A 57671-nucleotide genomic window follows, 5' to 3' on the forward strand; every position below is an offset into this window, starting at 1 on the left:
GGCCGCCGGGCAGGGCAACAACGCCGCGGTCGGCTACCACTTCGGCACCAAGGCCGATCTGGTGCGGGCCATCGCCCGGCAACACGCCGAGCAGGTCGAGCGGTTGCGCCTGCGGATGCTGGGCGAGATCGGCGACTCCACCGACGTACGGGACTGGGTGGCCTGCCTGGTGCGTCCGGTCCTCGAGCATCTGGCGGAGCTGCCCAGCCCGACCTGGTACGCGCGGTTCTGCGCCCAGGTGATGACCGACCCGGCGCTCCACGAGATCATGGCCGATGAGTCCCTGTCCTCTTCGGCGCTGCGGCGGACCGTCGAGGGGTTCAACCGGTGCCTCCCCGAGCTGCCGATCGAGGTGCACATCGAGCGCGGGGCCATGGCGCGCCAGCTGATCCTGCACATGTGCGCCGAGCGGGAGCGCGCGCTGGCCGAGAACACCGCCACGCCACGGGCCAGCTGGCACGACGCCGCCACCGGTCTGATCGACGGGATCGTCGGGCTGTGGCTGGCGCCCGTCACCCGCTGACCGCGGCCTTCACCCACCGGCGGCCCGCCGAGGGCCGTCGGGGGATAACAGGGGACAACGGGGGCAACGGGGAACAACGGGGGTTCCACCACCCGCTTCAGACGAATTGAGGAAGCGATGACCAGCACAGTGAACCCGGTGGACGAGCGCGCCGCGCGGGCCCCGGAGTTTCCGATGGCCAGGGCGGCGGGCTGCCCGTTCGACCCGCCCCCGGCGCTGCGGGACCTCCAGCAGGAGGGCCCGCTGGCGAGGGTCCGCCTGTGGGACGGCAGCACACCGTGGCTGGTGACCCGGTACGCCGATCAGCGGGCGCTGCTGGGCGACCCGAGGGTCAGCGCCGACATCCACCGGCCCGGCTACCCCCGCCAGGCCCCGATGCCGCCCGGCGGTACGGGGGTCAGCTTCATCCTCAAGGACGACCCCGAGCACGCCCGGCTGCGGCGGATGGTGACGGCTCCGTTCGCCATCAAGCGGGTGGAGGCCATGCGGCCCGGTGTGCAGAGGATCGTGGACGACCTGATCGACGAGCTGCTGGCCGGTCCGAACCCGGTGGACCTGGTGGAGGCGTTCGCCCTGCCGGTGCCCTCGCTGGTCATCTGTCAGCTGCTCGGAGTGCCCTACGCCGACCACGACTTCTTCCAGGACAACAGCAAGGTCATCATCAACCGTAACGTCACCCCCGAGCAGCGCTCGGCCGCCCATGGCAATCTGATCGAGTATCTGGACGGCCTGATGGGCGAGAAGATCGCCCATCCCGTGGACGATCTGCTGTCCGGTCTCGCCGAGCGGGTCACGGCGGGCGAACTGTCCCGCAACGAGGCCGCGCAGATGGGTGTGTTGCTGCTGATCGCGGGCCACGAGACCACCGCGAACATGATCGCGCTCGGCACCCTCGCCCTGTTCGAGCACCCCGGGCAACTCGCCCTGCTGCGCGACACCGACGACCGCCGGCTGATCGCCTCGGCGGTGGAGGAGCTGCTGCGCTATCTGCACATCACCCACAGCGGGCGGCGCCGGGTGGCGGTCGAGGACATCGAGGTCGGCGGGGAGGTCATCCGCGCGGGCGAGGGGCTGATCCTGGCCAATGACATCGCCAACCGGGACCCCGGGATGTTCGCCGAGCCCGACCGGCTGGACCTCCGGCGTGACGCCCGCCGCCATGTGGCCTTCGGCTTCGGGGTGCACCAGTGCCTGGGCCAGCCGCTGGCCCGGATGGAGCTCCAGGTCGTCTACGGCACCCTCTACCGCCGTATCCCCACTCTGCGGCCGGCCGTGGAGCTGGAGCGGATCCCGTTCAAACACGACGGATCGGTCTACGGCGTCTACGAACTGCCCGTGACCTGGTGACAAAGGAGTAGGTGGCGCGGGCGGAGGCGGACCTGCCGCCTCCGCCCGCGATCACTCTGGCCAGTTTTCGATGTTGCTGAAGTTGAGTACGGCTCAATAGAGTGGTTGTTGAGATTTAAAGGAAATTGTCACAGCTTTCCCACGGCATCGCGCTCCTGGAAGGAAGGCACTGTGCACAAGGAACCTCTCCACTCTTCCGAGGCCCTCGACTACCTCGTGATCGGCGCCGGCCCCGCCGGCCTCCAGCTCGGATACCAGTTGGCAACGGCGGGCCACCGCTACCGGATCCTGGAAGCCGGAAGCAGTCCGGGCACCTTCTTCCGTACATTCCCCCGCCACCGCCAGCTGATCTCCAGCAACAAGGTGCACACCGGCATCGACGACCCCGAGTTCAACCTCCGGATGGACTGGAACTCCCTGCTGTCCTCGGATTCCGAGCTGCTCTTCACCCGTTACAGCAAACGCTATTTCCCGGCCGCCGACGACTTGGTGCGCTATCTGGCCGACTTCGCCGAGGCGTTCGACCTCGACATCGCCTATGACACCCGGGCGGTACGCATCCGCCGGGACGACGACGGCTTCGTCGTCACCGATCAGCACGGCACCGACCACCGCGCCCACCGGCTGGTGATGGCCACCGGAGTGAGCCGCCCCTACGTCCCCGATGTGCCGGGCATCGAGACCGCCGAGAACTACACCGTCGTCTCGGTGGACCCCGACGACTTCACCGACCAGCGTGTGCTGATCCTCGGCAAGGGCAACTCCGCGCTGGAGACGGCCGACAACCTCATCGAGACGGCCGCCGTCATCCACGTGGCCGGACCGCACACCCTGCGGCTGGCGTGGAAGACCCACTATGTGGGCCATCTGCGCGCCGTCAACAACAACTTCCTCGACACCTACCAGCTCAAGTCGCAGAACGCCGTCCTGGACGGCAATGTGCTCTCGATCGAGAAGGAGCCGGGCGACGGCGGCCGGTACCGCGTGCGGTTCAGCTTCTCCCGGGCGGACGAGGTCGTGAAGGAACTGCTCTACGACCGGATCATCGTGTGCACCGGCTTCCGCTTCGACGCCTCGCCGTTCGACGCCGAGTGCCGCCCCGACCTCGTCATCAACGACCGCTTCGCCGCGCTCACCCCGGCCTACGAATCGGTCAACGTGCCCGGGCTGTACTTCGCCGGCACCCTCACCCAGCAGCGCGACTTCAAGCACTCCACCAATGGCTTCATCCATGGATTCCGTTACGGCGTACGGGCGTTGAGCCGCATCCTCGACGAACGCCACCACGGCCGGCCCTGGCCGCACCAGCCGCTGGCCACCGAGCCGTCCGCGCTGGCGGACGCCGTGGTGGCGCGGGTCAACCGGAGTTCCGCGCTGTGGCAGCAGTTCGGTGTGATCGGCGACCTGCTGGTCGCGGTGGACGGCGGTGGGAGCCGCTACCACGAGGAGGTGCCGGTCGCCTACGCCCATGAATCCGCCCTGACGGCGGGCGCCGACTACTTCCTCGTCACCCTGGAGTACGGCCCCGACCACGACAAGGTCGACCCCTTCGACATCACGGTGCGCCGGGCGGCGCAGAACGCGGTCGGGGAAGCCTTCGACGCCTCCTATCTGCATCCGGTGATCCGCCACTTCCGGGGCGGTGAGCTCCTCGGCACCCACCACATGGCCGAGAACCTGGAGAACGAGTGGAACCACCCGAAGGTCCACCACGCCCCGCTGGTCGAGTTCTTCGCGCGTGAGCTGGACGCACAGCCCACCGGCGCGGGGCGGTGACACCGCCCCATGCTGATGACCGTCCAGGACTTCGAAACCGCCGCCCGGAGGAGACTCGATCCCGTCCACGCCGACTTCATCGCCGGCGGGGCGGGGGACGAGATCACCGTACGGGCCAATGAAGAGGCGTTCCGGCGGCTGCGGCTGCTGCCCAGGGTGCTGCGCGGCAGCGCCGAGCGGTCGCTGGACATCACCGTGCTCGGCGGCCGGGCACGGACACCGGTCCTGCTCTCGCCGACGGCCTTCCACAAACTCCTCGACGTGGAAGGCGAGTTGGCCACCGCACGCGCCGCCGCGGCCGTCGGCGCGATCATGATCGTGAGCATGGCGTCCACGGTCGCGGTGGAGGACATCGCGGAGGCCGCCCGTGGCGCCGGTGAGACCGGCGACCCGGCGCCCTTGTGGTTCCAGCTCTACCTCCAGCCCGATCTGGAGTTCACCCGGACCCTGGTGCGGCGGGCCACCGACGCCGGGTGCGGCGCGCTGGTGGTCACCGTGGACTCCCCGGTGCGCGGCGCCCACGAGCGCGACCTGCGCAACGGCTTCCTGGATCTGCCGGACGGACTGCGCTGCGAGCACATGGCCGAGCCGGGCGAGGGCGGCCGGGTGCGGCCGATCGCCATGTCACCGGAGATCTCCTGGCAGCACATCGACTGGCTGCGCGGCATCACCTCGCTGCCCATTCTGCTCAAGGGCGCCCTGCACCCCGAGGACGCCCGGCTGGCGGTGCGCCACGGTGTGGACGGGCTGCTGCTGTCCAACCACGGGGGCCGTCAGCTGGACACCGTGCCCGCCACGATCGAATTGCTGCCCGAGATCCACGCCGCGGTCGCCGGCCGGATCCCGATCGTGCTGGACGGCGGGGTGCGGCGGGGCACCGATGTGGTCAAGGCGCTGGCGCTCGGCGCGTCCGCCGTGGGCATCGGCCGGCCGGTGATGTGGGCCCTGGCCGAGGGCGGGGAGAAGGGTGTGCGGCGGCTGCTGGAGCTGCTGCGCGAGGAGGTCGACCACGCGCTGGCGCTGTGCGGCGCCTCCGGTGTCCGGGATCTCACCCCGGATCTGGTGCGCGCCCCGGTATGGCCGGACACCGGTGCGTACGCCACCCGGCCCGGCGGAGCAGTCTCATGAGCCGCCTCGCACGCCCGGCCGCCGGTGCGGCGGCCGTGGCGCTGACGGCCAGCCTGCCGTACTGGCTGCCCCGGCTGGTGATCGCCCTGCGGGTGCGCCTCTTCGCGCGGGTCAACGGCGAGGAGGGCATCCCGGCGCCCGGCCGGGAGGTGCCCGTCGAGGAGTTCAAGCGGGTCTATGGACATCCGGCCGCGAACGGCCGCAGCCGTGGCGCCGCCCTGTCCGACCTCTTCTGGTACTGGCTCTCCCCCGGCCCCGAGGTCCACCAGGAGCATCTGGAACCCGGCCCGCGCTACGACGACGTGGCCAGGACCACCCGGCAGATACTCGCCGGGCTCTCCCGGGAGCGGTGGAGCCAACTGGTCGGCCGCTGCACCCGGCGGGTGCTCGATGAACTCGACGAGCAGACCGGCGGATACGGCGCCCGGGAGCACCGGGTGCGACTGCGCGATCTGATGATGCCGGTGTGGGCCGAGGTCTACTACGAAGTGGTCTTCCGCGAACCGTGCCCGCGCCATGTCCGGGACCTCATCGTCGGCAACGCCGATGACGTGGTCAGCGCCCTGAAGTGCACCAGCCTGCGCCATATGGACCGGCGGAACCGGCTCACCGCGTATCTGCGCGAACGGCTGGCGAGCGATCCCCCGCCGGTGCCGCTGCCGTCGCTGCTCAGCCGGCGGGAGCAGGCGTACTACCTCCAGGGCACGTTCTTCAACACCGCCGTGGTGCAGACGTCGGAGGCGATGGCCCATCTGCTGCTGGCACTCGCCACGCACCAGGACGTCCAGGACCGGCTGCTCTCCGGCGAGGAGGAGGACGGCTACCTGGACCATGTCATCAACGAGACTCTCCAGCACTTCCCGCTGTTCGGCGTGGCCCACCGCATCACCACCGACGAGATCCCCCGGGCCGGAAGGCCCGCGATACCGGCGGGCTCGGTCCTGCTGTTCAACTACCCCGAGTATCAGCGGTCGGGAGCCACCGGGCCGCAGCGGTTCGACCCCGGCCGCTGGCTGTCCGCGGACACCCGGCCCTCGGCCTTCATCCCGTTCGGCGTGACCGCCAACCGGCCCTGTCCGGCCCGTGGTTTCGCCGTGCTGACCATGCGGACGGCGGCCGAGGAGGTGCTGCGGCGCTTCCGGCTGGCGTCCACGGCCGAGCACACCCGGTCGCTGCCCGGCCGCGGCCCCTGTCTGCTGATCCCGCACACCCCCCGGCGGACCACGGCGGCCTGGCGACCGGCCACGCGGGCGGCGCGGCTCGCGGGGATGCGGCTGGGCGACCGGTGGGGGGCGATCCCGCGCAGCCTCACCCAGCTGGTGCTCGGTGGCTACATGGTGTGGGACGCCCGGCGCCAGGGGCTGTGCCGCAACTACTTCGCCACGGCTGCCGGTGACACCGCCGTACCGGCCGTCGCCGGCGGCCGATGAGGAGGGTGAGACGATGACTCCCACAGAGCTCGCCCCCGCCTTCTTCATCGCCGCCGTGGTCATTCTGCTGACCTGCCGTCTGGTGGTGCTGGTGATGGGCCGGTTCGGCCAGCCGCCGGTGGTCGGGGAGATGATCGCCGGGGTGGTGCTCGGCCCGTCGCTCTTCGGTCTGGTGGCGCCGGGCGCGTCGGACGCGGTCTTCCCGGCGGAGCTCAAACCGGTGCTGTACGTGGCCGGGCAGATCGGCCTGGTGGCCCTGATGTTCCACGCGGGGTACGAATTCCGGGCCCACGCCGGGCGCGGGCTGGCCGGAACCGCGGTGACGGTCTCCGCCGCCGGGGTGCTGGTGCCGCTGCTGCTGGGCGTGGGGCTGACCTTCGCGTCCGACGGCCATGTCCCCATCTTCGTCGACGGGGTCTCGGTCTGGGTGACGGCGGCCTTCGTCGGGGTCGCCCTCGCCATCACCGCCTTCCCGATGCTGGCCCGCATCATCACCGAGCAGGGGATCTCCGGGACCCGGCACGGGTCGCTCTCCCTCGCCTCGGGGGCCACCGATGACGCGGCCGCGTGGCTCATGCTCGCCGGGGTGCTCAGCGTGGCCTCGGAGAAGACGGGGCCGATCGTCAAGGCGCTGGGCGGTTCGCTGCTCTTCGTGGCCGTCCTGCTCCTGGTGGGACGGCGGCTGCTGGCCTGGATCCTGACCAGGCCGGGGCTGAGCGACGAGTCCCGGCTGCTGTTCACGGTCGCGGTGCTGTTCTGCGGCGCCTGGTTCACCGACATCATCCAGCTGTACGCGGTCTTCGGGGCGTTCTGCATCGGCCTGTCCATGCCCCGCCACGAGGCGTCCGAGCGGGTGGTGCGGACGATTCAGGGAGCGACCCAGGTCATCTTCGTGCCGATGTTCTTCACCTACTCCGGTCTCAACACGCGTTTCGACGTGTTCGCGGACCCGGCCGTGATGGCGTTCGGCGCGGCCTGTGTCGTGCTCGCGTCGGTCGGCAAGTTCGGCGGCTGCTGGGCGGCCGCCAAGCTGTGCGGGGAGCCGGGTGCGGTGGCGGTCCGGGTCGGCGCCCTGATGAACGCGCGCGGGCTGATGCAGCTCATCGCGCTCAACATCGGGCTCTCTGCCGGGATCGTCGGTGATGAGCTGTTCGCGGCGCTGGTCCTGGTGGCCTTGGTGACCACGGTGATGACGGTCCCGGTGCTCAACTGGCTGGACCGCCGGGACGCCAGATCCCGGGCGGCCGGGGAACCGGCCGGCACCGCGGCGGCGGTGCCGGCCGGGAGCTGAGCGCCACCCTCCGCACGGGAGAGGTCCCGGTGTGCCCCGCCGGGCACACCGGGACCTCTCAGTCCGGGCGACGCCACACCGTCACGCCGTCACGCCGTCTCCAGCGGCCCGGTGATCCGCGACAGCAGCGCCCGCTTGTCCGGCTTCTCGCTCGGCCCCACCGGCACCTCGGTCACGACGGTGACGGTGGCGGGGACACTCGCCTCCCCCAACTCCGCCGCGACGGACGCGCGCACGGCGTCGAGGTCCGGTTCACGGCCCTCGGCCGGAACGACGAAGGCGTGCGCGGCCTCGCCGGTGCGCTCGTCGGGCGCGCCCACCACATACGCCTGGTCGACATCGGGATGGGCCGCCAGCGCGCGTTCGATCGCCCCGGCGTAGTGCACGATCGCGTTGATGATGACCACGTCCCGGGCGCGCCCGGTGAGCCGCAGAAACCCCTGGTCGTCCAGGTGGCCGACGTCACGGGTGCGCACCCACCCGGCCCGCAGCACCTCCCGGGTCCGCTCCTCGTCCTTCCAGTAGCCCGCCATCGCCGAGTCGGTGCGCACCCATATCTCGCCGGTGGTCCCGGCGGGCACCGGCCGCCCCTCCGGGTCGCGGACGTCCATCTCCACCCCGGACCACGCTCGGCCCACCGAGTCGTACACCTGGTCCGGAAACTCGGCCATCTCGTCCGGGGTGAGCAGAGTGAGCATGCCGGTCTCCGTCTGCCCGTAGCCCTGGTGGACCACCGGGCCGAGCAGCCGGGCCGCCTCCGCGAGCCGGTGCGGGGCGAGTGGGGACCCGGCCACCAGCAGCACCCGGAGGCTGGAGGTGTCCACGCGCCCCGTGCGCAGCACGTCCAGCACCTGGTGCAGCCGGGGCACGGTCATCAGACACGCGGTGATCCGGTGGCGCTCGAAGACCTGGGGGAAGGCGAACGGTGGTTCGGGGATGACGGCGGTGCCGCCACCCATCAGGCAGACCCCGAGATGCTCGAAGATCACCGCGCTGCTCAGGGTGCCGAAGAGCAGATACCGCTCGTAGCCCGCCGCGAGCCGCGCGGTCCGCTCGGGCCAACGGGCGGGCTGCCACGCCCAGTTGAGGGCGATCGAACGGTAGCTGTGCGCACAGCCCTTGGGGCGTCCGGTGCTGCCGCTGGTCAGCGTCACCAGGGCGATGTCATCGGGGCGGCCCTGGGCGGTCAGCTCTCCCGTGGCCTTGGGGTGGGCGTCCAGGAGGTCCGGGCCCAGCCGCAACACGGTCATCCCGCCCGCCGCGTCCAGCAGTTCGGGGGTGGCACCGGTCTCGTCGGCCACCAGGACGTCGATTCCGTCGGAAAGGACGTACACCAGATGGGCCGGGGTCATGCCGGGCCGCAGCCCCGTCACCCGGCAGCCCAGCGCGTAGGCCGCCACCAGCAGCGCGAAACCCTCGGGCGTCACATCGGTGGCCACCGCCACCGAACGGCCCGGGCCGAGTCCGGCCGCCCGCAGCCCGTCCGCGCACCGGCCGATCAGCTCCAGCACCTCGCCGCGCGAGAGGCCGCGCGAGCGGTGTTCGAAGGCGGGCGGCTCCGGCCGCGCACGGAAGGCGTCGATGAGGGCCTGGGGGAAGGGAGCCGTGATGGGCTCGGCGTCGCGGCGGGGGGATCTGTGGCCGGACGCTCCGGCTAACGTGTCCATGTGCGTCTCCGTTCGGGGGTGGTGCCCAATGGGACGTGGTGGATCACCCGACACGATACGGCGACACGGCCCGCCCGCGGCCACGGACGCGGATCATGGGCGGCGCCGCGCTGCCCACAACCGCACCTCACCACCCCCGGCGGCACCGCGCCGTTCGGCGGCGTCCGCCGCTCCCCCTCACGGTCACGCGGTCATTGGCCGCGCCAGATGTTGTCGTAGGCCGCTTCCTCGATGGCCCGCCGCTGCCGCTCGGCCTCCAGCTCCATCACGGCGTCGTTGACGGCGGCGAGCACGGTCACGGTCGCGTCGCCGACCGCGGCCGCGGCGTCTTCCGCGGGCTCCTCACGGATGCCGATGGCCGCCGCGAGGGTGGCGAGGACGGGCTCGTCCGAGGCCCAGCGGTCCGTCGCGTGGCGGCGGCCGGGCGAGTCGACCGGCACCGCCTGACCGGCGCGGAGCGGCAGCCAGCCGTGGCGCCGCCGGGTGATCTGTCCGGCCTCCTCCAGGGCGTCCAGATAGGCGGCGGACAGGCCACGGCCCCGGCGCCACAGCCAGTCGCCGACCGGTTCGTGGGGCGGCTGACGGACGAAGGACGCCGCGGCCTCGTCCAGCAGGCGATCCCCGGTCGGCGGGCAGAGTCCCGGCACGATCCGCTCGTCCTCGATCGTGACCGCTTCGGTGCCGACGAGGTCGATCAGCTCGGCTCCCGCGAGCGCGAGCGACAGGTCGCCCCGCTCCAGGGGTCGGATGGGCGCCACGTCCAGAGTGACGATCAGCAGGTCCCGCGGTGTGGTCATCAAACGCTCCGCTCGCCGTTCCTCGCCAACGATACGTTCCGAAGCGTAAGGCTGTCCGCCGACGTGGCTGCCGGGTACGCCATGTCGGCGGCCGCTCAGGAGCCGGTGGCCCCCCAGGTGTGGGCCAGCGCGGCCGCCTCGCCGCGCGAGGTGACACCCAGCTTCTCCAGGATGTTCGCCACGTGGAACTTCACCGTCGACTCGCTGATGTGGAGCTCCTGGGCGATCTGCCGGTTGCGCCGCCCGCGGGCCAGCTGCTCCAGCACCTCCAGCTCGCGCGCCCCCAGGACGTCCAGCGGATCTTCGCGGGCCGGCTGCGGCGGGCCAAGCGGCACGGTGGCCGTCACCGTGGTGCCCCACTCCGGGACCGCGTCCACGTCCAGCCGTCCGCCCAGCACGGCCAGCCGCTCGCCGACTCGGCGGGCGTCCAGGGCGGTCCGCCTCAGGACGCCGGGGCCGTCGTCCCGTACGGTGGCGCGCAGCTCGCCCTCGCCGACCTTCCAGCCGATGTGCACGCGGCGCACCGGGCGCGGCGCGCCGTCCTGACCCGGTCCCTGCTCGTTCAGCATGGCGTGCACCACGGCCCGCACCACCGCGCGCGCCGTATTGGCCACGTCGGCGGCGAGCAGCCGGTCCGCGCCCTCCTCGGTGCCGGGCGGGCCGAGGTCCAGCCGTACGGACAGGCCGCGCAGCTCGGGGCGGAGCGATTCGGCGAGCCGGGCGAAGGCGTCACCGGCCGGCTCCTCCACCAGCGCCTGATCGCGGTCGGTCCGGGCGCGCAGTTCGGCCAGGGCGCCGACGGCGAGGTCCACCGCGCGGGCCCGCGCGGTCCGGTCGTCCAGATCGCGGCCGCGCAACACGCCGAGCAGGGCGGACAGGGCGGCGCCGTGGGCGTCGACGAGCTCGGCGATGGCCGTGGCCCGCGCCGCGGCCGCGGCCCGCGACTGGCCCAGCGCCCCGGGCACCGCCTCCGCCGCCATCCGGTCGCGGTGCGCGGTCACCAGGTCCCACAGGGCGCGGGCGGCCGCCAGGGCCCCGGCCGGGACGGGGGTCTCCTCGGTCCGTACGAGGGCGAGCAGCGCGCCCCGCGCGGTGGCGTCGCTGTACACGGCGAGCACGGGCACCTCGGCCCCGGCCAGCCACGCCCGGCCCTGCCAGGTTCCCTCGGCGCGCGCCATTGGGACGAGGGCGGCCATCTCGGCGGTGGTGATGGCGGTTCCGGGGTCGCCGGGCGGGTCGCCATGGGTCTTGAACGGTGAGTGCGGGCAGTTGCCGGAGAGCTCGGCCACCGCGCGGTGCGCGATCGTCTCGGAGAGCGCGGCGGACACGCGCGGCAGGATCTCGCCCAGGGGCGCCCGGATCACATCGACTGCGGCCGTGAGGTCCATGTCCGTCAGCGTAACGGGCCCCTCCCGCGGCCCCGGCCGTTCCTCCGGCCAGGTGGAACTGGCCGAAGGGACGGTCGGGCCGGGGCATGCCCCGGCCGAGGATGGCGTTGTCGCTACAAACGTGCCCCCTCGACAGGGCTGACGGGAGTGAGAGTGATGAAGGCGATCGTCTACGAGGAGTACGGCGGCCCCGAGGTGCTGCGGCTGAAGGAGATCGAGGAGCCCCATCCGGGTCCGGGGCAGGTGCGGCTGAAGGTCATGGCCGCCGCCGTGAACCCCCTCGACTACAAGATTCGCAGAGGCTGGATGCCGCAGATGGGCCCCGCCTCGTTCCCGGCGATCCCGGGTGGGGAGGCGGCCGGGGTCGTCGACGAGGTCGGTGAAGGGGTCACCGCTGTGTCGGTGGGCGATGAGGTGCTGGGCTGGACGGACACCGGGGCCTACGCCCCGTACGCGCTGGCCACGGATGTCGCCCCCAAGCCGGCCGGACTCGACTGGGAGACGGCCGCGGCGCTGCCGGTGGCCACCGAGACCTCGGCCCGCGTCCTGGACCTGCTGGGGCTGAAGGAGGGCGAGACCCTGCTGCTGCACGGGGCCGCCGGTGCGGTCGGCGGGGTCGGTGTCCAGCTCGCGGTGGCCCGGGGCGCCACCGTCATCGGCACCGCGTCGCCCGCCAACCACGACTATCTGCGCTCGCTCGGCGCGATCCCGGTGGCCTATGGCGAGGGCCTGGCCGACCGGGTGCGCGCCGTGGCGCCGAAGGGTGTCGACGCCGTCTACGACGCGGCCGGCCAGGGCGCCCTGCCCGTGTCGATCGAGCTGCGGGGCGGCACGACCGACCGCGTCGTCACCATCGCGGACCCCGCGGCAGCCGAACTCGGTGTCACCTTCTCCGCGGGCGGCGGCGGCCGCTCCATGGAGGCCATCGCCGACTACGCCCGGCTCGCCGCGGAGGGCCGGCTGCGGGTGCCCGTGGTACGGAGCTTCCCGCTCGCCGACGCCGCCGCGGCCCATGAGCAGAGCGAGACCGGCCACAGCCGCGGCAAGCTCATCCTGCGGCCCTGATGAGCGCTGCCGCGGCCGCTGGCGTGGCCTGCGGGGCCGTGGCCTAGGAGGCCGCGTTCATCAGGTCCAGTGCGCTGTGCTGTCGTGCCGCGTCGGTCTTGTCCAGCGGTCCTGACCAGCGCAGTCCGTACTGGTCCAGGGCGTTGCGGTCGGCGGCGTAGGCGCGGTCCGCCTGCCGTTTGAGGTAGCCCGTGTAGGGGTGGTCGGGCAGGGCCGCGTTCAGCTTGGCCAGCCCCCGCACATGGGCACCCTTGAACGACGGGCCGTCGGCACCGCAGTCACCGGTCTCGCAGGGGTCCCTGAGGATGCCGTCGGCCGTGTTGAGCTGGGACGACGTGGTGGCGGCCGTGCCGATGCGACGGGCCGCGTCGAGCACCGAACCGTCACCGGTCGCCCGGTGCAGCTCGGTCAGGCCGCCGAGCAGCACACCCTGGTTGTAGGACCAGACCGCGCTGCCGTTGTTCTTGCAGGTGCCCAGGTCGATGCCGTCGTTGACCAGGTTCGAGGCGTTCACCATGCCGGTGCCCTGGAACCAGGTCCACTCCGCCTTCGCCCGCTGGAGATAGGCGGTGTCGCCGGGGATCCGGTTGTGCAGGGCGGCGTTCAGCTGGAGGTAGAGGGAGTTGGCGATCGCGTTCTTGTACGTCTTCGCCGTGCTCCACCACACACCGCCGCCACAGGTGGAGTCCCAGTAGGAGGCCATGTAGTCGGCGTCGGCGCGGGCGGTGGCCAGATAGCGGGAGTCCCCGGTGAGGTCGTAGGCGGCCACCCAGGCCAGACCCCACCAGCCGGTGTCGTCGATGTAGTCGTTGCGGAACTGCCCGCCCTGGGCGCCGAGGTTGAGGTCGTAGGTGCGGGCGATCGCGTACTCATAGCTGCGCATGCCCGTGACGCGGATGTTGTCGATGACGGCCGTGAGGGCGTTGGCCGAGTTCCACCAGCCGGTGGTGGAGAACAGCCCGGTCGCGTTCGAGTAGAACGCCATCTGGGCGGTGGCGGCGGCCGTGCGGCGGTCCCATGCGTTCCAGGTCGTACGGGCCCAGGGGGTACAGGCGATGTCGGCGCGGTCACCGGCCTTGCCACAGGCCCGCAGCGCGCCGACGCCCTGGGCGCCCCAGTCGTCCACGTTGTACATCAGGGTGCGCCAGCCGCGCTGTCCGGCGGGGATGGCGGTGTTGCCGAGGCGGCTGCCCGAGGACCAGGTCCGGCCGCCGTCGAACGAGCGGTCCAGCCACACCTCGTCACCGGGGCTGCCGTTGTCGATGGAGGCCCAGCCCATCGCGTCGGTGTCGTCGAAGTGCAGGGCGATGGAGCGGGAGAAGACGGTGGCCGTGACGGGGGTGCGGCTCTGCGGGGCGAGCGCCGGATCGCGGGCGTCGCAGTACTTGTTGCACACGGTGGCGGACGGCGCCGCCTCGGCCGTGGCCGGGGAGAGTTGTGGGGCCAGCAGGGCGAGCGCTCCGGTGGCGAGGGCGGCCAGGCGGGTGCGCAGCGGTCTCTTGCGTCTCATGCCGTGCCTCCTCCCGGCCTAGTTGAAGGGGTCCAGGGTGATGGACGCCTGCTGCGGATTGCCGTCGTGGACGAGCGACTCGTGCTGGCCGACGTCGTCGAAGGCGAAGGCGTACGCCTTTCCGTCGGCCATCTGGCCGTGGATGACGCGGGCGTAGTGGTTGGTCACGCCGTCCTTGTAGAACCCGGCGTCACCGGTGTCCGGCTGGTTGGGGTTGGTGAGCAGGGTCGTGCGGTTGTAGCCCGCGCACAGGGTCCGCGAAATGGGGCCGCGGACCTGGTCGTTGGGTGCGTCGAGGCGCTTGTAGCAGCCGAAGACGGAGTCGGAGTCCGGCTTCTGGAAGCTGGTGACCACGGCTCCCGAACCATTGGTGAAGTTCATGACGTCACCGGAGACCCGCCCGAAGTACTTGACGCTCGGCCGGTCGGCGAAGGGCGTGACCGTGAGGGTGGTGCCGGCGTACTTCTGCCACACCCGGTTGATGTAGTCGTCCATCGCGTTCGCGGGCAGGGCGCCCGCCTCGATGCCGTGTCCCGGCGACAAGGCCCGCAGCACGGTGCCGTCCGGGCGGGTCTGGATGAGCTTGCTCCAGCCGCCGCCCTGTGCGCGCAGTGCGTTGAGCACGCCGTTGTAGCCGCCGGGCTTGAGGTGCCCGGTGGTCTTCGTACTGCCGTCGGCACCCTGCACCCCCACCGCGTACGGCGCGGAGAACATGTCGACCTGGGTGCTGTTGATGTAGAGCCCGGAGTCGTCGAGGGTGAACTCGCTCCAGTTGAACAGGATGTTCCGGTTGGGGTCCGAGGGGTTCTGCACGGCGGGCTGCACCAGGCCGCCGGTGGTGAGCCTGAAGTCGATCTTCTGGCCGTAGGAGAAGTAGACCCGGCCGGAGAGCTTGGGGATGCGGATCGTCATGGACTGGCCGCCCGCCGGTCCGGCGATCGAGGCGTCGGGCGCCGGGGTGGGCGGGTTGCCGCCGGCGGGCCAGGGGTGGAAGGTCCCGGAGGCGTCGGCCCAGCCCTGCTGCCCGGTCGAGAGCAGGGTGCCGAGCGTATAGACGTAGATCTTGTCGCCGCGCCCGGAGTTGTTGGTGAACTTCAGCGGGATCGTGTTCGGCACGGCCGGCCGGGCGGACGCCTCGGGGGCCAGTGCGGTCATGCCCAGGGCCAGGAGTAAGGCCGACGCCCAGCAGGGCAGGGTCCGGAATCGGGTGGAGACGCGTCTGGACATACGTCACCTCTCGCGCGGCCGCGCGGGGCCGCGTCAGCGGGGGGAATGGGGCGCTCATGAAGCGCGGGTGGGGGGTGCCGGAAGTGCAGAGACATCATGGCAGCGAACATGACACTGGTCTAGACATACTCACGTATGCCGACATCAGCGCAGGGCCGGATGCGGAGCCCTGAGGTCCGCGGAGCCCGCCGGGTCGAGATCGTCCCGCTTGGTACGGAGCTCGTCGGTGTCCGGATGGCCGATCTCGAGGGCGATCTCCAGGGCCTGGGCGCGGGCCGCCCGGGCGGCGTCCAGGTCGCCCGCGGCCAGGTGGGTGTCGCCGAGGTGGTTCAGGATCTCGGTCTCGTTGTACCGGTCGCCGAAGCCACGCACCAGGTGCAGGGCCCGGGCGTAGCACGTCACGGCGGCGGGGTACTCGGCCAGGTGGTGATGGGCGTAGCCGAGGCTGTCCCACGCCCCGGCCTCGGCATGCCGGTCCTCGATCTCCTGGTTCACGGACACCGCCTGGGCGCAGTAGTCCAGCGTCCGCCGGTAGTCGCCCAGTACGGCGTGCACCCACCCGACGTTGTTCAGCGCCAGGGCCTCCCCGGCCCGGTGCCCCGCCTGCCGATAGAGCGTCAGGGCACGTTCGTTGTGGCCGAGCGCGTCCCGGTGGCCGCCCAGCCGGCCGCAGATCCCTCCCAGGCCACGGTGGACATGTGCCTGACGGACGGGATCGTCCAGCCGCTCGTAGAGGTCGAGGGCGTGCCGGAAGTGGCGGTGTCCCTCGTCGAGGCGGCCCATCTGGGTGAGGCAGTTGCCCAGGCCGCGGTGGGCGCCGGCCTGCCACGCCGGATCGCCGAGCCGCCGGGCCGCGCCGAGGGCGATGCGCTGGACGGCGGCCCAGTCGTGCCAGTGCCCGCGGTAGTCGAAATAGGCCTCCAGGTTCCTGGCCAGCAGCCAGGCGCCCGCGTCGAGATCGGCGCCGGTGGCCAGGTCGACCACGCCCAGCAGTACGGCGTGCTCCGCGGTGAACCAGCCGAGCGCCGCGGCCTGGTCCGTCATTTCCTGCGGGCAGGCACCCGGCACGGCGGGGGGCAGGGGGACGCGGTCCCGGTGCGGGTCCAGCAGCCCGGCCGCGCGATCGGCGGTGTGCACATAGTGCTCGACGACCCGGCGCCGCGCATCCCCGCGATCGGCCTCGGAGTCCTCCGCGCGGGCCAGTTCGGCCGCGTAGGCGCGGAGCAGGTCGTGCAGCGTGTACCGGCCGGGCGTGACCTCCCCGACCAGGTGCACCCGGGCCAGCTCGGCCAGCAGGGGGCGCACCCGGGAAACCGGGAGACCGGCCAGGCCCGCCATGGCCGGGAGGGAGATGTCCGGTCCGGGGTGGAGGCCGAGCAGCCGGAACAGCCGTGCGGCGTCCGTGCCGAGCGCGTGATACGACCAGGAGAACACCGCCCGTACATCGGTCGCGGTGTCGCCGCCGCTGAAGACGTCCAGGCCGACCTGGGTGTCGTGGAGCTCCGCGGCGAGCGTCCGCAGCGGAAACCGCGGGGTCACCGCGACCCTCGCGGCCACGACCGCCAGCGCCAGCGGCAGCCCCGCGCAGGCGGCGGCGATCGCGTCGAACGCCTTCGGATCGTCCGTCCGCCGGACCCGCCTCAGGTGCCGCTCCAGAAGCAGCCGCGCCTCGCCGTCGGTGAGCGGGTCCACCGCGCACGGACGTGCCCCGTTGGCGGCGACCAGTCCGGTGAGGCGGTCACGGCTGGTCACCAGCACCACACAGCCGCCCGCGCCGGGCAGCAGCGGCCGCACCTGGTCGGCGTCGCGGGCGTTGTCCAGCATGATCAGCATCCGGCGGTCGGCGATCAGCGACCGGTACAGCCCGGCCTGCGCCTCCGGATCGGCGGGCATCTCCTGCGGATCCACGCCCAGGGCGCCGAGGAAGCCGCGTACGGCCGCCGCCGCGGGCACGGGACCTGCGGCGGGAGCGAATCCGCGCAGGTTCACATACAGCTGCCCGTCCGGGAAGCGCGGCAGGTTGCGATGGGCCCAGCGCAGCGCCAGCCAGGTCTTGCCCACCCCGCCGACACCGCTGATCGCCGCGATGTCGAGCGCGCCCTCGCCGTCGGCGGTCTCGCACAGCTCGTCCAGCGCGGCGAGTTCCCGCTCGCGGCCGACGAACGTGACCGGCGGCGCGGGGAGTTGCTGAGGCACCGGCCGCGGTCGCCGTCGGGGCGTCACGGGCGCCGTGACCGGGGCGAGGTCGAGCGCCGGATCCGCGGTGAGGATCCGCTGGCGCAGCAGCACCAGCGGCGGGCTGGGGTCGAGCCCCGTCTCCTCGGCCAGCCGGCGCCGGAGGCGCTCATAGTGCTCCAGCGCCTCGGTCTGGCGCCCGCACCGGTACAGGGCCAGCATCAGCTGTCCGGCCACCCGCTCGTCCAGCGGATGCGCCTCGGCGCGGGCGGCCAGCTCGGGCAGGGCCCGGCCGTGCTGCCCCAGCCGCAACCGCACGTCCATCAGGTCCAGTTGCCCGGTGAACCGCTCGGCCTCGAGCACCGAGCGCTGGGCGTTGAACCAGGGCGTGTCCGCCCCTGCGAACGCCTCACCCCGCCACAGCCCCAGGGCGGTCTCCCACAGCGCCGCCGACTCCTCCGCGCCGCCGGTCGCACGGGCCCGGCGGGCCGTCTCGCGGAACCGGAGCACATCCACCGCGTCGGGCTCCGCCGCCAGCCGGTAGCCGCCCTGCTCGCGCACCAGCTCCGCTCCCGTGCCCGCCAGCGCCTGCCGTAACCGGGACACATACGCGTACAGCGCCTCCCGGCCGCGCCGGGGCACCCCCGCCCCCCACACCCGGTCCACCAGCGGCCCCGTGGGCACCACCCGCCCCGCGTCGACGGCCAGCGCCGCGAGCACCAGCCGCTGCCGTGCGTGCCCCACGTCCACCGGCGTCCCGTCCCGCCACACCGTTATGGCACCGAGCACGCCGAATCGCGCCCCCATGCGTTTTCCCCCGTTGTGTCGTAGCCCCCGCGCCGACCACCTGTTGATGACAGTCGGCGCAATACCGAGTCAACAACTCCCCAAGGTACGGGGAGGACTTCCCGGTATGGAAGGGACATCACGACGGAGAACGGGAGCCGGACGCGGGGGGGACCCGCTATCGCCCGGGCGCGCCCTTCAGACGCCCCGGGCGGCCGGCGGCGCGCCGATCGCCTTCGACACCAGCGCCGGCAGATCCGTGAGGGAGTCCCGGATGATCGCCTGCTCCATGGCGAGGACGTCCGCTCCCGGCCTGATGCCCAGCTCCTCGGCCAGTACGTGCCGCAGCTGCCGGGCCGCGCCGAGCGCGTCGGCGCGGCGGCCGGTCAGACACAGCGCGATCATGAGCTGATGGCGGAAGGTCTCGCGCAGCGGGTGGGCCGCGACCAGGATCTCCAGTTCGGGTACGACGTCATGGGCGTGTCCCTGGTGCACTTCGGCCCACACCCATGCCTCGGTGGCCGAGAGCCGCGCCTCCTCCAGCCGTACGAGTTCGGCCGTGATCGCGGGGAGGTCCGGCACATCGGCGAGCAGGGGCCCGCGCCACATGTCCAGGGCCCGCCGCAGCCCCTCCGCCGCCTGCCCGGTCCGCCCTTCGGCCAGGGCCTCGCGCGCCACCCTCGCGAGCGCCGTGAAGCGGTCGGCGTCCAGCTCACCGGGGTCCACCGCCAGCCGGTAGCCCGGCGGGCTGGTGAGCAGTCGGCTGCCGCCCCGCACCGCCGGGCATCGCTCCGGCGGGGGCGCGGGAAGTACGCGCCTGAGCCGGTGGACGTACTGCTGGACCAGCTTGGGGGCGGACTTCGGCGCCCCGCCCGGCCAGAGCTGCTCCAGCAGTTCCCCGGCCGGCACCGTACGGCCCGCGTTGACGAGCAGTGCGGCCAGCAGCGCACGGCACTTGGCCTGGCCGACCATGTGGAAGGCGCCGTCCGGTCCCCGGAGCTCCAGTGGCCCGAGGATGCGGTAGCGCACCGGGACCGGGGTCATCGGCGTCCACCGTGACGGCGCCCGTCGCGTCCGCCGTCGGCTCCGGGGGCGGCGAGGGTGAGGACGTCGGGCACCCGGTCCGGTGCGGCCACGCGCAGCAGTCCGTATCCGATTCCGGCCGATCCGGTCATCAGTCCGGGGGTGGTCACTCCCATCGGGACGCCGGGACGGACGTCCCCGGCCAGCACCCGGTCGGCCACCAGGCGCGCCACGCGGGGGCCGAGGTCGTCGGTCTCCCCCAGCGCGGGACCGGCCGCGAGCAGCGCCGCCACCAGCCCCAGATCCCCGTGGCACAGCGAGTCGTTGCCGAGTCCCGTGTGGACGCCGTCTCGCAGCAGGTCGCCGCGTACGGTGCCGGCCGCGACGCGCAGGTCCTCCGCGAGGAGCTCATGGGTGTCGGCGAGCCCCTCGACGCCGAGCAGCGCCGCCCGGACCAGCCCGATACCGGCGGCACCGTGACACCAGGCGTCCATGAAGGATCCCCGCGGCACGATGCTGCGCAGATCCGGCCAGTTGCCGCGGCCGGGGTCCAGACCGTGGCGTTCGAACCGGAGCGCCTCCTCGCACAGCCGGTAGTGGTGGTCCTCGCCGGTCAGCTCAGCCGCGCGGGCCAGGGCGAGGGCGAAGCCGCTCGCCCCGTGGGACATGCCCAGCAGCGGCCGGTCGGGGTCGACCGCCGTCCGCCAGGCCACTCCGCCGGTCACCTCGGTCGCCGCCTTGGCGAGGGTGGCGGCGGCGAGCCGCAGCGCGTCCGCGGTGCGCTCGTCCGGACGCGTCCGGTGGAGCGCGGCCAGGGCCAGCGCCGCCCCGGCCGTGCCCTGGACCACATCGAGTTCCCGGTCGCCCGCGAACCGCCCGGCCAGCTCGGGAACCAGCGCGGTGGCCGCGTCGAGCAGTTCGGGCGTGTCCCACAGGGCGGCCAGATGGGTGAGCGTGTAGACGGCGCCGCCCAGTTCGCCGAATCCCCCGATGCTCAAGCTGAACCGAACGTGACGGCCACGGTCGGGGCTGGTCAGTGAGTCCGCGAGCGATTGCGCGATGCGTTCGGCCACCTCCCGGTACCGCTGGTCCCCCGTCATCGAGCCGAGGTGCGCGAGGAACAGCGCGATACCGCTCACCCCGTCATAGAGGCTGATCCCGGCGGGTCCGGCGCGCCAGTAGCGCTCCCCCACGACATTGAGCGACAGCCAGTGCGGTGGCTGGTCGTCGGTGCCGTGCACCGCGGTGTCGAGCAGCTCGTCCGCGAGGACGGTCGCGGCCCGCAGGGCGAGCCGGATGTCGAGGGGGCGGTCGGGAAGCTCCCGCGGCAGGGGGGCGGTCCGCGTCCGGGTGCCGAAGGTGAGGCCCGTCAGCGACGCGTCGATGCACCACTTCTGGCGGCGCAGATCGACCGGGCCCATGCGGCGGATCTTGGCGCGCACCGCCGCCATCCCGGAGGTGGCCAGGAAGTCGCGGACGACAACACCGTCCGCGTCGCACAGGTCGGTGGCGGACGGCGTGGTGTGGTAGGTCGGCACATCGAGCCGGGCCAACTGGCGCTGCTCGCTGGTCAGCAGCTCGATCCTGCCCTCGACGCCCCGATGCCCGCCCGCGAGGCCGGCTTCGAGCACATACTCCCAGTCCAGCGAGTCGCGCAGAACGTCCGGGTGCATCGACTCGGCGAGGATACGGCTGTAGACCGAGGTCGGCCGGGGCACATGGCGCACGGCGTCCTCGGCGAAGGCGGCGATCGGGCCGTCCTCGGCGAGCAGTTCCTCCCGCTCCCGTTCGATGAGCCCGTAGGCGGACTCGAAGCCCTCCGCCAGGGATCGGCGGTACCGCAGCGGATCGACGGACGTTCCGCCCACGGAGGCCCGGTTGTCCGCGCCGGCGATGGGCATGCGCTCGCGCACCAGCCTCATCTCGTCGGTGCCCTGGCCGGCGTAGGTCGGCAGCACGCTCGGTGAGAGCTGGCCGCCGCCGCCCGCGAGCCCGCTGATCTCCGCGTCCCGCCAGCCCGAGTCGTCCACCTCGATGATCCGCTCCGGCAGCAGCCCGATGCCCAGGACGGAGTCGTTGAGGACATCGGGCACCGCGCCGGCGATCCGCAGGACGGGGTCGGGCACCGCTCGGGACCGCCCGAGGAAGGTGGCCTCCAGGTCGACGAAGACGGGGTGCTCCCCCGCCGCGATCAGGTTTTGCAGATGCAGATCCGCGCCGCAGATGGCGTGGAACACGGCCAGATGGGCGCCTTGGCGCCAGAAGAACCGGTCGGCCTCGGCCTCGTCGGCGCACGTCCCGGAGGCCACGTGCTCCACCCATCCGTACCCGGGCCGGGGCAGCACCTCCACGGTGCGCAGCGGATGGCGCAGCCCCCGGTCGTTGAGCCGGGCGAGCAGGTCGTTGAAGTGGCGCTCGACGGCGACCGACCGCGGTTTGTAGACCAGCTTCGTGCCGTCGGAGAGGGTGAACAGCGCGACCGACCGGCCGCCGTTGTGGGTATCACCGGCGCCGAAGCCGATGTCCGTCACATCGCCGAGACCACGCCAGGAGCCGCCGAACACCGCGCGCAGCCGGGGCAGATCGGCCAGGAAGCGCTCGGCGAACTCCTGCCTCACATCGATCCAGTGCCGCAGCGAGGCCACCAGTTCACGGGCCAGCACGGGGTATTCGGACAGGATCTCCAGCGCCCGCCCCGGGGTGCGGACCGTGGCCATGAACGAGGCGAACCGCTCCTCGGGGGTGTCACCGGCCAGCTCCCCGGTCACCCTGGCCACGTTGAGCTCCAGCACCAGGACACGGGACACCATGCCGGAGATCGTTTCCAGGGGCGGGAGGAGGAGGGGATGGTCCGGAGGCAGCCCGGGCACCCGGCGCCGTAGTTCCCCCCGGGCCCAGCGCAGCAGCGGGAGGGCCAGTTCGGCCGGGCCGAGCCCGGGGCGGTGGGCGTGGTCATGGCCGGGACCGTGGGTGGCCGCGTGGACATGGCCCCGGACGTCGTCGCCGCCGCCATCTCCATCGCTGTAGCCGTCATCGCCGTCGCCGTCGGAGGTGTGGTGACGCCAGGCCTCGGCGATCACCTTCAGCCACTCCGGTGCGGGCAGCCGCCCGGCGAGCGACTCCACGGGCTCGCCCAGCAGGGTGATCAGCTCCTCCTCGGTGACCCCGGTGGCCGTCCAGCGCTCCAGCGGATCCACGCCGGTGGCGGGCCTTCCGGCGGAGAAGAGGATGCCGCCGCGCCACAGCTCCAGGCGGCGCAACCCGTGCGCACGCTGCTCGGCGGTGACCGCCGGAGCGCCCGGCCGCCGGTCGTGCAGAGGCACGCCTCGCCACCACGTCGTCGAGTTCAGGATGTCCTGCTGCCGATTCCTCACTTCTCCCCCTCTTGATGGCCCTGTCTCTAAGGCCCTGTCTCTTTTGATGGCCCCGTCGCCCTCCGCGGCCCTGTCGCCGTGGAGACGGCCCGGTCGCGATCCGATCCGGCGCGGGCCCCGTGGGGCCCGCGCCGGAATGGCTCATGGGTCACCGCGTCCGAGGACGCGCCGGGTCAGCCGCAGAGCCAGTCACAGGTGAAGCAGGTGCGGCAGGTCTTGTGACCGCATGTCACCCAGGTGTCGGTGAGCCCCCCGCCCACGACGCTGTCCAGCCGCTGGTCGGTCAGCTCGATGGCACCCGCCGGGTGGGCGGGCAGCGCGCTGAGCTCCTCGGAGCTCAGTCCGGCGCGGAAGACCGGGTCCTTCCATGCCTTGGTGGTCCGGTTCATGGTTCCTCCGTTCGACGTGCTCTCATCGGTTCGTTCATGGACGTCACTCCGGTCGGCCCGGTGTGACACGGCCCAAACTGGGTGAGCGAGTTGGCCGGGAACCTTGCGAAAACCTTGTGCCGCCGCGCGTGGCGGTGCCATCCGCGCCGGTCAGCGGCGAACTGAACCGGCGATGAACCGGGACCGAACCGGGGCCGAACCGATGTGCCGCACGCTGCTGCGCCAGGGAACACGGCGCGGGAGGAGACACATATGGGCGGCAGGCAGGCGGGGGCGCGGGTGCCGTTCGTGGCCCAGATGAGCGAGGTCGAGTGCGGTCCGGCCTGTCTGGCCATGGTGCTCGGGGCGCACCGCCACAGGGTCCCCCTGCGGGAGTTGCGCGCGGAGTTCGGGGTGAGCCGCGACGGCGCGAGCGCCCGCCGGATCCTGGAGGTCGCGCGCGCCCACGGGCTCGAGGCCCGGGGGCTGAAGGTCCCGCCGGACGCACTCGGCGCGGTGCGCAAGCCCGCCATCGCCCACTGGGACGACCACCACTTCGTGGTGGTGGAAGGTGTCGGGCGCAAGGGGGTACGCGTGCTCGACCCCGGCGAGGGACGCGCCACCGTCTCCCCTGCGGAGTTCCGCGCCCGGAGCTCGGGCACCCTGCTGGAGTTCGCCCCCGGCTCCTCGTTCACCGAGCGGCGCGGGCCACGGGATTCCTGGCCGCTGCGGCTGGTGCGCGACATGACGCGGATGGCACCGCGGTGGGCCGCCCTCGCGGTGCTGCTCTCCGGGATGGTGCAGCTACTCGCCCTGGGGTCGGCGTTCCTCACCAAGTACGGCATCGACACGCTCATCGGTGAACGGGCCGGGACGCTCTCGGGTCTCTCCCTGGCCATCGCCGGTTTCGTATCGGTGTACGCGCTGATCGGACTGGGGCGGGCCGGCGCCCTGCTGGTACTCCAGCACCGGCTGGACGGCGCGCTCGGTGACCGGTTTATGACCCATCTGTTCCGTCTGCCGTTCGGCTATTTCCAGGCCCGGAGCAGCGGGGATCTGCTGGCCCGGCTCAACAGCAACACGGTGATCAGGGATCTGCTGACCTCCCGCATGGTCACCTTGGTCATCGACAGTGTCTTCGTGGTCGGCTATCTGGTGCTGCTGTGCGCCGTCAGCCCCTGGTACGCGCTCCTGGCGGCGGGGCTGGGCGCGGCGCAGATCGCCATCGTGCTGGCCACCCTGCGGCCGGCCAACGCCCTGGCGAAACGGGAGCTGAGCGCCGAGGCCGCCACCCAGTCGGTGGCGGTGGACGCTTTGCGGGGCGCGGAGTTCGTGAAGAGCGCGGGGCTGGTCGGCACGGTGCTCGACCGTTGGCGCGGGTCGCTGGGCGACTATCTGCGGGCGGCGCTCCGCCGACGCCGCCTGGACGCCCTCACCGACTCCCTCACCCTGCTGCTGCAAGTGGCCTCCCCGCTGGTGTTGTTGCTGCTGGGCGTCGCACAGGTGCGCTCGGGTGCGCTGACCATCGGCTCGATGATCGCGCTCAACGCGATCGCGGCCGGGCTGCTCACCCCGATCGCCGGGCTGGCCACCAGCGCGCGCTACCTCCAGACCATCGGTGCCCATCTGGAGCGGGTGCACGATGTGCTGGACGAGCGTCCGGAGGTCCGAAGGCCGGGTATCACCGCCCCCGCCACGGTGCGGGGCGAGATCGAGCTGCGCGGAGTGGGCTTCCGCTACGGGCAGGGGCCGTGGATCCTGCGCGACCTGACCCTGCGCGTCCCCGCGGGCGCGAAACTCGCCGTCGTCGGGGCCAGCGGCTCCGGGAAGACGACGATGATCCGCCTGCTCGCCGGGCTGTTGCGGCCGACCGAGGGCACGGTGCTGCTCGATGGGCGGGCCATCGAGGAGTACGACGCGGACAGTCTGCGCCGCCGCTTCGGCATCGTCACACAGGAACCCCATGTCTTCGGCGGCACCATCGGATCGAATCTGCGGCTCGGCCGGGGCGACCTGCCCGACGAGGCCCTCTTCGAGGCACTCGGCCGGGCCGGGCTGCTCCCCGATGTGCGGCGGATGCCCATGGGGCTGGAGACGCATGTGGCGGAGGGCGGGAGCGCGCTCTCGGGGGGCCAGCGGCAGCGTCTGGCGATCGCCCGCGCGCTGCTGGCCGACCCCGCGCTGCTGGTGCTGGACGAGGCCACGAGTCATCTGGACGCCGTGACCGAGGCGGAGGTGGCCGGTGAGCTGTCCGCGCTGGGCTGTACCAGGATCGTCGTCGCGCACCGGATCAGCACGATCATGGACGCGGACGAGATCGTCGTCCTGGACGACGGCCGTTTCACGGAGCGGGGCGGCCACGACGACCTGATGCTCGCCGGGGGCCGGTACGCCGCGCTGGTGCACCGGCAGCTCCCGGCCTCTCTCCGGCCCTCATGATCGCCAACCGCGCCGACGTGGGCTTTCGGGCGTAAAATGGGCCGCGTCCGCACCAGGAGGGCACGAGGAGCGGAGGCATCAGATGACCGAGGCAGCCCCCTCCCACATCGAACGCAAACGGGAAACCGACCACCCGGACGTGCCGTGGACGACCCCCTCGCAGGCCGAGGGCGAGCGCGACGACGAGATGGACACCGGCCACCCCGACGTACAGAGGACGACTCCCTCACAGGCCGAAGGGGAACGGGACTGAGCGCTCCGCGGGAAGTGCCACGGGATGCCGTCGTGCGTCTGCGGCCGCAGCGTGGCTGGTCGCCCACGCGGCGAAGCCGCATATCGACACAGCCCCGTGCCCCTTCGGGGCGCTGCCCGAACCGTAGCGAACTTCCTCCGACCTGCTTGGCCACCCCTCTCGGCACCCGGGCCCGCGGGCCGGTGATCTCCCACCGGCAGGCGGGCCCAGCCATGGCTCGGAGGCGGCGGCCGATCTTCCTGCCACGCTCGACGCCAGGGTGGGTCTCCCGGGCGGAGCGGCCCCGGCGGGTCGCTATCCTGACCGGGGAGGCGAGATGGCACGCGCGACACAGACCACCGGGACACAGACCACCGCGACACAGACCACCGGGACACCCGGCACCGGCCGACCGGCGGCACGCCACCACGGCAACCGGCACGGACGCAGCGAGCAGGCCCGGCTGGCGGTGCTGAACGCGGCCGACGACCTGCTGGTCGAGAAGGGCTTCGCGGGCGTCACCATGGAGGGCATCGCCACCCGGGCCGGTGTCGCCAAGCAGACCATCTACCGCTGGTGGAGCACCAAGACCGACGTCCTCATGGACGCGTTCCTCCAGGACGTGGCCGAGGACCTGACCGTGCGCGACCACGGCGACCTCGCCCGGGACCTGCGCGCCTATCTGCGCGATCTGGCCTGGTTCCTCAGCGCGTCCGACTCCGGTGCCGTCTTCAAGGCGCTGATCGCCCAGGCGCAGCACGATCCGGCGTTCGCCGAGGACTTCCGGTCCCGGTTCCTCGACGACCAGCGCGGCCGTGACCGGCTTGCGCTGGAACGGGCCGGGGAGCGCGGGGAGTTGGCGCCCGGCCTGGATCTGACGGCCGAGACCGACCAGCTCATGGGCCCCGTCTACTACCGGGTGCTGGTGACCGGCGAACCCGTCGGCCAGGAGTTCACCGACCGGCTCGTCGACGCGTTTCTCCATCGCCACGGGCTGACGGCACCGGCGAAGGACTGAGCACCCGAAGTCCGGAGCCTCGGAGCCGGAAATCCGAGGGGAGTCACCGCGCGGACGGCGCCGTGACCGACGTCCCGGTGGCCGCCGGTGCCGGGAGGCCGTCCAGGAACAGGGCGCCCGCGAGCAGCGCGGCGCTTCCGCGCGGTGCGATGCCACGCTCCCGTAGCTCCGCGTCCAGTGCGGACAGGGCGGCGGCGCCCTCGGGCGTGGCCGTGCCGCCCGCCTCGAGCACGGCGTACGCCCCCTCCTTGACCCGTCGGAGCCCGGGTGGGCCCGCCCGGTACAGCGGGCCGGTGTCCTGGAGGGTGCTCATCACGGTGAGCAGCGCGTCCAGGCGCGCCTGGGTCTCGGTGGCCCCCGCCGTACGCGCCCGGGACAGGGCGTCCAGGGCGCGGCGCACATGGGGAAAGGCGGCCCGGGCCTCGCCACGCGCGCCCGGCGCCCCATAGGTGGCGGAGACATGCGAGCCCGGCGAGGGGCGGCGCGGTGCGCCGCGGTCGGGGTGGTCCGCGATCCGTTTGGCGGTGGCGGTCACCTCCTCGGGCCCGGCGCCGGGTCGCAGCGCGACGGCCGCCACCAGCAGGCCCATCACCCACAGCGCGCCGTGGTGGAAGGGGCCGGTGGCCGCGCCGCCACCGGCCCGTGCCATCGTCCACTCGGCGCATCGGCCGATGGCACCCAGCTCCTCGCGCAGCGCCCGGGTCGGCTCCCCGGGACGGCGGGCCGCGGCGGCCATGGCCGCGAAGCCTGGCGTCAGCGCCTTCGCCGACCAGCGCAGCGCGAGCAGATCCGCACCGGTGGCACGGGCCTGGAGATCGCGGCTGTCGGCGAGGCCCGGTTTGGGCGTCAGCTCCGCCTGGGCGATCAGGGCGAGCACGGCGGCCCGTGCCAGTGCCTCATCCGTGGAGCGCGTCATCGGCATGCCCGGAGGTTAGAGGGCGGACCTTTGACGGACATGAGGCGTTCCTGTGACCCCGCTGTGCGGCGTGGCCGGGCACCGGCCCGGCCGGGGCTCAGCCCGCGGTCGGCGGGACGGGGCGGGCGCCGGATCAGGCGGGGCGGGGAAAGACCGTTCCGTCGAAGATCTTCCGTGCGGTGCGCACGACGGCCGTGCCCCGCGCCACCGGAGTGGCGCCGTCGTCCACGGACGTGTCGATGTCCAGGAAGCCGGTGGGGTGTTCGACGCGCAGCCGCTCACCCGTCGCCGGGAGCCGGGCCACGTCCTCGCCGACGTTTCCCCTGACGCACAGCCCGGCGGCGACACTGGCGGCTCCCAGGACGCCGATCGACGTATGGCAGCGGACCGGGATGAAGGTGCGGGTCATCACGGTGCCACCGTGTGCGGGCGGGGCCAGCAGGCTGAGCTTGGGCACGGTCGTGGCACTCACCTCGCCCAGGCCCATCAACCGGCCCGCCTCCCGCCGGATCTCCTGGAGCCGGGCGCCGAGCGCCGCGTTCGCCTCCAGCTCCTCGGGGTTCTCATAGCCGGTGACGTCCAGGGCGGACGCGGCGATCAGCACGGTCGGCATGCCGTTGTCCACACAGGTCACCGGGGTGCCGTCGATGAGGTCGCGGGCGTGGCCGGTGGGCAGCAGCGGGCCGCTGCCCCGCTCGAAGCCGATCACCATCGGGGCGGCGAAGCCCGGGACGCCCGAGATCTCGGCCGAGCCGGTGTAGTCGACACGCCGGTCCGGGGTGGGGACGGTCACGGTGGCGTGGTCACCGCTGTTGACCATCCTGATCCGTACCGGTGTCCGCCCGTCCCGGGCGGCGACCAGGCCCCGTTCCACGGCGAAGGGACCCACCCCGGCCAGCAGGTTGCCGCAGTTCTGCCGGTCGGAGACCTCGGCCTTGTCCACGCCGAGCTGAAGGAACAGATAGTCGACATCGGCGCCCGGGTCCTGGGCGGCGGAGACCACGGCCACCTTGCTGGTGAGGGGGTGTGCTCCGCCGAGGCCGTCGATCTGCCGCGGATCGGGGCTGCCCATGATCCGCAGCAGCAGGTCGTCCCGGGCGTCGGGGTCGGACGGCAGGTCCTCCGCGAGGAAGTAGGCGCCCTTGGAGGTGCCGCCGCGCATCAGCATGCAGCGCACGCCCTCCGGCCCGCTCATGAGACGGCCCCGCCACGGCCGTCCTCGGCGTGCTCGGCGCGCCGGGCGTACTCGGCGTACGGCTGGTACCGCACCCCGAGCCGGGCCAGGGTCTCCCGCAACCCGTAGCGGTCCAGGCCCAGTTGGCCCTCCGCGAAGGCGGCGCGGGTCGCCTCCTCCTTCGCGAAGCGCGCCTTCGCCGCCTCGACGGCCGTGGCGGCCGACTGGCGCGGTACGCACATCACCCCGTCGTCGTCGGCGAGGATCACATCGCCGGGGCGTATGCACTGCCCGCCCACCACCACGGGCACATTGACCGATCCGGCCGTGGCCTTGACGGTGCCCTGCGCGCACACGGCGGCCGACCACACGGGGAAGCCCATCGCGCGCAGCTCCGCGGTGTCGCGCACCCCGGCGTCGATGACCAGACCGCGGACCCCGCGGTGCTGGAGCGCGGTGGCGAAGAGCTCGCCGAACATGCCGTCCGTGGACGGCGATGTGGTGGCGACGACGAGGATGTCGCCCTCGGCGCACTGCTCGACCGCGGCGTGGATCATCAGGTTGTCGCCGGGCCAGCACAGCGCCGTGACCGCGGTGCCCGCGATGCGCACGTCCCGCTGGACGGGGCGCAGCCCGGGGCCGAGGCATCCGGTGCGGCCCATGGCCTCGTGCACCGTGGCCACGCCGTACCCCCGCAGGGCCGCCACATGTTCGGCCCCGGCGCGTGGCGGGTCGGTGACGATCACACCGCTCGGCCGTGCGGCGGCGGGCGCGTCACCCGCGCTAGCGTGCGTCATCGCTGATATCTCCTTGCTGGACAGGTCGGTGACCCACCCGCGGCGCGAGCCCCGCGTCATTCGCCCAACGCGTCGATCACACTGGTGAGGTGGGCACGGACGGCCGCTTCGGCCGCCTGTGGGTCCCTGGCCCTGATCGCCTCGATCACGGCCAGGTGTTCACCCAGGGACCGCTGGGCACGCCCCGGCCGCAGCGCGAGCTGGAAACGATGGCGCACCAGCTGTGCGTTGAGCCGCTCCAGCAGCTCCACCGCCACCCGCTGACCGGAGAACTCCCGGATGCGGGCGTGCAGTTGGTGGTTGAGGTCGGAGTAGGTCAGCGGTTCGCCGTCGGCGACCGCCTTGGACATCGCCGTGCCCAGGTCGGCCAGCTCGGTCAGCTGCTCCTCGCTTGCCTCGACGGCCGCCTTGGCGGCGCACAGCCCTTCCAGGACCATGCGGCATTCCGTGATGGCCACGGCCTCCTCCACGCTCACCACCCGCACCCGTGAGCCACGGTTGCGGATCCGCTCGACCAGACCCTCGGAGGCCAGATCGATCAGCGCCGCGCGGATGCTCGCCCGGGTCACACCGAACTGCTCGGCGAGTTCGTTCTCCACCAGCCGCTGGGCCGGTGCCATCTCCCCGCGCGAGATCGCCTGTCGCAGCTGCTCCAAGGCATGCTGCTTGGCCTGCTCCCCGGTGCCTGGACGAGCTTCCTTCGGCATCGCGTGCCCTCCCTGAGTGAGTGCCTGTCGAAGGTAAATCTAGGCCAACAAGATTGTCAACGATTTCGTTGCCCATATTGGCGACAGAGACCCGGCTCGACGCCCCTGATTCCAGCCCATTCCAGCCCCCGTGACAGGGGAAGCCGGGGTTGCTTCAATGGTCGGTCGGTTCCCCATCGGACCCCGTCGACCGTTGGAGCGTGCCCGTGCCTCTCTCGCGTCGTGCTCTCCTCTCCACGCTCCCGGCGGCCGCACTGGCGGCCGTGGCCCTGCCACTGCGCGCACGGGCCGCGGGAGGTCCGGCAACGGCCGGTGAAGCGACCGGGGCCGCTCACACCCGGCTGATCGACAACACCGTGGCCGTCTTCGCCGGGACGCGGGACACCAACGCCCGCCCCGAGGTGCGCGCCAAACTCAGCTCCATCGCCGCGACCGCCCGCTCCCGGCTCACCGCGATGGACCGCGCCGGACAGGGTGAGCTCTTCCAGGGCCTCGCCCTGGGCACCAGCGATCCCAACCTGAACACCTCGTTCCAGTACCTCTACGAGATCGCCCTCGCCACCCGCACCCCGGACGGCGGCGCACCGTCCGGGCTCCACGGCGACACCGGTGTCCAGCGGCGCGTCATCGACGGCCTGATATGGCTCCACGAGCACTATTACGGCGACCAGTCGAAGGGCTACTACGGCAACTGGTTCACCTGGGAGATCGGCATCTCCACCCACGTCAGCAAGACGCTGGCGCTGCTCGCGGACGAACTCGCCGCCTACCGGCCCGACCTCGCCGCCACCTACGTGGCCTCGATGGACGCGTATCTGCGCAACGGCAAGGACGGCGACGTCGACCTCGACTCGCGCTTCCACACCGGCGCCAACCTCGCGGACATCACCACCAACCGCGTCCTCCAGGGCGCCGTCCTCGGCGACGACACCCGGATCACCAAGGCCCTCGCCGACCAACTGACCATCCTGGCCACCATCGATCCGTACGAGCTCCGGCACGGGGTCACCGACGGCTTCTACGCCGACGGTTCCTTCATCCAGCACGCGTCCGTGGCCTATACCGGCTCCTACGGCAAGGGCCTGCTCACCCGCGTCGTGCAGACCGTCAAGATGCTCGACGGCACCGGCTACACCACCGACGACCAGCTGGTCCGCGTCGTCCAGGGGTGGGTGGTGGACGGTTTCGCGCCGCTGATCTTCGAGGGCTGGCTGATGGAGATCGTCAAGGGCCGCGGGGTGTCCCGGCCGGCCACGGGGTACGCCGACGCGGCCGAGGTGGTGGAGGCCGTGGTGGGCCTCTCCGCCCATGCCACCGGCGCCGACGCCACGGCGCTCAAGGGCTATGTGGCGTATCTGCGGCAGACCTCGAAGGCCACGCTCGACCCCTCGGCGTTCGTGTCCCCGGTGAGCATCGCGGCCTACGCGGACATCCTCGCCGACCCCTCGATCCCGGCGAGCGACCTCGGGCCCGCCGAGCGCCATGTGGCGTTCAACGCGATGGACAGAACCGTCCACCGGCGCCCCGGCTACGCCTTCGCCCTGGCCCGGAGCTCGTCCAGGATCAGCAGATACGAGTACATGAGCGGGGAGAACCTGCTGCCCTGGTTCCAGGGGGACGGCGCCCACCATCTGTATCTGTCCGGCCAGGACCAGACCCAGGCGTTCGGCATCGACTACCTCACCGTCGTCCCGCCCCAGCGCCTCGCCGGTGTCACCGCCCCCGTGGAAACGCGCCGCACGATCCCCGAGCTGTACGGCACGCTCTGGTACGACAACCCCGAGCGTGGCTTCACCTCCTCGTCGGAGGCGCAGAACACCTATGTCTACTTCCCCCGATCCACCCACCCGTTCTCCGGTGGCGCCGCGCTGGGCCCGTACGGGGTGGCGGGGTTCGTCCAGTCCGACGACGTGGCGTACGCCGCGAAGCAGGCGGGCGACCTGCCCGAGGACTTCGTGGTGTACCGCGACGCCGACGCCACCAAGTCGTGGTTCCTGTTCGACGACGAGATCGTGGTGCTGGCCGCGGAGGTCGGCGACGCCGCCGGCCGCGCGGTGACCACGACTCTCGACACCCGGATCGCCGCGCCCTCGGACACCCTCACCCTCACCGGGCGGCTCCGCGGCGGTGCGCCCTGGTCCGGCACCGGCACGGCCTCGCTCGCATGGCTGCGCTACGCCAATGCCACCCGGGCCGCCTCGGTCGGGTATGTCTTCCTCGACGGCCCACGGCCCACCGTCACGCTGGACACCGTCACCCGCAGCCGCCGCGCGGTCCGCCTCGCCAACCCCGACACACCGGTGACCAAACAGCTCTTCGCCGTCACGGTCGAGCGGGCGGCGGGCGCGCCCCACACCTCGATGGCGTACGCGCTCGTCCCGAATGCCACCGAACGCCAACTGGACGGCTACGCCCGTCGCCCGCTCGCCGTCCTGGCCAACACCACCCGGCTCCAGGCCGTGGCCCACCGGGGTCTGCGGATCACCGCCCTCAACGCCTTCGCCCCCGGCACCCACCACGCCGGACGGCTGTCGGTGCGCGGGCCCGGCTCGGTGATCCTGCGGGAGACCCACGACGGCGGCGTGGCTGTCGCGGTGTCCGATCCGACCACCGAGCGCGACACGGTCTCGGTCGTCATCCGGGGCCGCAGGATGAGGGCCGTCGCGGTGGACGACGGTGTCCGGGTGGGCCGGGTCCCCGGCGGCACCCGGATCGTCGTCACCACCCGCCACGCCTACGGCCGGAGCTTCACGGCGACGCTGCGCTGAGCCGCGAGGTGCGCAGGTGCTGGGCGCCCGCGCGGACCGCCCACACGAACACGGCGAGCGCGAGTACGCCCACCACCACCGTGTCGTACGGCGCCGGGAGGCGGCCGGAACCACCGAAGGTGCCCAGCCACGACAGCACGGTCAGCGCGGCGAGGTGGCAGACCAGCCAGGCGCCGCGCCGCAGCTCCTCCGCCAGCGGGGCGCCTCCGTCCTCGCGGCGCTGCACCAGGAACAACACGGCGCCCACCAGGACGAAGGGCAGCGCGAGCCGCAGATCGTGCCAGCCGGACCAGTAGACGAACTCGCTGGCCACCACGAAGCTCACCGGTGCGATCCAGCGCACCCCCGGCACCTGGCCCTCGGCCCGCGCCACTCCCCGCTCGCGGTCATGGGCCCGGAACGCCGCGACGGCCACCGCCGAGGCGGCGTAGATCAGCAGATACATGTCCCCCATCACGCTCACGATGTCCTGCCAGCCGCCGAACGGCAGCATGAAGACGACGATGACCGCGAGGTTGAGCAGCAGCGCCCGGCGCGCCACTCCGGACCAGGGGTGGATGCGCATGAAGAAACGGGGCAGCAGACCGTTCTTGGCCAGGGCGTACGTATGGCGAGCGTCGATGGCCACGCCCACATAGGCCGATCCGCCCGGTGAGATCACCGCGTCGGCGTAGAGCAGCGTGGCCAGCCAGTGGAGGTTGAGCACCAGGGCGAGCTGTCCGAAGGGCGACTCGAAGTCGACTCCCTTCCAGCCGTGGCCCAGCAGCGACTCGGGCACCGTGTACAGGAACGCCAGCTGGAGCCCGAGGTAGACCAGCACCGCGAGGCCGATCCCGGTGAGCACCGCGGCCGGTACGGTACGGCGCGGATTGCGGGCCTCACCGGAGAAGTCGAGCGGGGCCTGGAAGCCGTTGACGGAGTACACGATGCCACCGCCGGCGAGCGCGGTCAGGCAGGCCGCGTAGCCGTACGGGGCGAAACCGCCGTGCTCGGTGAGGCGTCCGGAGTGGGTGCCGGACAGGAACAGCGCGACGATGGTGAGGACGGGGACGACGACCTTGAACACCGAGATCAGGTTGTTCAGCCGGGCGAATATCCGTACGGCGAACCAGTTGCACGCCGTCAGTACGACACTGAGCGCGACGGCCACGGCGAGGCCGGAGGCGCTGAGAGTGCCGCCGTTGTAGAGCCCCGGCAGATAGTGGGCGGCGTACTGCATGATGGCGCTGATCTCGGCCGCCGTACCGCCCACCGAGAGCAGCACCGACCAGCCGATCATCGTGCCGACCAGCCGTCCGCTGGCGTACAGCGGCCAGCGCACGGTGCCGCCGCCCTCCGGGCGGGTGGCGCCGAGCTCCACCATGACGAGCGCGATCAGGGCGCACAGCACACCCGCCGCGATCCAGGACAGCAGGGCGGCGGGGCCGGCGGTCTGGGCGGCGTACAGGGCCGCGAACAGCCACCCGGACCCCAGGATGTTGGAGAACCCGATCGCGGTCAGGGCCCAGAATCCGAGGTCCTTGTGGAGTCGTCGCTCCTCGGCGAGCACCGCCGGTGCGGCGATGGACTCCGGTGGGTGGTTCTGCGACACGGTGGCTCGTCTCCTCGGTGGTGCGCGAACAGGCAAAGACCCAGCGTGCCATGCGTGCCGACGGGCTCCGTCGACGCGTCCCGGGCCCCGGGACCTCGGTGCGGACCCGTACGAGGCGATCGACGGAAAAACACCCTCCACCGGAGAGGAATCGCCGCATATCGGGTGGGGGCGTGTTCTCATGCTTCAGGTGTCCTCTCCCTCCCGCCGTGATGTCCTGCGGTCCGCGAGCGGTGCCGTGGCGGCCACGACGTGCGGCGTCGGCTGCGGCCATCACACCGACTCCTCGTCGTCCCGGCCGGCCGGTCCCACCGAGCCGCCCTCGTCCGGCGTGGCTTCGGACCGGGCCACGCCCGCCGGACGCGCGCCACGCGGACCGGTGCGCTTCCCCGGGCTGCCACCGCGGATCGCCCACGGACCGCGCGACGGAAGCGCGGTGGCCCTCACCTTCCACGGCCAGGGCGACGCGGAGCTCGCCCGCGCACTGCTGTCCGAGGCCGAAAGAGCGGGCGCCCGGGTCACCGTCCTCGCCGTCGGCACCTGGCTGGACGAACACCCGGAAATGGCCCGGCGGGTCCTGGACGGCGGCCATGAGCTGGGCAACCACACCATGCGGCACCGCGCCGTATGCGCCCTGCCCGCCGACGAGGCGTACGCGGAGATCACCGAGTGCGCCGACCGGCTGCGCCGCCTCACCGGGACCATCGGCGGCTGGTTCCGGCCGTCGCGGGCCCGGACCGCCACGGACCTCGTGACCCGTCTCGCGGCCCGCGCCGGATACCCGCACGTCCTCTCCTACGACGTGGACTCGCTCGACTTCCAGGACCCGGGCCCGGACGCGGTGCGGGACGCGGTCCTCGGCCAGGTCCGCGCCGGTTCCGTGGTCAGCCTGCACTTCGGCCACTCCGGGACCCTGACCGCGCTGCCCGCGGTCCTCGACGGTCTGCGCCGGCGCGGTCTGCGCGCGGTCACCACGACGGAGCTGATGCACTCCGATGGCGTAGCACCGACGGCGGGGCCCGGGAGGCGTACCGAGACTGGGTGAGACGCCGGGCGGCCGCCCGTGGTGTGCCCGTACGGGAGCGGAGGAGACACCATGCCCCGGAGCGGAGGAGATCCCATGCCCCACCGCAAGGACCTCGGACTGCTCGCCCTGCGCCTCGGCGTGGGCGGGGTCCTGGTCGCGCACGGCACGCAGAAGCTCTTCGGCTGGTGCGGGGGCGATGGCCTGGCCCGTACCGCCGAGGTCATGGAGGCGATGGGCTTCCGTCCGGGGCGGGTGAGTGCCGTGGTGGCCGGGCTGGGCGAGGCGGGCGGCGGGCTGCTGCTCGCGCTCGGGTTCGCCACTCCCGCGGCCGGAGCGGCGGCCGCGGGGACGATGGCGGGGGCGGTGTCGGTGAACGCGCCGGCCGGGTTCTTCGCCCAGTCCGGAGGCTATGAGTTCCCGGCCCTGCTGGGTTGCTCGTCGGCGGCGCTCGGGATCTCGGGGCCCGGCCGCTACTCCCTGGACCACCTCACCTGCCATGTGCTGGACCGGCCCTGGCTGATCGCGACGGCGTTCACCACGAGCGCGCTGGCGGCGGCCGCGGTGATCAAGCGCAGGATGGCGGTGACCGCGGAGCGTGAGCTCGCCGAGGAGGAGGAGCTCTACGAGTAGCGGCCCTTCCGCCTGAGGAGCGCCTCGTACGCCCCGCGTCGTATCACCTCTCTGGCAGGTGACGCACGGCGTGCGAGGGGGTGCGGATGTTCAGCAGGCGCGGCTTCTGGAAGATCGTGGGTGCGGGCGCGATCCGTTCACCCCGGCCGGGGGCGGTGCCGCGTACCGGGACAAGTTCTCGGGCCCGTACGCCCACCGGACGCTGAAGGGCATCGGCCACAATGGGCCCCAGGAGGCTCCGGAGGCCTTCGCCGATCCGTGGTCGAGGCCGACCGTCTGCGACGGCGCTGAGCGGCGCGGCCGGGCCGCGGGAGGCCATGGCAGGCCAGGTCCGAAGGGGGCAGGGGGATGGCGGAGTTCGAAGTGGCCACCGGCGCCGCGGAGCTCCCCGCGGGCGACGAACCGGGGCGCGAGGCCGCGGTGCGGACCGCGTTCGAGGGGCTGCTCCAGATCCGCCGGCTGATGAACGCCGACACCGGCGACGCCGAAGGGGTGCCCGCCGAGTGGGAGCGGCGGCAGCCGGTGCGGGCCGTGGCCCTGGCGCTGGAGGCGGCCGGTGTGCCGCCGTCGGCGGTCGACGCGGAGGGCCGCCGTACGGCGACCGGATACTGCCTCGGCCCGGCGGAACGGGCCGGGGTGGTGCGGGTCGAGTGGCTGGGGCCGCCGGGAAGTGGCGCCGGGTACGCGGCGGAAGGCGCGCTGCGGAACTGCGCGGACGTACTGCGGCGGCTGGGCTGGGACGCGCTGGAGTACCGGGGGCCGCGCCGCCACCGCTACCTCGAGGTCGAGCCGCCCCCGGCCGGGCCACCCCGGCGCTGACCGAGCCGGTGACCGGGAAGGTGACCGGGAAGGTGGGCTGCGCCCGGCCCCGGGAGGCGGGGGCTGACGCCATGTCGCCTCCCGGGGCGGTGTCGCTTACGCGTTGGGGTCGAAGGGGATGTCGGACGGCTTGGCCTTCGCGAGGTGGGAGTTGAGCGTGCTGTCCTTCAGGCCGAGGGTGGCGCTGCCGAAGTCGGCCTGGCTCAGCTTGTCGCGCAGCCCGGCGGGGTAGCCGTTCCAGCCGACCAGCGCGGGGTACTGCCAGGTGTGCTTGTGGTTCTCCGGCGGCTCGTCATTGGAGTTCGCCGGGCGGAAGCAGTGGGTGCTCAGGCCGTCCTTGTGGTACACGACCTTGGGGTGGGTGCCGTCCCAGCGGATCTGGTCCCGGTTGTAGATGTTGAAGTTGCCGTGCGCCGAGGTGGCGACGTACTTCGCCTCGTTGTTCTGCACCCACACCACGACGTGTTCCCAGTCGTGGCGGTGGCCGCCGAGTCCGCTCCCGGCCACGGCCTGGTCCTTCTCGAAGTACAGGCCGTAGATGATCGCGCACCAGCCGTTGTTGCACTTGGAGCGGGAGTATCCGTTGGTGTTGTCCAGGTCCCAGGAGTCGCGGCACTGGCCGTTGAGGGCGCCGCTGGGGTTGAGCCCGCCCGCGATCGTCCCGTCGGGGCCGATGGCGGGTGTGGGGTAACAGCCGTCGGTGTCGTAGTCGAACGCCGGCTGGAACGTCTGCTCCGTGCCGTCCGCGTTGGCGGGCAGGGACGTGGGCGGGTCCGCGAGCGCACTGCCCGGGAAGGCCATGACCAGCACGATGGCGCTGCCGAGGATGGCGGACACTCTGCCGATCCGCGAACTCTTCTTCACTGCGTCCTCCTGAACGACCGCGGCGTGGCCGCACGCCGGGAAGGTGGGGGGTTGGCATGCTCAGGTCAGCATGATCGCATTCCTTGAGCGGCGGCGGGAGATGTCGCCGTGATGAAGAGTCAGCCAACAGCTATAGCAGGTGCGGTGGGGCGGGACGAAGGAGGGGCCGAGCAGTGAGCTCGGCGGGCGGGACCTGAGCCTTCTTTTATTCCGGGGTGTTGACGAAATATATTGGCGTGCGCATGCTGGTCCGCATGCACCCCCATCAGGACGGCCCGCTGGCCCGGCTTCGGCGGGGCCACGAAGACTTGGTACTGGACCTGTTGCGCAAACACGGCCCGCTCAGCCGGGCCGAACTAGGCCGGCACAGCGGGCTCTCCCGGACCACCCTCAGCGATATCGTCACCGAGCTGATCGAGAGCGGCGCGGTGGTCGCCACGGCGCCCGGAACGGCCCCGCGCAGGCGGGGACGGCCGGTGGAGGCGCTGACGCTCAACCCCAGCGCGGGCCAGGCCATCGGTATCGACTTCGCCCGCCGGGCGGTGCACGTCTCCGCGGTCAACGTCGCCCACGAGGTGATCGGTTCGGCCAGTGAGCCGCACGACCCCGGGCTGCCCTGGGAGGAGCGGATCGCGCTGGCCGAGCGGCTGGTCGGCACGCTCGCCGACGGCGCCCTGCGGCTGGGCGCGCTGAACGCCATCGGGGTGGGTGTGGTCGGCCCGGTCGAGGACTCCGAAGCGGGGCCCGACGCGGGGCCCGCGCAACCGTGGCCCTCCGCCGATCTGCCCGCCCTGCTGCGCAAGCGCTTCGAGGCCCCGGTGCTGGTGGACAACAACACCCGGCTCGCCGCGCTCGCAGAGGCCACCTGGGGCGCCGCGGCGGGCGGTCAGGACGTGCTGTATCTGCGGCTTTCGCACGGTGTGGGCGGCGGGCTGGTGGTGGCCGGCGCCCTGCACCGCGGGGCATACGGACTGTCCGGCGAGTTCGGGCATATCGCGGTCGAGTCGGGCGACGGACGATGTTCGTGCGGCGCCACCGGCTGCCTGGAGACGGTGGCCTCGGTGGGCGCCGTACTCGCCGCCTACCGCCGCGCCGGCGGCCACGCGGACGGCCTGGCCGCGCTCCTCGGGGCGCTGGAGGCCGGCGATCCGGTGGCGCTGCGCACACTGGAGGCGGCCGGCACCCATATCGGCACCGTGCTGGCGGCGGTGTGCAACGCGATCGGCCCCGGGGTGATCGTGCTCGGTGGTGAGCTCGCCGCGGCCGGCCCGCCGCTCTTCGAGCCGGTCGAACGGGCGCTGCGCGCACACATCATGCCGATCTCACGGGACCGTGTGGACCTGAGGCCGGCGACGCTCGGCGAGGCCGGTGGCGCCCTGGGCGGTATCGCCCTTGTCCTGCGTGAATCCCCCCTGCTCAGCCATTACCCGGCCCGTCCGGGCTGATCCGGCCCGGTCCCGGGCCGAAGAGGAGGACCCATGTACCCCGCGAGGCGTCCATGACGGTGGTCACCGCGCCCGAGAAGACCCCCACGACACCACAAGCGCCACGCGGCGCACGACGCACCGTCCATCCCCTCGTGTTCAATCTGATCGCCCTCGTCCTGGCCATCGCCCTCTGGTCGCTGACCGCCGCGGCGGGGCTCGCGGACATCCCCGGACCGCTCTCCGTGAGCTCCCGGGCGCGGGAACTGCTCTCCGACGGAACCCTCACCGAGGACGCGCTGGCCAGCCTCCAGCGGGTGCTCCTGGGGTTCGCGCTCGGCACCGTGGTCGCCGTGCCCGTGGGCTTTCTGATGGGCTGGTATCCGGTGGCCCGGGGCCTGCTGGAGCCGTACGTCCAGTTCTTCCGTACGATCCCGCCACTCGCGCTGATCCCGCTGGTGATCGTGTTGATGGGCATCGGCGAGACGCCGAAGATCTTCGTCATCTTCCTGGCGGCGTTCATGTCCTGTGTGGTGGCCGCCTTCCAGGGGGTGACCGGAGTGGACCGGACGCTGATCGACGCGGCGCGGGTGCTCGGCGCGTCGGACCGGACCGTCTTCCTCAAGGTGGTCATCCCGGCGTCCACGCCGTTCATCCTGGTCGGCATGCGCATCGGACTCGGCGCGGCCTGGGCGACCGTGGTGGCGGCCGAGATGATCGGCGCCCAGAAGGGTCTCGGCTTCGAGATGGTCCACGCCCAGACCTACTACGACGTTCCCACGATCTTCGTGGGTCTGATCAGCATCGGTGTCATCGGCCTGGTCATGGACCGGCTGTTGCTGCTGGCCGAACGCCGACTCACCGCGTGGCAGGAGCGCCGATGAGCCCCAAGATCTCTTTCCGGGACGTGGTCAAGACGTTCCCGATGAAGAACACCACCTTCACCGCCCTCGGCCAGGTCTCCCTGGACATCGGGGACCGGGAGTTCGTCGCGGTCGTCGGCCCGTCCGGCTGCGGCAAGTCCACCCTGCTGTCCATGGTGGCCGGACTGGTGGAGCCCACCTCCGGCACGGTCACGGTGGACGGCGCGCCGGTCACCGGGCCGGGGCCGGACCGTGGGGTGATCTTCCAGCAGTACGCGCTGTTCCCGTGGCTGACCGTGCGCGGCAATGTCGAGTTCGGGCTGAAGCTGGCACACGTCCCCGCCGCGGAGCGCCGGCGGCGCGCCGATCACGCCATCGACCTGGTCGGGCTCGCCGACTTCGCCGACGCCCTGCCCAAGACCCTCTCCGGGGGGATGAAACAGCGCTGCGCCATCGCCCGGGCCTACGCCGTGGACCCCGAAGTCCTGCTGATGGACGAGCCGTTCGGGGCGCTGGACGCGCTGACCCGGGTGCAGTTGCAGGACCAGCTGCTGGACACCTGGACTCAGGAGCGGCGCACCGTCCTGTTCATCACCCATGACGTCGACGAGGCGGTGTATCTGGCCGGGCGGGTGGTCGTGATGGCCGCGCGGCCCGGCCGGATCCACCGGGTCATCGAGGTGGACCTCCCCTATCCGCGGACCGAGGAGATCCGGCTCTCCGCGGAGTTCGCGCGCATCCGCAACGACGTCTGGACCCACGTCTACCACCAGTCACCGGCCGGCTCCGCCGCCTGACCTCGTTCCCGAACCGCACTTTCGAAAGGACTCACCCGAGATGAGGATGAGCCGACGCGACTTCATGATCTCACTCTCCGCGACCGGGGCGGCACTGTCGGTGGCGGCGTGTTCGTCCTCCGGCAGCGGTGGCGGTTCCACGGTCAGGTTCGGCTATATCGCCGACTACAACGGCGCGAGCCTGCTGGCCATCGCCGAGGAGCGGGGCCTGTGGAAGAAGCATGGCCTGACCGCCGAGCCCAAGGTGTTCGTCAACGGCCCGGTCCAGATCCAGGCCCTGCGCACCGGCAATCTCGACTACGGCTACATCGGTCCTGGCGCCCTGTGGCTGCCCGCCTCCGGCAAGGCCACCATCGTGGCCATCGACACCCTCACCTACGCCGACCGGGTCATCGCCAGGCCCGGTATCAGCTCGATCCAGGACCTGAGGGGGAAGAAGGTCGGCGTCCCCGAGGGCACCTCCGGTGAGATGGCGCTCAATCTGGCGCTCCAGAAGGCCGGGATGACGATGAAGGACATCTCGAAGGTGGTGATGGACGCGCCCACCGTGGTCTCCGCGTTCTCCTCCGGGCAGATCGACGGCGCCGGGATCTGGTATCCGCTCATCGACACCATCAAGGAGAAGGTGCCGGGGATGAAGGAGGTGGCGAGCACCGAGGACCTCCCCGGCTCCTCCTTCCCCACCGCGTTCGTCTCCGCCGCCAAGGCGAAGCCGGAGCGCGATCAGAAGGTCGTGAAGGTCCTCCAGGAGGCCAACGACTGGCGGGCCGCGCACGCCAAGGAGTCCATCGCGCTGGCCGCGAAGCTGCTCAAGGCCGATGAGGCGAAGGTCGCGGCGGACGCGAAGCATGTGAAGACGATGACGACCGCCGAGCTGGTGGCCAGAACCAAGGACGGCACCGTCGAGAAGTGGCTGGACGGCATGAGCCAGTTCTTCGTACGGACCGGACAGCTGCCGAAGGCCCCCGAACCGTCCTCGTTCTACGCCGGTGACCTCTACACGAAGGCAGCCGCCCGATGAACCTGCTGTTCCTGATGACCGATCAGCACCGCGTCGACACCCTCGGCTGTTACGGCAATCCGCATGTGGCCACGCCGAACCTCGACCGGCTGGCGGCGACCGGGACCCGCTTCGACCGCTTCTACACCCCCACCGCCATCTGCACCCCGGCGCGCGCCAGTCTGCTCACCGGACAGGCCCCCTTCCGCCACCGGCTGCTGGCCAACTACGAGCGCAACGTCGGCTATCTGGAGGATCTGCGCGAGGACGCGTTCACCTTCCCCGGCGCCCTGGCCGAGCGCGACTACCAACTCGGCCTGGTCGGCAAGTGGCATGTCGGCACCCACCGCAACGCCGCCTCGTACGGCTTCGACGGACCCGATCTGCCCGGCTGGCACAACCCCGTGGACCACCCGGACTACGCGGCGTATCTGAAGGAGCGGGGGCTGCCGCCGTACCGGATATCGGATTCGATCCGCGGCACCACGCCCAACGGCAATCCGGGCAATCTGCTGGCGGCGCGGCTGCACCAGCCGGTGGAGGCCACCTTCGAGCACTATCTGGCCACCCGCGCCATCGAGCAGCTGGAGCGCTACGCCGCGGACGGGCGGCCGTTCTTCCTGGCCACCCACTTCTTCGGACCGCATCTGCCGTATCTGCTCCCCGACGCCTACTTCGACCGCTACGACCCCGACCTGGTGGACCTGCCCGCCTCGATCGCCGAGACCTTCGAGGGAAAGCCACCGGTACAGCGCAACTACAGCGCCCACTGGACCTTCGACACCCTCCCCATCGAGGTTTCCGCCAAGCTGATCGCGGTCTACTGGGGCTATGTCACGCTGATCGACGAGCAGATCGGGCGCATCCTCACCCGCCTCGACGAACTCGGTCTCGCCGATGACACCTCGGTGTTCTTCACCGCCGACCACGGCGAGTTCACCGGCGCCCACCGGCTGCACGACAAGGGCCCGGCGATGTACGAGGACATCTACCGCATCCCCGGCATCATCCGGATCCCCGGGCAAGCCCCACAGGTGCGCCAGGAGTTCGTCAGCCTCACCGACTGCACCGCCACCATCCTGGACCTCGCGGGCTGTGACACCTCACCGGCCGTGGACAGCCGAAGCCTGGTGCCGCTGGTGCGGGGCGAGCATCCGCGGTGGCCGGCCGAGCTGCTCGCCGAGTTCCACGGCCACCACTTCCCGTATCCGCAGCGGATGATCCGCGACGAGCGCCACAAGCTCATCGTCAACCCCGAGTCGGTCAACGAGCTCTACGACCTGGACGCCGACCCCCATGAGCTGACCAACCGCTATGAGCACCCCGAGCTGCTGCCCGCGCGCCGCCGTCTGATGCGCCGCCTGTACGACCTGCTGCGGGAGCGCGGCGACAACTTCTACCACTGGATGACCCCGATGTTCGACATCGGTGACCTGGACTACGACCCGAGCCTGAGCTCCTTCGAGCCGGAAGGGACCGCGTAGATGAGACGAAGCCGTAGCCGCAGCCCTCGACACAGCCCTGGCACGCTCGTCGCCGCACTGCTGTGCGCGCTGCTGGCCGGGCTGTTGCCCGCGGCCCGGGCGACGGCCGCCGCACGCCCGGCGGCGGAGCGCGCCACCACGGCCGACCAGGCGGCCACCTACCACAACCCCCTCACGGCCGGAGTGGTCGACACCTTCCCCGACCCGGTGATGATCCGGGGCAAGGACGGCCTGTGGTACGCGTACGGCACCCAGAACCCGGTGTTCCAGAGCAAGGGCGAGGACGGTGAGCGGATGCTGCCCATCCTCCGCTCGGCCGACCTGGCGCACTGGGAGTACGCCGGGGAGGTCTTCACCCCGGAGACCAAACCCGGCTGGCACAAGGGCGCCCGGCTGTGGGCCCCCGACATCCGCTATGTGGACGGCCACTACAACCTCTACTACTCCGTGTCCTCGGAGAACACCGTCGGCGTGGCGACCGCGCCCACCCCCACCGGCCCCTGGACCGACCGCGGAGCCGTACTGCCCTCGCCGAGCGGCTGCGCCACCGGCAATATCGACCAGGCCCAGTTCACGGACGAGGGCGGTCAGCCGTATCTGTACTGGGGCAGCTACGACACGATCTGCGTGGCGAAGATGAACGCCGAGCGCACCCGCATCGAGGGCGCGGTGACCGAAGTGGCGCAGGGCCGCCGGATGGAGGGCGGGTTCGTCGTCCGGCGCGGTGGCCACTACTACCTGTTCTACTCCGACGCGGGGTGCTGCGACGGCGCCTACAGCGGCTATCAGGTCAAGGTCGGCCGGGCGACCAGCCCGACCGGGCCCTTCGTGGACGACCAGGGTGTTCCGCTGACGGCCGCCACCAGCAAGGGCGGTGTGGTGCTGACCGCCAACGGCAACGGCTGGATCGGCCCCGGGCACAACGCCCTCCAGACCGATCTGTCCGGCCAGGACTGGCTCGTCTACCACGCCATCTCCTCCGACGACCCGGATCTGAAACCGGCCGCGGGCGGCACCCTGAAGCTGTCCAAGCGGCCGATGCTGATGGACCGGCTGGACTGGATCGACGGCTGGCCCGTGGTACGGGCCGGGGCCGGTGCCTCCCAGGGCGCACAGCGGGCCCCCGTGGCCTCCCCGGCCGCGGGCGGCACCTTCAACGACGGCTCGCTGAAGGGGTGGCACGGCGGTGGCGGCTCCGGCACCAGCGGCTGGAGCGTAGGCCATGAGCGGGACGCACAAGGCTTCGTCACACCGCGCGGGAATCCCACCGACCCCGCCCACCTGGTCTCGGACCGGTCCGCCCCGGCGGCCCGGCGCGCCGAGGCCGATCTGCGGGTCACCTCGGCCACCGGCGCGGCCGGGCTGCTGGCCGGCTACTCCGGCCCGGACGACTTCGTGGTGGCGTGGCTGGACCGGGAGCGCAACGCACTGGTGACGGACGTACGGGTCGACGGCCGCAGCCGTGGCACCCGTACGACCCCGCTGCCGCCCGGCTTCTCCTGGGACACCTGGCACAACGTGGCGGCGGAGATCCGCAGCAACCGGATGACCGTGGAGGTGAGCGCGGACCGGCTGCGGGACGCGGTGGCCACCCAGGAGCGGCCGCTGCCCGCGGCGGCGGCCCGCTCCGGCAAGGTCGGCGTGGCCGCCCGGGGCGCCGGCGCGGCGGCCGACAACGTGGCGGCCTCGGCGCTCTTCACACCGGTCACCAGCCGCGTCCCCGAGCATGAGCCGGGCCCGCTGCTGCCCGCCTACAGCGATGACTTCGACACCGCCACCGTCCCCGGCACCACCGCGGGCTCGCCTTGGGTCTGGGTGCGCGGACCGGCGTCCGGGGTCACGATGTCCGACGGCGCCCTGTCCTGGCCCACCCAGGGGGCCGAGCTCTATCTCGGCACCAATACGGCGTCGGTGCTGACCCGGGACGCTCCCCCGGGCGACTACACCGTGGAGACCAGGCTCCGCTTCGCCCCGGGGCGGGCCAATCAGCAGGCCGGGCTGGTGCTGTACGGAAACGACGACCGCTACTACAAGCTGGTGCACGCGGTGCTGCCGGTGAGCCACGCGGACGGGAAGACCACACATCTCACCGAGTTCGCGAAGGAGGGCGAGCGTCCCACCACCACACCGCCGACGCCGGTGGCCTACGGGCCGATGTTCGGCGGCCCGCCCGCGGACACGCTGTGGATGCGGCTGTCGTACCACGCCGACACCGCGCGGGACGAGACCGAGGTGCGCGCCGCCACCAGCACCGACGGTGTGCACTGGGTGCACACCGGAGTCTGGACCCTGCCGACCGTGAGCAAGCTCAGGATCGGCCTGGTCGCGCAGAACACCGCGGGCGCGCTCGCGCGCTTCGACTACCTGCACACCTATCGCGGCTGACCCGCCGAGTGGCCCCCGTCCTATGCTGATCACCGTTGTTGACGCGAGACGGGGGCCGCTTCGGTGGCCGGAAAAGGTGAAAGAGCGTGGCCAAGCCTGTACGTGCGGCTATCGGGGACGTGTGGATCACATGTGTGTTCTGCAAGGGCGACCTCTTCCGGGATCGCGAGGTGAAGCTCAACAGCACCGGCATGGAGCTGTTCAAGTTCGGCTGGGCCAACGAGTCGGCCACCGGGCTGATCTGCTGGAACTGCGGTTATGTGCACCTTTTCGCCAACAAGGACGTCGAGCTGTACAAGGTGAAGAAGGGCGAGATCTAGCCAGGCCCACCGGGAGCCGTCCCAGGTCGTGGCAAAAGTTGCTGCGCGGGATCTTTACATCGATGTAAACGGGTGATGGCATACCCCTGCCCGGTCGAATCCCCCGCCCTCCCGGAGATCCCATGGCCCACCCGGACATCACCTCGCCCGAGGTGTCGAACGGCGTTCCACGACCCGAATATCCCCGCCCCAGTTTCGTCCGTGCGGACTGGCTCAATCTCAACGGCGCCTGGCAGTTCGCCTTCGACCCCGGCGACAGCGGACTCGAGCGCGGTCTGGTGCACCAGGAGCTGGACGGGCGGATCCTGGTCCCGTTCTGCCCCGAGTCCGAGCTGTCGGGGATCGGGGACACCGACTTCCACCCCGCGGTCTGGTACCGGCGCACGGTCCGGATACCCGCGGGCTGGGCCGGCCGCCGGGTGCTGCTGCACTTCGGGGCCGTCGACCACGACGCCACCGTATGGGCCGACGGCCGCGAAGTGGCCCGGCACAGCGGCGGCTTCACCTCCTTCACCGCCGACCTCGGCGTGGTGGCGGGCGCCGATGGCGGCGACGCGGAAGTGGTGATCGTCGTACGGGCGCGGGACGCCCGCCACGGCCCCCAGGCACGCGGCAAGCAGGCCACCGACTACGCCAACAGCGACTGCCACTACACCCGCACCACCGGCATCTGGCAGACGGTGTGGGCGGAGCCGGTGCCCGAGGTCCATCTGCGCAGGCCGCGGATCACCCCGGACCTCGCGTCCGGCGCCTTCCACCTCGAACTGCCGCTCAGCGCCAACCGCCCGGGCCACCGGCTCACGGCCCGGGTGAGCGACGCGGACGGCCGGACGGTGGCCGAGGCGAGCGTACGGGCCGACCTGGATCTGGCCCCCCGTATGGTGCTCGCGCTGCCCGAGGACCGGCGGCGGCCGTGGTCCCCGGATGACCCCCATCTGTACCGGGTGCGAATCGAGCTGCTGGACGGCGCCGACGAGGCCGTGGACCGCGCCGAGTGCACCGCCGGGCTGCGGTCGGTGGCCATCGACGGCAAGCGGCTGCTGCTCAACGGCCGCCCGGTCTTCCAGCGGCTCGTCCTGGACCAGGGCTGGTACCCGGACGGGCTGATGACCGCGCCCGACGACGCCGCCCTCGTCCGGGACATCGAGCTGTCGCTGGCCGCGGGGTTCAACGGGGCGCGGCTGCACCAGAAGGTGTTCGAGGAGCGTTTCCTGCACCACGCGGACCGGCTCGGCTATCTCGTCTGGGGCGAGTTCGGCGACTGGGGAGCCAGTACCGGGCGCACCACCCAGGACAACCAGCAGCCCACCGCCGGATTCATCGCCCAGTGGCTGGAGGCCGTGGAGCGGGACTACTCCCATCCGTCGATCGTGGGCTGGTGCCCGCTCAACGAGACGCACCAGGAGCTCCACGACCGGCAGACCGTCCTGGACGATGTCACCCGGGGCATGTTCCTGGCCACGAAGGCCGCCGACACCTCGCGTCCGGTCCTCGACGCCTCCGGCTACTCCCACCGCGTGGCCGAGACCGATGTGTACGACTCGCACAGCTATGAGCAGGACCCGGAGGCGTTCCGCCGCCAGATGGCGGGGCTGGACAAGGACGACCCGTATCTCAACCCCGACAACCGCGGGAACCCCGGACGGAAGGACACCGACGGGGTGTGGTCGCTGCCGTACCGCGGCCAGCCCTACTTCTGTAGTGAGTTCGGCGGCATCTGGTGGAATCCGGAGGAGGCGGATGAAGCGGCCGGGGACGACCGCGGGGTGTCCTGGGGCTACGGGCAGCGGCCGCGGACCGAGGAGGAGTTCCAGACCCGCTTCGCGGGGCTGACCGGGGCGCTGCTCGACGACCCCCTGATGTTCGGCTACTGCTACACCCAGCTCACCGATGTGTTCCAGGAGCAGAACGGCATCTACCGCTTCGACCGGAGCCGCAAGCTGGACGTGGAGCGGCTGCGCGCGGCGCAGCAGCGCCCCGCCGCCTTCGAGCGCCCGTCCGGTGAGGAGGGGCGATGAGCGGCCTGACACGGCGTGGTCTGCTGAGAGGCGCGGTGTACGGGGCGGGTGCCGCCGTGTCGACGTCCGCGCTCAGCGGCTGCGGTTCGATCGCCGGAAGCGTGCGGAGCGCGGAAGAGATCGAGTACTGGACCCTGTTCACCGGCCCCGACGGCGAACTGATGAAGACCATGACGCGGAACGTGGAGAAGCGCGTGCCGGGGCTCAAGGTCAGGACGACGGTGCTGGACTGGGGCCCGCCGTACTACACCAAGCTGGCGATGGCCTCGGCCGGTGGCCGGTCGCCTGATGTGGCGATCATGCACCTGACCCGGCTGGCGGGCTACGCCCCCGGTGGTCTGCTCGACCCGTGGGACCTCGATCTGCTGGCCGAGTTCGGCCTGAAGCAGGAAGACCTCAACAAGACGCTCGTCAAGCGGAGTCTGTACCAGGGCGACCCGTACGCCGTTCCGCTGGACACCCACCCGTTCGTCGTCTTCTTCGACCGGGACGTCATGGACAAGGCGGGGCTGCTCACCGGTGACGGTCAACTGGTGCCCTTCGAATCGCCGAAACACGCCCTGGAGCTGATGGACAAGCTCCGTAAGGACGGTGGCAAGCTGGGGCCGGTCTTCGGCCACGCCAATGACGCGGCGATGGGCTGGCGGATGTTCTGGACGCTGTTCAGCCAGACCGGCGCCACCTTCGACCTCTCGGGGAAGCGGGCCGAGATCGACGAGGACACCGCCGTCGAGGTGGTGCGCTTCATGGCCGACCTGACGCGCGACAGCCGCACCATGGACGTCCAGACGGCCATCGCCGCCTTCGCCAACGGCCGCTCACCGATGATCTTCTCGGGCGAGTGGGACATGGCCACCTACAAGGCGACCCTCAAGGACAGGCTGGGCGGCTCCCCCATCCCCACCTTCTACGACCGTCCGGCCGGGGCCTCGGACAGCCACGCCCTGGTGCTGCCGCACCAGGACAACCCGGATCCGGAACGCAGGCGGCGCGCCCACCGGTTCGTGGCCGAGCTGGTCCGGTCCGGGCTGACCTGGGCGACGGCGGGCCACATCCCCGCGTACACACCGGCCGTCTCGTCCCCGCGGTACGCACGCTTGCGCCCGCAGTCGGAGTACGCGGGCGCCGCGAAGCAGCTCGTGCTCGACCCGCCGGTGTGGTTCGCGGGCTCCGGCTCGGACTTCCAGACCCGGATGTGCCAGGCGCTCGATCCCGCGCTCGGCGGCTCGTCGTCCGCGCGGAGCGCGGTGCGCACGATGGTCTCCCAGATCAACACCCTGCTGGCCCAGCCGAATCCGGCCTGATCGCGACGGAGTCGCAATGGAAAGGAGCGATGTCATGGCTTCCGTCTCCACGCCCGCCCGGCGGGCCGCGGCCGGATCCTCCCGGCGCGCCGGATTCCGGCGGGCCGCCGCCACGGACCGGCCCCGGTCGGGCGGCGCCGGGTGGCTCTTCGCCACCCCCTTCCTGGTGTTCTTCACGCTCTTCCTCATCGTGCCGATCGGCATCGGCCTGTGGATGAGCTTCACCAACGCCAGCCTGACCGGACACGGTGACGGCACCCTCGTCGGTCTGGACAACTACGCCGAGGCGTTCGGCGACAGCCAGGTGTGGCAGACCCTCGGCAACACGGTCTGGTTCACCGTCCTGACCACCGTCCCCCTCGTGCTCGTCGCCCTGGTGATGGCCCTGCTGGTGTACACGGGGATGCCGGGGCAGTGGCTGTGGCGGCTGGCCTTCTTCGCCTCGCATCTGCTGCCGGTCGCGGTGGTCTACCAGATCTGGAGCATGCTGTTCCAGCCGGACCGGGGGATGCTCAACGGCCTGCTGAAGATCTTCGGGATCGACGGCATCGCCTGGCTGACGGACGAGAAGTACGCGATGTGGTCCATCGCGCTGGTGACCCTGTGGTGGACCGTGGGATTCAACTTCCTGCTCTACCTGGCCGCGCTCCAGGCGATCCCCGACCACCTCTACGAGGCGGCCGCGCTGGACGGCGCCGGGGCGTGGCGCCGGCTGTGGTCGGTCACCCTGCCGCAGCTGCGCCGGACCACCGGGCTGATCGCGGTGTTGCAGGTGATGGCGTCGCTGAAGGTGTTCGACCAGATCTATCTGCTGACCAAGGGCGGCCCGAACGGCGCCACCCGGCCGATCCTGGAGTACATCTACGACACCGGCTTCACCAACTACCGGCTCGGCTACGCCTCGGCGGTGTCGTACGTGTTCTTCGGGCTCATCATCATCCTCTCGATCGCCCAGCTCAAGATCTTCTCGCGCAGGGAGGACTGATCGCGCCATGACCACCGAGACACTCTCCCCCCATACCCCCGGAAAGCCCCGGTCGACCATGCCCCGGGAGGTGGTCAGACGGCGCCGCTACGGCGGCCGTGTCTGGCACCCCTCGCTCGGGACCGGCCCCCTCCCCCGTGTGCTGACGCTGCTGGCGCTGGCGCTGATGACGGTGGTCTGGCTGGTGCCGTTCGGCTGGGGGGTGGACACCTCGTTCAAGACGGAGGTCGACGCGAGCGCGTCGGGCGCCGACTGGATCCCCAAGGCGGGCTTCACCCTCGACGCCTACCGGACCATCTTCGGCCAGGGCAATCTCCCGGTGTGGGCGGTGAACAGCGTGGTGATCGCCGTGTGCGTCACGGCCATCACCGTGGCCATCTCGGCGATGGCGGCGTACGCCTTCTCCCGCACGCTCTTCCGGGGCCGCCGGGTGCTCTTCGCCGTCACCGTCGCCTCGATCATGGTGCCGCCACAGATCCTCATCGTGCCGCTGTTCCGGCAGATGCTCGCGCTGAACCTCGTCGACACCTACGCGGCGGTGATCCTGCCGCAGGTGGTGGCGCCCGCGATGGTGTTCATCCTGAAGAAGTTCTTCGACGGCATCCCGCGCGAGCTGGAGGAGGCCGCCCGGATCGACGGGGCGGGCAGCTTCCGGGTGTTCTGGAGTGTGGTGCTGCCGCTGTCCCGGCCGATCCTCGCGGCAGTGGCCATCTTCGTCTTCATCAACACCTGGAACAACTTCCTCTGGCCGTTCATCAGCACGAGCGATCCGCAGCTGATGACGCTGCCGGTGGGGCTGTCGACCGTGAAGGACTCCACCGGGCTCCGCAACGCCCAGGAGTCGGCCGCCTCCATCCTCGGCTCCGTCCCGCTGCTCATCGTCTTCATGCTGTTCCAGCGTCAGATCGTGAAGTCGGTGGCCACCACGGGTCTGGGAGGTCAGTGAGCGGCAGTGGCGATACCGCCCTCGGTGGACTCGCGGGTGTGGAGGGTGTGGCCGACGACGACCTCCTGGGCCGGACGGTCCGGTGTCCCGATCCGCTCCAGCAGCAGATCGACGGCGTGCCGGGCGATGGCGCTCTTGTCCGGTGCCACGCTGCTCAGGCTCGGTGTGCTGTAGCGCGCGGCCTCGATGTCGTCGAAGCCCATCACGGCCATGTCGTCCGGCACCCGCAGTCCGCGCTCGTACAGGGTCCGCAGCGCGCCGAGGGCCAGCGCGTCATTGAAGCAGAACACCGCGTCCGGCGGTGCGGGCCGGTCCAGCAGCGCCGCCATCGCCCGGGCGCCCTCGGCCAGGTGGTAGCGGGGCGTCTCGCGCTCCAGGAGGGGGTCCAGCGGCAGCCCGGCCTCCTCCAGGGCCTGGCGGTAGCCGGTCCTGCGCAGCAGCGGTGTGCCGATGTACGGCTCGGGCTGGAGGCCGATGGCGGCGATCCGGCGGCGGCCGCCGGCCGCCAGATGGGCCACGGCCTCCTTGGCGGCGGCCACGTTGTCGATCACCACATGGTCGGCGAGGCCGCCGCTGGGGCGTTCGCCGATGAGCACCAGCGGCACGGTGCCGAGGTGGTTCGCCAGCGCGCTGCCGTGCAGGGCGAGCGGGCTCACCACCATGCCGTCCACGACCTGGTCGCCGAGGCCGTGGATCACCGCCGCCTCCCGCTCGCGGTCGCCGAGGGTCTGCTCGATCAGCAGGGTGCGGCCGTGTTCCTCGGCCGTGGTGAGGAAGTGGCGTCCCAGCTCGGCGAAGTACGGGACGTCCAGCTCGGGCAGGACCAGCCCGATCATGCCGGTGCTGCCGCGGCGGAGGTTGCGGGCCACCCGGTTGGGCCGGTAGCCGAGCTCCTGGATGGCCTGCTGGACCCGCTCCCGGGTCGCCGGGGACACATGCACAAAGCCATTGATCACATTCGACACGGTCTTCGGGGAGACCCCGGCGAGCGTCGCCACGTCCTTGACGGTGGCGCTCCGGCCGGCACCGTCCGAGCGCTTCCGCCCCGGTGCCGCTTGGTCCCTGGTGGTCTGCTGTTTCACGGCGGTCACCGACCGATCCTAGAGCGTGCCGGTGGCGGGCCGCACCGCCGGGCACATCACGGACCCCGTCCGCTCAGGGCGCGGGCCCCGTCCCCTCAGGCGGCGGCCGGGTGGGCGGGCGAGGGCAGCGCCTGCTCCGTCCAGATGCACTTGCCCGTCGCCATGAACCGCATGCCCCATCGATCGGACAGCGCGGCGACCAGTTGCAGCCCGCGCCCGCCCTCGTCGGTCTCGGCGGCGCGGCGGATCCGCGGGGTGGTGAGGCTGGCGTCGGAGACCTCGCAGATCAGTGTCCGGCCGTAGAGCAGGCGCAGCCGCGGAGGGCCCTTGGCATGCCGGACGACATTGCCGACCAGCTCGCTGACCAGCAGCTCCGTCGTCATCGTCAGCTCGTCCAGCTGCCATGTGGAGAGCTGCTCGGTGACATGGTGGCGGGCCTCGGCCGCGGCGATGGGGCCGTCCGGGAGCGCCCAGGACACCACCCGATCCGGGGCCATCGACCGCGTCCGGGCGATCAGCAGCGCGGCGTCGTCGTGGGTCGCGGCCTGCTCCGGCACCAGCGCGCTGATGACGGCGTCGCACAGGCGGCCGGGGTCGTGCAGCGTGGTGGGGGCGGAGGCGGGCGCGCACGCGGCCCCGGACGGATCGGCAGCGGGTGCGGCGGCCCTGGTGAGGGCCTGGGCGAGACGGGCCATGCCCTCGTCGATGTCGACCGCCGCCGACTCGACCAGGCCGTCGGTGTAGAGCACCAGCTGGCTGCCCTCGGGCACCTGGACCTCATGGATCTCGAAGGGCGGGCTGGCGGCACCGAGCGGTGGATCGGCATCGACATGCGGGAAGTGGGCCGTGCCGTCGGGGTGGACGATGGCGAGCGGTGGGTGCCCCGCGCTCGCGAACGCACAGCGATTGGTGACCGGGTCGTAGACCGTGTACAGACAGGTGGCGTAGAAGTCATCGCCGAGGTCGCCGACCAGATCGTTGAGATGGGTGAGCAGCTCATCGGGCGGCAGTTCGAGGTCGGCGAGGGTGTGCACGGCCGTGCGCAGCCGCCCCATCGTCGCGGCCTCGGAGAGACCGTGGCCCATGACATCGCCGATGACGAGGGCGACCCGCTCCCCCGACAGCGGGATGATGTCGTACCAGTCGCCGCCGACCTGCACGCCCTCGCTGGCGGGCAGATAGCGTGCCTCGGCGGTGACGGCCGGTACGACGGGCAGCGTACGGGGCAGCAGCCCGCGCTGGAGCTCCTGGGCGCGGGTGTGCTCGGCGTCGTACAGCCGGGCCCGCTCCAGCGCCTGGGCGACCAGTCCGCTCAGGGCGATGAGCAGGGAACGGTCCTCCTCGGAGAAGTGGCGCGGCCGCGAGAAGCTCACCACGCAATAGCCGATCTGCTGGTCGGAGGCGATGAGGGGGAGGAACGCCCACGCCTTCATCCCGCTCCGGTGGAGGTAACCGGCGGCGTCCGGATGCTGTTCGGCGTACTCCCGCGGCGTGGACAGGAAGGTCGGGGTGCGGGAGCTGAGCACCTGGACGATGGCGGACATGTCCGCGACCATCAGCTTCTGGACGGTCTCGAGGAACTCCTCCGGGTACCCGGCAGAACCGACCATCCGCAGCCGCCCGTTCTCGATCAGCTGGCAGATCAGACCGGTGGCGCCGAACGGCGGAAGCATCCGGTCGGCCACCGCCTTCACCACGTCCTGGACGGTCAGCGCCTCGGCGAGCGCCGAGGTCAGCTCGCCCATGCGCATGACCCGCTCGGCCGCGGTGCGCTGGGCCGCGGACTGCTCGGCCTCCTCCATCCGGCGTTCGGTGATGTCCGTGATGTGGATGACCAGTCCGTCGGGGGCGGGGTCGCAGCGTGCGTGGTACCAGCCCGGTCTGCCGGGCCACCGGGTGTCGAATCCGGCCGGTGCGCGAGTGGTCACGGCCCGCCCGTGGCAGGCGGCCATCCCGGTGTCCCGGACCACCGGGTGGTCCCACAGCACCGTCCCCAGCGCCTCCTGGGCGGAGGAACCCAGCAACTTCAGGGCCGCGGGGTTGGCGAAGGTCAGCCGTGCCTGGTTGTCGAGGGCGAGCAGGCCGTCGTTCATCCGCCATACGGCACTGCCGACGGCGTCGCCGCCGAGGGGGTGCCGCTCATGCTCGACGTCCGTGGCGGCGGGGCGGGCGGGCCGCAGATACCCGGCGACCCAGTCGGCGACCCTCCGCAGGAACTCACATCGCGCGTCGTCGAGCTCATCCGGCTCCTCCATCACGGCGGACAGCGCGCCCACCGGCTCCCCGTCAGCCGTGATCACGGGCACCGACGCCACCCCGCTCCCGGGCGGAAGCGAGCCGGCGCCGGGCGGAAAGTCCCCGTGGGAGGAGCGGCCGGACGACGAGAGGGGCGCCCGGTGCGGTACATCCGGCGGTGGCGGCGTCCAGACCTGGGTGCCGTAGCGCACACACGACACGGGGGCCGCGCTGTCCTCGTCCGTGAGGGTCTCCCACCCCGCCATCAGGTTGTCCGGCAGCCCCACGCTGGCCACCAGGCGCATCACCCCCTGGTGCGGATCACGCACATGGATCATGCCGCCCAGGGCGCCGAGTTCGGCGACCGCCTGGCCGAGGGCGAGCCTCACCGGCCCGGAGCCACTCAACTGGCCACCCGCGGAACCCATCAGCCGAAGCCGTGTCCGCGCCGACCGAGTGATCCGGGTGTCCGCACTGTCTGGGTGTTGTTCATCGACACCCATGGCGTCACCTGTCATCGTCCTCGGGAGCCCGATAGCGTACGGATCGCAGGCCAGCCGCGTCCCATATAGCCCGAATATAACGCCTCTCCGGAAACGCATCCCGCCACCCGGACGTGGCCGTCGGTCTACGCCGGCATACGTCGCCGGACACCGTCACCGAGAGCCGAAGGGCGGTACCCCTACGCGATGTCACCGACGCGGACCGGGCCGCCCGTGGTGACCGACCGGATGGCCGCGAGCGCGACGGACAGGGCGGCGCGGGCGTCCTGTCCGGTGACGGAGGGGGCGCGTCCGGTGCGCACACATTCGGCGAAGTCGGCGAGTTCGGCCACGTAGGCGTCGTGGAAGAGGTCCTGGTCGTAGGTGACGCATTCGGCGGCGGCGCCGTCCGGGCCGTAGGCGGTCAGATGGCCGCGGCGGATGTCGCCCATGGTGAGCATCCCCGCCGAGCCGAAGACCTCGCCGCGCACGTCGTACCCGTACACCGCCTGGAAGTTCGCCTCGGCGGTGGCGAGGGCGCCGTTGTCGAAGCGGATGGTGACCATGGCGGTGTCGAGCAGTCCGCGGTCCTTGAAGTCGGGGCGGACCAGGGCGTCGGCGAACGCGAAGACCTCGACCGGTGCGGCGCCGGGGTTGAGATACCGCAGGGTGTCGAAGTCGTGGATGAGCGTCTCCAGGAAGATCGTCCACGGCGGGATACGGCCCGGATCGGCGAGTTTGGGGTCGCGGGTGAGCGAGCGCAGCAGCTGGGGGGTGCCGATGGCGCCCGTGCGGACCTTCTGGTGGGCGGCGTGGAAACCGGTGTCATAACGGCGGTTGAAGCCCACCTGGAGGGGGACTCCGGCGTCGGCCGCGGCGGCGATGGCGCGGTCCGCCTCATCGAGGGTGACCGCCATGGGCTTCTCGCAGTAGACGGCCTTGCCCGCGCGGGCCGCGGCCTCGACCAGCCCGGCGTGGCTGCGGGCCGGGGTGGCGATCACCACCGCCTCGACCCCGGGGTCGGCGAGCAGCTCGGCTATCTCGGTGTACGCCGTGGCGCCGCCCAGCCGGTCGCCGAGCCCCCGCGCGGCGCCGGGGGCCGGGTCGGCGACGGCGGCGAGACGGACGCCGGGGAGGCGGTGGGCGAGCGTCTCGGCGTGGAAGGAGCCCATGCGTCCGGCGCCGATGAGGCCGATGGGGAGGGGGTGCGGTGTGGTCATGCGGATGCTCCGTGGGGTCGGTGGGTGGCGGCGTGGGCTGAGCGGCCTCACGGGCACACTCCAGCGGTCAGGGCGGGACTCGCGGGCGGGCGCCTCAGCGGGTGAAGGCGGAGCGGAAGCGCTCCAGGGCGAGGTCGCTGTCGCCGGAGGCCCATGCCTCCATGGCGACGGTGCCCTCGTAGCCGAGGTCGGTGAGGGTCCGGGCGAGGGCCGGGTAGTTGATCTCTCCCGTTCCGGGCTCGCGGCGGCCGGGTACGTCGGCCACCTGGATCTCGCCGATCAGACCCCGGCCGTGGGCCCGCCGAACGAGCTCGATCAGGTTTCCCTCGCCGATCTGCGCGTGGTACAGGTCCAGGTTCATCCGCAACCCCGGCCGGTTCACGGCCTCGACCAGGGCCAGGGTGTCGGCGGTCTTCGCGAACGGCACACCGGGGTGGTCCACGGCGGTGTTGAGGTTCTCCAGGGTGAAGGTGACCCCGGTGCGCTCGCCCAGTTCGGCGAGGCGGGTGAGGGTGCGGTGGGCGGCGATCCACATCGGGCCGGTGGCCTCGCCCGCCACCGGCGCCACCGGCAGGCCGTCGCCGTCCAGCCCGGTGCCGTGCAGATTCAGCCGGGGACAGCCGAGCCGCTCGGCCACCTTGACCGACTCCTCGGCGGTGCGCAGGAGTTCGGCCGCCCCGCCCTCGTCGGTCAGGCTGCCGCGGAGATAACCGGTCATGGAGGAGAACACCGCACCGGTCCGCTCCAGGGCGGTCGGATCGTGCCGACTCCAGTCCCAGATCTCGACCTGGAAACCGGCGTCGTGGATGCGCCGCGCCCGCTCCTGGATCGGCAGCTCCAGGAAGACCATCTCGGCGCAGACCGCCAATGTGTACCTCGCCACTGCTCGCCCTCTCTCCGGCCCGGCAACCATGCGACTAGAACGTTCTAGGAAACGAGCAGCAGTACGCCAGTCGCCGCCCATCCCTGTCAAGGGCGGGCGGCGGAATCACTAGAACGTTATAGAAGTGGGGAGCGTCTCGGCCTCACCCTGGGCTACGATCGTCGCGCCCGGAAGCGAACCCCCGCCCGGAGGCGACACCTCGACCAGGGAGACCAGTGGTGCCACCGACGCCGGCCGTCCCCCATGGGAAGCGCCCGACCCTCGCGGACGTGGCGGCGCGGGCGGGCGTGTCCACGGCGCTGGTCTCCATCGTGATGCGGGACGCCAAGGGCGCCGGTGCCGCGACCCGTGAGCGGGTCCTCCAGGCGGCACAGGAGATCGGCTAC

At 71.9% G+C, this 57671-nt stretch carries 45 protein-coding genes and 1 pseudogene (2 of these 46 only partly in view); 27 read left to right on the forward strand and 19 right to left on the reverse strand.

Going from position 1 to position 57671, the window contains the following annotated elements:
• The 6 genes from ACT2CW_RS13715 to ACT2CW_RS13740 form a co-directional block, all read left to right on the forward strand.
• On the forward strand, positions 1-523 hold the 3' portion of the coding sequence (locus ACT2CW_RS13715; protein ID WP_182467272.1) for a TetR/AcrR family transcriptional regulator. Its footprint begins 122 nt before the window's first position; only the last 523 of its 645 coding nucleotides appear in the window; its start codon lies beyond the left edge, outside the window; the stop codon is at positions 521-523.
• 117 nt (positions 524-640) lie between these two features.
• Positions 641-1870 carry a cytochrome P450 gene (locus ACT2CW_RS13720; protein ID WP_138912759.1) on the forward strand — a complete coding sequence of 410 codons (1230 nt, stop codon included), beginning with the start codon at positions 641-643 and terminating at the stop codon, positions 1868-1870.
• 171 nt (positions 1871-2041) lie between these two features.
• The gene (locus tag ACT2CW_RS13725; RefSeq protein WP_445516746.1) at positions 2042-3646 is read left to right on the forward strand and encodes an NAD(P)-binding domain-containing protein; all 1605 of its coding nucleotides are present in this window, start codon (positions 2042-2044) and stop codon (positions 3644-3646) included.
• A 9-nt stretch (positions 3647-3655) separates the two neighbouring features.
• Complete coding sequence (locus tag ACT2CW_RS13730) at positions 3656-4774, forward strand: alpha-hydroxy acid oxidase (protein ID WP_445516747.1); 1119 nt, start codon at positions 3656-3658, stop codon at positions 4772-4774.
• Positions 4771-6204, forward strand: coding sequence for a cytochrome P450 (locus ACT2CW_RS13735; protein WP_445516748.1), 1434 nt, complete (start codon positions 4771-4773; stop codon positions 6202-6204). Before ACT2CW_RS13730 ends, ACT2CW_RS13735 begins: the two co-directional genes overlap by 4 nt.
• Positions 6205-6217: 13 nt before the next feature.
• A complete protein-coding gene (locus ACT2CW_RS13740) occupies positions 6218-7495 on the forward strand; it encodes a cation:proton antiporter (RefSeq protein WP_445516749.1) in 1278 nt (425 codons plus the stop codon).
• Between the two features lie 89 nt (positions 7496-7584).
• Here the strand turns inward: ACT2CW_RS13740 and ACT2CW_RS13745 are convergent, their stop codons facing one another.
• The 3 genes from ACT2CW_RS13745 to ACT2CW_RS13755 all read right to left on the reverse strand — a co-directional run bounded on the left by ACT2CW_RS13745 (position 7585) and on the right by ACT2CW_RS13755 (position 11347).
• Positions 7585-9162 carry a class I adenylate-forming enzyme family protein gene (locus tag ACT2CW_RS13745; RefSeq protein ID WP_445516750.1) on the reverse strand — a complete coding sequence of 526 codons (1578 nt, stop codon included), beginning with the start codon at positions 9160-9162 and terminating at the stop codon, positions 7585-7587.
• Between the two features lie 191 nt (positions 9163-9353).
• Entirely contained in the window at positions 9354-9959 is a 606-nt protein-coding gene (locus tag ACT2CW_RS13750) for a GOLPH3/VPS74 family protein (RefSeq protein WP_445516751.1), read from the reverse strand.
• A 95-nt stretch (positions 9960-10054) separates the two neighbouring features.
• Positions 10055-11347 (reverse strand): LuxR C-terminal-related transcriptional regulator, encoded by a 1293-nt coding sequence (locus ACT2CW_RS13755; protein ID WP_445516752.1) that lies wholly within the window; start codon positions 11345-11347, stop codon positions 10055-10057.
• A 156-nt stretch (positions 11348-11503) separates the two neighbouring features.
• Here ACT2CW_RS13755 and ACT2CW_RS13760 point away from each other — a divergent pair, with 156 nt between their 5' ends.
• The gene (locus ACT2CW_RS13760; RefSeq protein WP_445516753.1) at positions 11504-12412 is read left to right on the forward strand and encodes an NADP-dependent oxidoreductase; all 909 of its coding nucleotides are present in this window, start codon (positions 11504-11506) and stop codon (positions 12410-12412) included.
• Positions 12413-12455: 43 nt separating this feature from the next.
• On the opposite strand, the gene ACT2CW_RS13765 is transcribed toward ACT2CW_RS13760, so the two are convergent.
• The 6 genes from ACT2CW_RS13765 to ACT2CW_RS13790 all read right to left on the reverse strand — a co-directional run bounded on the left by ACT2CW_RS13765 (position 12456) and on the right by ACT2CW_RS13790 (position 22896).
• The gene (locus ACT2CW_RS13765) at positions 12456-13922 is read right to left on the reverse strand and encodes a glycoside hydrolase family 76 protein (protein WP_445516754.1); all 1467 of its coding nucleotides are present in this window, start codon (positions 13920-13922) and stop codon (positions 12456-12458) included.
• A gap of 18 nt (positions 13923-13940) precedes the next feature.
• The gene (locus ACT2CW_RS13770; protein WP_164426932.1) at positions 13941-15149 is read right to left on the reverse strand and encodes a glycoside hydrolase family 64 protein; all 1209 of its coding nucleotides are present in this window, start codon (positions 15147-15149) and stop codon (positions 13941-13943) included.
• Positions 15150-15293: 144 nt separating this feature from the next.
• Entirely contained in the window at positions 15294-18131 is a 2838-nt protein-coding gene (locus ACT2CW_RS13775) for a BTAD domain-containing putative transcriptional regulator (RefSeq protein WP_445516755.1), read from the reverse strand.
• 177 nt (positions 18132-18308) lie between these two features.
• Positions 18309-19154, reverse strand: a complete 846-nt coding sequence (locus tag ACT2CW_RS13780) for an AfsR/SARP family transcriptional regulator (protein ID WP_445516756.1) — start codon at positions 19152-19154, stop codon at positions 18309-18311.
• Entirely contained in the window at positions 19151-22456 is a 3306-nt protein-coding gene (locus tag ACT2CW_RS13785) for a type 2 lanthipeptide synthetase LanM family protein (RefSeq protein ID WP_445516757.1), read from the reverse strand. Before ACT2CW_RS13785 ends, ACT2CW_RS13780 begins: the two co-directional genes overlap by 4 nt.
• A gap of 224 nt (positions 22457-22680) precedes the next feature.
• Positions 22681-22896, reverse strand: a complete 216-nt coding sequence (locus tag ACT2CW_RS13790) for a mersacidin/lichenicidin family type 2 lantibiotic (RefSeq protein ID WP_037960079.1) — start codon at positions 22894-22896, stop codon at positions 22681-22683.
• Positions 22897-23148: 252 nt separating this feature from the next.
• Here ACT2CW_RS13790 and ACT2CW_RS13795 point away from each other — a divergent pair, with 252 nt between their 5' ends.
• The 3 genes from ACT2CW_RS13795 to ACT2CW_RS13805 all read left to right on the forward strand — a co-directional run bounded on the left by ACT2CW_RS13795 (position 23149) and on the right by ACT2CW_RS13805 (position 26564).
• A complete protein-coding gene (locus tag ACT2CW_RS13795; protein WP_445516758.1) occupies positions 23149-25314 on the forward strand; it encodes a peptidase domain-containing ABC transporter in 2166 nt (721 codons plus the stop codon).
• Positions 25315-25396: 82 nt separating this feature from the next.
• Complete coding sequence (locus tag ACT2CW_RS13800; protein WP_164426786.1) at positions 25397-25567, forward strand: hypothetical protein; 171 nt, start codon at positions 25397-25399, stop codon at positions 25565-25567.
• Between the two features lie 316 nt (positions 25568-25883).
• Entirely contained in the window at positions 25884-26564 is a 681-nt protein-coding gene (locus ACT2CW_RS13805; protein ID WP_445516759.1) for a TetR/AcrR family transcriptional regulator, read from the forward strand.
• 43 nt (positions 26565-26607) lie between these two features.
• Here the strand turns inward: ACT2CW_RS13805 and ACT2CW_RS13810 are convergent, their stop codons facing one another.
• From ACT2CW_RS13810 to ACT2CW_RS13825, 4 genes are all read right to left on the reverse strand, one after another.
• The gene (locus ACT2CW_RS13810) at positions 26608-27480 is read right to left on the reverse strand and encodes a triphosphoribosyl-dephospho-CoA synthase (RefSeq protein WP_445517011.1); all 873 of its coding nucleotides are present in this window, start codon (positions 27478-27480) and stop codon (positions 26608-26610) included.
• A 133-nt stretch (positions 27481-27613) separates the two neighbouring features.
• Positions 27614-28675 (reverse strand): 4-oxalomesaconate tautomerase, encoded by a 1062-nt coding sequence (locus ACT2CW_RS13815; RefSeq protein ID WP_445516760.1) that lies wholly within the window; start codon positions 28673-28675, stop codon positions 27614-27616.
• Entirely contained in the window at positions 28672-29451 is a 780-nt protein-coding gene (locus ACT2CW_RS13820) for a 4-carboxy-4-hydroxy-2-oxoadipate aldolase/oxaloacetate decarboxylase (RefSeq protein ID WP_445516761.1), read from the reverse strand. The genes ACT2CW_RS13815 and ACT2CW_RS13820 overlap by 4 nt, the downstream gene beginning before the upstream one ends.
• Before the next feature lie 56 nt (positions 29452-29507).
• Positions 29508-30158 (reverse strand): GntR family transcriptional regulator, encoded by a 651-nt coding sequence (locus ACT2CW_RS13825; protein ID WP_138912741.1) that lies wholly within the window; start codon positions 30156-30158, stop codon positions 29508-29510.
• A gap of 206 nt (positions 30159-30364) precedes the next feature.
• Here ACT2CW_RS13825 and ACT2CW_RS13830 point away from each other — a divergent pair, with 206 nt between their 5' ends.
• The gene (locus ACT2CW_RS13830; protein WP_445517012.1) at positions 30365-32926 is read left to right on the forward strand and encodes a polysaccharide lyase family 8 super-sandwich domain-containing protein; all 2562 of its coding nucleotides are present in this window, start codon (positions 30365-30367) and stop codon (positions 32924-32926) included.
• Here ACT2CW_RS13830 and ACT2CW_RS13835 read toward each other — a convergent pair.
• Positions 32907-34517 (reverse strand): APC family permease, encoded by a 1611-nt coding sequence (locus ACT2CW_RS13835; protein WP_445516762.1) that lies wholly within the window; start codon positions 34515-34517, stop codon positions 32907-32909. The two genes, ACT2CW_RS13830 and ACT2CW_RS13835, sit on opposite strands and share 20 nt — an antisense overlap.
• A gap of 181 nt (positions 34518-34698) precedes the next feature.
• On the opposite strand from ACT2CW_RS13835, the gene ACT2CW_RS13840 reads away from it, so the two are divergent.
• The 4 genes and pseudogenes from ACT2CW_RS13840 to ACT2CW_RS13855 all read left to right on the forward strand — a co-directional run bounded on the left by ACT2CW_RS13840 (position 34699) and on the right by ACT2CW_RS13855 (position 36993).
• Positions 34699-35562 carry a polysaccharide deacetylase family protein gene (locus ACT2CW_RS13840; protein ID WP_445516763.1) on the forward strand — a complete coding sequence of 288 codons (864 nt, stop codon included), beginning with the start codon at positions 34699-34701 and terminating at the stop codon, positions 35560-35562.
• A gap of 75 nt (positions 35563-35637) precedes the next feature.
• The gene (locus tag ACT2CW_RS13845; protein WP_164426918.1) at positions 35638-36174 is read left to right on the forward strand and encodes a DoxX family protein; all 537 of its coding nucleotides are present in this window, start codon (positions 35638-35640) and stop codon (positions 36172-36174) included.
• A 127-nt stretch (positions 36175-36301) separates the two neighbouring features.
• Positions 36302-36465: pseudogene (locus tag ACT2CW_RS13850) on the forward strand (alpha/beta hydrolase); the annotation flags it as partial.
• Between the two features lie 57 nt (positions 36466-36522).
• Positions 36523-36993: a hypothetical protein gene (locus ACT2CW_RS13855; protein ID WP_445516764.1), complete on the forward strand. Its 471-nt coding sequence runs from the start codon at positions 36523-36525 to the stop codon at positions 36991-36993.
• A 96-nt stretch (positions 36994-37089) separates the two neighbouring features.
• On the opposite strand, the gene ACT2CW_RS13860 is transcribed toward ACT2CW_RS13855, so the two are convergent.
• Complete coding sequence (locus tag ACT2CW_RS13860) at positions 37090-37857, reverse strand: NPP1 family protein (protein WP_086879663.1); 768 nt, start codon at positions 37855-37857, stop codon at positions 37090-37092.
• Between the two features lie 242 nt (positions 37858-38099).
• Between ACT2CW_RS13860 and ACT2CW_RS13865 the strand changes: the two genes are divergently transcribed.
• From ACT2CW_RS13865 to ACT2CW_RS13915, 11 genes are all read left to right on the forward strand, one after another.
• Positions 38100-39302 (forward strand): ROK family transcriptional regulator, encoded by a 1203-nt coding sequence (locus ACT2CW_RS13865; RefSeq protein WP_445517013.1) that lies wholly within the window; start codon positions 38100-38102, stop codon positions 39300-39302.
• Between the two features lie 53 nt (positions 39303-39355).
• The gene (locus ACT2CW_RS13870) at positions 39356-40165 is read left to right on the forward strand and encodes an ABC transporter permease (RefSeq protein ID WP_164426911.1); all 810 of its coding nucleotides are present in this window, start codon (positions 39356-39358) and stop codon (positions 40163-40165) included.
• On the forward strand, positions 40162-40941 hold the full coding sequence (locus tag ACT2CW_RS13875) for an ABC transporter ATP-binding protein (protein WP_182467249.1): 780 nt from the start codon (positions 40162-40164) through the stop codon (positions 40939-40941). The genes ACT2CW_RS13870 and ACT2CW_RS13875 overlap by 4 nt, the downstream gene beginning before the upstream one ends.
• A 40-nt stretch (positions 40942-40981) precedes the next feature.
• A complete protein-coding gene (locus ACT2CW_RS13880; RefSeq protein ID WP_330808576.1) occupies positions 40982-41962 on the forward strand; it encodes an aliphatic sulfonate ABC transporter substrate-binding protein in 981 nt (326 codons plus the stop codon).
• The gene (locus tag ACT2CW_RS13885) at positions 41959-43425 is read left to right on the forward strand and encodes a sulfatase-like hydrolase/transferase (protein ID WP_445516765.1); all 1467 of its coding nucleotides are present in this window, start codon (positions 41959-41961) and stop codon (positions 43423-43425) included. Before ACT2CW_RS13880 ends, ACT2CW_RS13885 begins: the two co-directional genes overlap by 4 nt.
• The gene (locus ACT2CW_RS13890) at positions 43426-45810 is read left to right on the forward strand and encodes a family 43 glycosylhydrolase (protein WP_445516766.1); all 2385 of its coding nucleotides are present in this window, start codon (positions 43426-43428) and stop codon (positions 45808-45810) included.
• An 86-nt stretch (positions 45811-45896) separates the two neighbouring features.
• Positions 45897-46130 (forward strand): hypothetical protein, encoded by a 234-nt coding sequence (locus tag ACT2CW_RS13895; RefSeq protein ID WP_164426901.1) that lies wholly within the window; start codon positions 45897-45899, stop codon positions 46128-46130.
• 122 nt (positions 46131-46252) lie between these two features.
• Entirely contained in the window at positions 46253-48148 is a 1896-nt protein-coding gene (locus ACT2CW_RS13900; RefSeq protein ID WP_445516767.1) for a glycoside hydrolase family 2 protein, read from the forward strand.
• Entirely contained in the window at positions 48145-49452 is a 1308-nt protein-coding gene (locus ACT2CW_RS13905; RefSeq protein ID WP_445516768.1) for an extracellular solute-binding protein, read from the forward strand. Before ACT2CW_RS13900 ends, ACT2CW_RS13905 begins: the two co-directional genes overlap by 4 nt.
• 34 nt (positions 49453-49486) lie before the next feature.
• Entirely contained in the window at positions 49487-50437 is a 951-nt protein-coding gene (locus ACT2CW_RS13910; RefSeq protein WP_138912729.1) for a carbohydrate ABC transporter permease, read from the forward strand.
• Positions 50438-50444: 7 nt separating this feature from the next.
• Positions 50445-51383: a carbohydrate ABC transporter permease gene (locus ACT2CW_RS13915; protein WP_445516769.1), complete on the forward strand. Its 939-nt coding sequence runs from the start codon at positions 50445-50447 to the stop codon at positions 51381-51383.
• Here the strand turns inward: ACT2CW_RS13915 and ACT2CW_RS13920 are convergent.
• The 4 genes from ACT2CW_RS13920 to ACT2CW_RS13935 form a co-directional block, all read right to left on the reverse strand.
• The gene (locus tag ACT2CW_RS13920) at positions 51377-52474 is read right to left on the reverse strand and encodes a LacI family DNA-binding transcriptional regulator (RefSeq protein WP_445516770.1); all 1098 of its coding nucleotides are present in this window, start codon (positions 52472-52474) and stop codon (positions 51377-51379) included. The genes ACT2CW_RS13915 and ACT2CW_RS13920 overlap by 7 nt on opposite strands.
• Before the next feature lie 86 nt (positions 52475-52560).
• Positions 52561-55128 (reverse strand): SpoIIE family protein phosphatase, encoded by a 2568-nt coding sequence (locus ACT2CW_RS13925; RefSeq protein ID WP_445516771.1) that lies wholly within the window; start codon positions 55126-55128, stop codon positions 52561-52563.
• Between the two features lie 254 nt (positions 55129-55382).
• The gene (locus tag ACT2CW_RS13930) at positions 55383-56402 is read right to left on the reverse strand and encodes a Gfo/Idh/MocA family oxidoreductase (RefSeq protein ID WP_445516772.1); all 1020 of its coding nucleotides are present in this window, start codon (positions 56400-56402) and stop codon (positions 55383-55385) included.
• A 94-nt stretch (positions 56403-56496) separates the two neighbouring features.
• A complete protein-coding gene (locus ACT2CW_RS13935) occupies positions 56497-57285 on the reverse strand; it encodes a TIM barrel protein (protein WP_445516773.1) in 789 nt (262 codons plus the stop codon).
• A 218-nt stretch (positions 57286-57503) separates the two neighbouring features.
• On the opposite strand from ACT2CW_RS13935, the gene ACT2CW_RS13940 reads away from it, so the two are divergent.
• Positions 57504-57671, forward strand: the start of a protein-coding gene (locus ACT2CW_RS13940) for a LacI family DNA-binding transcriptional regulator (RefSeq protein ID WP_445516774.1). It continues 858 nt past the right edge of the window; 168 of the gene's 1026 nt are visible here — the first part of the coding sequence; the start codon lies at positions 57504-57506; its stop codon lies off the right edge, out of view.

The organism is Streptomyces sp. NEAU-174, assembly GCF_052665095.1.

Coding starts and splice junctions, on each gene's coding strand:
- ACT2CW_RS13900 (WP_445516767.1), top strand. CDS start 46,253: ATGGCCCACCCGGACATCACCTCGCCCGAGGTGTCGAACGGCGTTCCA.
- ACT2CW_RS13855 (WP_445516764.1), top strand. CDS start 36,523: ATGGCGGAGTTCGAAGTGGCCACCGGCGCCGCGGAGCTCCCCGCGGGC.
- ACT2CW_RS13845 (WP_164426918.1), top strand. CDS start 35,638: ATGCCCCACCGCAAGGACCTCGGACTGCTCGCCCTGCGCCTCGGCGTG.
- ACT2CW_RS13825 (WP_138912741.1), bottom strand. CDS start 30,158: ATGCCGAAGGAAGCTCGTCCAGGCACCGGGGAGCAGGCCAAGCAGCAT.
- ACT2CW_RS13780 (WP_445516756.1), bottom strand. CDS start 19,154: ATGACCCCGGTCCCGGTGCGCTACCGCATCCTCGGGCCACTGGAGCTC.
- ACT2CW_RS13925 (WP_445516771.1), bottom strand. CDS start 55,128: ATGGGTTCCGCGGGTGGCCAGTTGAGTGGCTCCGGGCCGGTGAGGCTC.
- ACT2CW_RS13815 (WP_445516760.1), bottom strand. CDS start 28,675: ATGAGCGGGCCGGAGGGCGTGCGCTGCATGCTGATGCGCGGCGGCACC.
- ACT2CW_RS13730 (WP_445516747.1), top strand. CDS start 3,656: ATGCTGATGACCGTCCAGGACTTCGAAACCGCCGCCCGGAGGAGACTC.
- ACT2CW_RS13930 (WP_445516772.1), bottom strand. CDS start 56,402: ATGACCACACCGCACCCCCTCCCCATCGGCCTCATCGGCGCCGGACGC.
- ACT2CW_RS13765 (WP_445516754.1), bottom strand. CDS start 13,922: ATGAGACGCAAGAGACCGCTGCGCACCCGCCTGGCCGCCCTCGCCACC.
- ACT2CW_RS13870 (WP_164426911.1), top strand. CDS start 39,356: ATGACGGTGGTCACCGCGCCCGAGAAGACCCCCACGACACCACAAGCG.
- ACT2CW_RS13805 (WP_445516759.1), top strand. CDS start 25,884: ATGGCACGCGCGACACAGACCACCGGGACACAGACCACCGCGACACAG.
- ACT2CW_RS13750 (WP_445516751.1), bottom strand. CDS start 9,959: ATGACCACACCGCGGGACCTGCTGATCGTCACTCTGGACGTGGCGCCC.
- ACT2CW_RS13810 (WP_445517011.1), bottom strand. CDS start 27,480: ATGACGCGCTCCACGGATGAGGCACTGGCACGGGCCGCCGTGCTCGCC.
- ACT2CW_RS13760 (WP_445516753.1), top strand. CDS start 11,504: ATGAAGGCGATCGTCTACGAGGAGTACGGCGGCCCCGAGGTGCTGCGG.
- ACT2CW_RS13915 (WP_445516769.1), top strand. CDS start 50,445: ATGACCACCGAGACACTCTCCCCCCATACCCCCGGAAAGCCCCGGTCG.
- ACT2CW_RS13820 (WP_445516761.1), bottom strand. CDS start 29,451: ATGACGCACGCTAGCGCGGGTGACGCGCCCGCCGCCGCACGGCCGAGC.
- ACT2CW_RS13745 (WP_445516750.1), bottom strand. CDS start 9,162: ATGGACACGTTAGCCGGAGCGTCCGGCCACAGATCCCCCCGCCGCGAC.
- ACT2CW_RS13740 (WP_445516749.1), top strand. CDS start 6,218: ATGACTCCCACAGAGCTCGCCCCCGCCTTCTTCATCGCCGCCGTGGTC.
- ACT2CW_RS13910 (WP_138912729.1), top strand. CDS start 49,487: ATGGCTTCCGTCTCCACGCCCGCCCGGCGGGCCGCGGCCGGATCCTCC.
- ACT2CW_RS13755 (WP_445516752.1), bottom strand. CDS start 11,347: ATGGACCTCACGGCCGCAGTCGATGTGATCCGGGCGCCCCTGGGCGAG.
- ACT2CW_RS13790 (WP_037960079.1), bottom strand. CDS start 22,896: ATGAACCGGACCACCAAGGCATGGAAGGACCCGGTCTTCCGCGCCGGA.
- ACT2CW_RS13875 (WP_182467249.1), top strand. CDS start 40,162: ATGAGCCCCAAGATCTCTTTCCGGGACGTGGTCAAGACGTTCCCGATG.
- ACT2CW_RS13735 (WP_445516748.1), top strand. CDS start 4,771: ATGAGCCGCCTCGCACGCCCGGCCGCCGGTGCGGCGGCCGTGGCGCTG.
- ACT2CW_RS13720 (WP_138912759.1), top strand. CDS start 641: ATGACCAGCACAGTGAACCCGGTGGACGAGCGCGCCGCGCGGGCCCCG.
- ACT2CW_RS13840 (WP_445516763.1), top strand. CDS start 34,699: ATGCTTCAGGTGTCCTCTCCCTCCCGCCGTGATGTCCTGCGGTCCGCG.
- ACT2CW_RS13885 (WP_445516765.1), top strand. CDS start 41,959: ATGAACCTGCTGTTCCTGATGACCGATCAGCACCGCGTCGACACCCTC.
- ACT2CW_RS13865 (WP_445517013.1), top strand. CDS start 38,100: ATGCTGGTCCGCATGCACCCCCATCAGGACGGCCCGCTGGCCCGGCTT.
- ACT2CW_RS13905 (WP_445516768.1), top strand. CDS start 48,145: ATGAGCGGCCTGACACGGCGTGGTCTGCTGAGAGGCGCGGTGTACGGG.
- ACT2CW_RS13890 (WP_445516766.1), top strand. CDS start 43,426: ATGAGACGAAGCCGTAGCCGCAGCCCTCGACACAGCCCTGGCACGCTC.
- ACT2CW_RS13770 (WP_164426932.1), bottom strand. CDS start 15,149: ATGTCCAGACGCGTCTCCACCCGATTCCGGACCCTGCCCTGCTGGGCG.
- ACT2CW_RS13795 (WP_445516758.1), top strand. CDS start 23,149: ATGGGCGGCAGGCAGGCGGGGGCGCGGGTGCCGTTCGTGGCCCAGATG.
- ACT2CW_RS13775 (WP_445516755.1), bottom strand. CDS start 18,131: ATGGGGGCGCGATTCGGCGTGCTCGGTGCCATAACGGTGTGGCGGGAC.
- ACT2CW_RS13880 (WP_330808576.1), top strand. CDS start 40,982: ATGAGGATGAGCCGACGCGACTTCATGATCTCACTCTCCGCGACCGGG.
- ACT2CW_RS13800 (WP_164426786.1), top strand. CDS start 25,397: ATGACCGAGGCAGCCCCCTCCCACATCGAACGCAAACGGGAAACCGAC.